The 55,103-nt window shown below is 67.1% G+C and carries 55 protein-coding genes and 1 pseudogene (1 of these 56 running past the window's edge); 24 read left to right on the top strand and 32 right to left on the bottom strand.

The window, feature by feature from the left end; genetic code table 11:
• Both yejK and QKY98_RS11725 read left to right on the top strand, forming a co-directional pair.
• Nucleotides 1-972 carry the 3' portion of a nucleoid-associated protein YejK gene (gene yejK, locus QKY98_RS11730; protein ID WP_007162557.1) on the top strand. 36 nt of this gene lie to the left of the window's left edge, so the window shows 972 of its 1,008 coding nt (coding positions 37-1,008); the start codon falls outside the window, past its left edge; it ends in the stop codon at nt 970-972.
• A 321-nt stretch (nt 973-1,293) separates the two neighbouring features.
• On the top strand, nt 1,294-1,731 hold the full coding sequence (locus QKY98_RS11725; protein ID WP_007162558.1) for a hypothetical protein: 438 nt from the start codon (nt 1,294-1,296) through the stop codon (nt 1,729-1,731).
• A 117-nt stretch (nt 1,732-1,848) separates the two neighbouring features.
• Here QKY98_RS11725 and QKY98_RS11720 read toward each other — a convergent pair whose 3' ends face one another.
• Entirely contained in the window at nt 1,849-2,751 is a 903-nt protein-coding gene (locus QKY98_RS11720; protein ID WP_284670964.1) for a hypothetical protein, read from the bottom strand.
• Between the two features lie 112 nt (nt 2,752-2,863).
• Nucleotides 2,864-3,379, bottom strand: coding sequence for a dihydrofolate reductase (locus QKY98_RS11715; protein WP_284670963.1), 516 nt, complete (start codon nt 3,377-3,379; stop codon nt 2,864-2,866).
• An 81-nt stretch (nt 3,380-3,460) separates the two neighbouring features.
• Here QKY98_RS11715 and QKY98_RS11710 point away from each other — a divergent pair, with 81 nt between their 5' ends.
• Nucleotides 3,461-4,849 carry a DUF2868 domain-containing protein gene (locus QKY98_RS11710; protein ID WP_115945820.1) on the top strand — a complete coding sequence of 463 codons (1,389 nt, stop codon included), beginning with the start codon at nt 3,461-3,463 and terminating at the stop codon, nt 4,847-4,849.
• Complete coding sequence (locus tag QKY98_RS11705) at nt 4,846-6,222, top strand: GTPase/DUF3482 domain-containing protein (protein ID WP_007162562.1); 1,377 nt, start codon at nt 4,846-4,848, stop codon at nt 6,220-6,222. Before QKY98_RS11710 ends, QKY98_RS11705 begins: the two co-directional genes overlap by 4 nt.
• Here QKY98_RS11705 and QKY98_RS11700 read toward each other — a convergent pair.
• From QKY98_RS11700 to QKY98_RS11685, 4 genes are all read right to left on the bottom strand, one after another.
• The gene (locus tag QKY98_RS11700; RefSeq protein WP_284670962.1) at nt 6,219-7,112 is read right to left on the bottom strand and encodes a proline iminopeptidase-family hydrolase; all 894 of its coding nucleotides are present in this window, start codon (nt 7,110-7,112) and stop codon (nt 6,219-6,221) included. The genes QKY98_RS11705 and QKY98_RS11700 overlap by 4 nt on opposite strands.
• Before the next feature lie 277 nt (nt 7,113-7,389).
• Nucleotides 7,390-7,551 (bottom strand): DUF2474 domain-containing protein, encoded by a 162-nt coding sequence (locus QKY98_RS11695; RefSeq protein ID WP_284670961.1) that lies wholly within the window; start codon nt 7,549-7,551, stop codon nt 7,390-7,392.
• A complete protein-coding gene (cydB, locus tag QKY98_RS11690; RefSeq protein WP_007162565.1) occupies nt 7,551-8,573 on the bottom strand; it encodes a cytochrome d ubiquinol oxidase subunit II in 1,023 nt (340 codons plus the stop codon). The genes QKY98_RS11695 and cydB overlap by 1 nt, the downstream gene beginning before the upstream one ends.
• Entirely contained in the window at nt 8,570-10,015 is a 1,446-nt protein-coding gene (locus tag QKY98_RS11685; protein ID WP_007162566.1) for a cytochrome ubiquinol oxidase subunit I, read from the bottom strand. Before QKY98_RS11685 ends, cydB begins: the two co-directional genes overlap by 4 nt.
• 303 nt (nt 10,016-10,318) lie before the next feature.
• Between QKY98_RS11685 and QKY98_RS11680 the strand changes: the two genes are divergently transcribed.
• The 4 genes from QKY98_RS11680 (at nt 10,319) to QKY98_RS11665 (ending at nt 16,034) form a co-directional block, all read left to right on the top strand.
• Complete coding sequence (locus tag QKY98_RS11680) at nt 10,319-11,548, top strand: MFS transporter (RefSeq protein ID WP_284670960.1); 1,230 nt, start codon at nt 10,319-10,321, stop codon at nt 11,546-11,548.
• A 128-nt stretch (nt 11,549-11,676) separates the two neighbouring features.
• Complete coding sequence (locus tag QKY98_RS11675; protein ID WP_223855408.1) at nt 11,677-13,323, top strand: methyl-accepting chemotaxis protein; 1,647 nt, start codon at nt 11,677-11,679, stop codon at nt 13,321-13,323.
• A gap of 85 nt (nt 13,324-13,408) precedes the next feature.
• The gene (locus tag QKY98_RS11670; protein WP_027599056.1) at nt 13,409-14,212 is read left to right on the top strand and encodes a glucose 1-dehydrogenase; all 804 of its coding nucleotides are present in this window, start codon (nt 13,409-13,411) and stop codon (nt 14,210-14,212) included.
• Complete coding sequence (locus QKY98_RS11665) at nt 14,205-16,034, top strand: glycoside hydrolase family 15 protein (protein WP_077171752.1); 1,830 nt, start codon at nt 14,205-14,207, stop codon at nt 16,032-16,034. Before QKY98_RS11670 ends, QKY98_RS11665 begins: the two co-directional genes overlap by 8 nt.
• 387 nt (nt 16,035-16,421) lie before the next feature.
• On the opposite strand, the gene QKY98_RS11660 is transcribed toward QKY98_RS11665, so the two are convergent.
• The gene (locus tag QKY98_RS11660) at nt 16,422-16,826 is read right to left on the bottom strand and encodes a response regulator (RefSeq protein WP_223855407.1); all 405 of its coding nucleotides are present in this window, start codon (nt 16,824-16,826) and stop codon (nt 16,422-16,424) included.
• Between the two features lie 247 nt (nt 16,827-17,073).
• Here QKY98_RS11660 and betT point away from each other — a divergent pair, with 247 nt between their 5' ends.
• Nucleotides 17,074-19,038 carry a choline BCCT transporter BetT gene (gene betT, locus QKY98_RS11655; RefSeq protein ID WP_284671179.1) on the top strand — a complete coding sequence of 655 codons (1,965 nt, stop codon included), beginning with the start codon at nt 17,074-17,076 and terminating at the stop codon, nt 19,036-19,038.
• 130 nt (nt 19,039-19,168) lie between these two features.
• Entirely contained in the window at nt 19,169-20,239 is a 1,071-nt protein-coding gene (locus tag QKY98_RS11650) for an AbrB family transcriptional regulator (RefSeq protein ID WP_044342980.1), read from the top strand.
• Nucleotides 20,240-20,260: 21 nt separating this feature from the next.
• On the opposite strand, the gene QKY98_RS11645 is transcribed toward QKY98_RS11650, so the two are convergent.
• Nucleotides 20,261-20,521, bottom strand: coding sequence for a hypothetical protein (locus QKY98_RS11645; protein ID WP_007162574.1), 261 nt, complete (start codon nt 20,519-20,521; stop codon nt 20,261-20,263).
• A 205-nt stretch (nt 20,522-20,726) separates the two neighbouring features.
• Here QKY98_RS11645 and QKY98_RS11640 point away from each other — a divergent pair, with 205 nt between their 5' ends.
• Entirely contained in the window at nt 20,727-22,265 is a 1,539-nt protein-coding gene (locus QKY98_RS11640) for a GGDEF domain-containing protein (protein ID WP_108582962.1), read from the top strand.
• Between the two features lie 27 nt (nt 22,266-22,292).
• On the opposite strand, the gene QKY98_RS11635 is transcribed toward QKY98_RS11640, so the two are convergent.
• A complete protein-coding gene (locus QKY98_RS11635) occupies nt 22,293-23,312 on the bottom strand; it encodes a GGDEF domain-containing protein (protein ID WP_284670959.1) in 1,020 nt (339 codons plus the stop codon).
• 341 nt (nt 23,313-23,653) lie between these two features.
• Between QKY98_RS11635 and QKY98_RS11630 the strand changes: the two genes are divergently transcribed.
• Together QKY98_RS11630 and QKY98_RS11625 are read left to right on the top strand one after the other, a co-directional pair.
• Nucleotides 23,654-24,466 (top strand): HDOD domain-containing protein, encoded by an 813-nt coding sequence (locus QKY98_RS11630; RefSeq protein WP_284671178.1) that lies wholly within the window; start codon nt 23,654-23,656, stop codon nt 24,464-24,466.
• A gap of 124 nt (nt 24,467-24,590) precedes the next feature.
• Nucleotides 24,591-24,863: a DUF1652 domain-containing protein gene (locus tag QKY98_RS11625; protein ID WP_007162578.1), complete on the top strand. Its 273-nt coding sequence runs from the start codon at nt 24,591-24,593 to the stop codon at nt 24,861-24,863.
• Between the two features lie 67 nt (nt 24,864-24,930).
• Here the strand turns inward: QKY98_RS11625 and QKY98_RS11620 are convergent, their stop codons facing one another.
• Nucleotides 24,931-25,185, bottom strand: a complete 255-nt coding sequence (locus QKY98_RS11620; protein WP_007162579.1) for a hypothetical protein — start codon at nt 25,183-25,185, stop codon at nt 24,931-24,933.
• 152 nt (nt 25,186-25,337) lie between these two features.
• Here QKY98_RS11620 and QKY98_RS11615 point away from each other — a divergent pair, with 152 nt between their 5' ends.
• Nucleotides 25,338-26,105 carry a hypothetical protein gene (locus QKY98_RS11615; protein WP_108582963.1) on the top strand — a complete coding sequence of 256 codons (768 nt, stop codon included), beginning with the start codon at nt 25,338-25,340 and terminating at the stop codon, nt 26,103-26,105.
• A gap of 4 nt (nt 26,106-26,109) precedes the next feature.
• On the opposite strand, the pseudogene QKY98_RS11610 reads toward QKY98_RS11615, so the two are convergent.
• Nucleotides 26,110-26,882, bottom strand: a pseudogene (locus tag QKY98_RS11610) (SIR2 family NAD-dependent protein deacylase).
• A gap of 196 nt (nt 26,883-27,078) precedes the next feature.
• Here QKY98_RS11610 and QKY98_RS11605 point away from each other — a divergent pair.
• Nucleotides 27,079-29,007: an AAA family ATPase gene (locus QKY98_RS11605; protein ID WP_027599065.1), complete on the top strand. Its 1,929-nt coding sequence runs from the start codon at nt 27,079-27,081 to the stop codon at nt 29,005-29,007.
• A 71-nt stretch (nt 29,008-29,078) separates the two neighbouring features.
• Here the strand turns inward: QKY98_RS11605 and QKY98_RS11600 are convergent, their stop codons facing one another.
• Nucleotides 29,079-30,377, bottom strand: coding sequence for a flavohemoglobin expression-modulating QEGLA motif protein (locus QKY98_RS11600; RefSeq protein WP_007162583.1), 1,299 nt, complete (start codon nt 30,375-30,377; stop codon nt 29,079-29,081).
• Between the two features lie 90 nt (nt 30,378-30,467).
• A complete protein-coding gene (locus tag QKY98_RS11595) occupies nt 30,468-30,893 on the bottom strand; it encodes a VOC family protein (RefSeq protein WP_027599066.1) in 426 nt (141 codons plus the stop codon).
• A gap of 150 nt (nt 30,894-31,043) precedes the next feature.
• On the opposite strand from QKY98_RS11595, the gene QKY98_RS11590 reads away from it, so the two are divergent.
• Nucleotides 31,044-31,928: a LysR family transcriptional regulator gene (locus tag QKY98_RS11590; protein ID WP_284670958.1), complete on the top strand. Its 885-nt coding sequence runs from the start codon at nt 31,044-31,046 to the stop codon at nt 31,926-31,928.
• Here QKY98_RS11590 and QKY98_RS11585 read toward each other — a convergent pair.
• Nucleotides 31,896-33,506, bottom strand: coding sequence for an inorganic phosphate transporter (locus QKY98_RS11585; RefSeq protein ID WP_042138251.1), 1,611 nt, complete (start codon nt 33,504-33,506; stop codon nt 31,896-31,898). The two genes, QKY98_RS11590 and QKY98_RS11585, sit on opposite strands and share 33 nt — an antisense overlap.
• A gap of 156 nt (nt 33,507-33,662) precedes the next feature.
• Between QKY98_RS11585 and QKY98_RS11580 the strand changes: the two genes are divergently transcribed.
• Nucleotides 33,663-34,307: a hypothetical protein gene (locus QKY98_RS11580; protein ID WP_284670957.1), complete on the top strand. Its 645-nt coding sequence runs from the start codon at nt 33,663-33,665 to the stop codon at nt 34,305-34,307.
• On the opposite strand, the gene zapE is transcribed toward QKY98_RS11580, so the two are convergent.
• The 3 genes from zapE to QKY98_RS11565 form a co-directional block, all read right to left on the bottom strand.
• Nucleotides 34,304-35,353: a cell division protein ZapE gene (gene zapE / locus QKY98_RS11575; protein ID WP_284670956.1), complete on the bottom strand. Its 1,050-nt coding sequence runs from the start codon at nt 35,351-35,353 to the stop codon at nt 34,304-34,306. The two genes, QKY98_RS11580 and zapE, sit on opposite strands and share 4 nt — an antisense overlap.
• An 81-nt stretch (nt 35,354-35,434) precedes the next feature.
• Nucleotides 35,435-35,821: an MAPEG family protein gene (locus QKY98_RS11570; RefSeq protein ID WP_007162589.1), complete on the bottom strand. Its 387-nt coding sequence runs from the start codon at nt 35,819-35,821 to the stop codon at nt 35,435-35,437.
• Between the two features lie 68 nt (nt 35,822-35,889).
• Nucleotides 35,890-37,062: a multidrug effflux MFS transporter gene (locus tag QKY98_RS11565; RefSeq protein WP_058790086.1), complete on the bottom strand. Its 1,173-nt coding sequence runs from the start codon at nt 37,060-37,062 to the stop codon at nt 35,890-35,892.
• A 112-nt stretch (nt 37,063-37,174) separates the two neighbouring features.
• Here QKY98_RS11565 and QKY98_RS11560 point away from each other — a divergent pair, with 112 nt between their 5' ends.
• Nucleotides 37,175-37,804, top strand: coding sequence for a TetR family transcriptional regulator (locus QKY98_RS11560; protein ID WP_027599073.1), 630 nt, complete (start codon nt 37,175-37,177; stop codon nt 37,802-37,804).
• Here QKY98_RS11560 and QKY98_RS11555 read toward each other — a convergent pair.
• A complete protein-coding gene (locus QKY98_RS11555) occupies nt 37,786-37,980 on the bottom strand; it encodes a cation transporter (protein ID WP_027599074.1) in 195 nt (64 codons plus the stop codon). The two genes, QKY98_RS11560 and QKY98_RS11555, sit on opposite strands and share 19 nt — an antisense overlap.
• Nucleotides 37,981-38,091: 111 nt before the next feature.
• Here QKY98_RS11555 and QKY98_RS11550 point away from each other — a divergent pair, with 111 nt between their 5' ends.
• From QKY98_RS11550 to QKY98_RS11535, 4 genes are all read left to right on the top strand, one after another.
• Complete coding sequence (locus QKY98_RS11550) at nt 38,092-40,476, top strand: heavy metal translocating P-type ATPase (RefSeq protein WP_284670955.1); 2,385 nt, start codon at nt 38,092-38,094, stop codon at nt 40,474-40,476.
• Nucleotides 40,473-40,859, top strand: a complete 387-nt coding sequence (cueR, locus tag QKY98_RS11545) for a Cu(I)-responsive transcriptional regulator (RefSeq protein ID WP_007162594.1) — start codon at nt 40,473-40,475, stop codon at nt 40,857-40,859. The genes QKY98_RS11550 and cueR overlap by 4 nt, the downstream gene beginning before the upstream one ends.
• Before the next feature lie 61 nt (nt 40,860-40,920).
• Nucleotides 40,921-41,160 carry a hypothetical protein gene (locus QKY98_RS11540; protein WP_027599076.1) on the top strand — a complete coding sequence of 80 codons (240 nt, stop codon included), beginning with the start codon at nt 40,921-40,923 and terminating at the stop codon, nt 41,158-41,160.
• Between the two features lie 67 nt (nt 41,161-41,227).
• Entirely contained in the window at nt 41,228-42,421 is a 1,194-nt protein-coding gene (locus tag QKY98_RS11535) for a class I SAM-dependent rRNA methyltransferase (RefSeq protein ID WP_284670954.1), read from the top strand.
• 57 nt (nt 42,422-42,478) lie between these two features.
• Here the strand turns inward: QKY98_RS11535 and QKY98_RS11530 are convergent, their stop codons facing one another.
• From QKY98_RS11530 to QKY98_RS11490, 9 genes are all read right to left on the bottom strand, one after another.
• Nucleotides 42,479-42,880, bottom strand: a complete 402-nt coding sequence (locus QKY98_RS11530; RefSeq protein ID WP_027601347.1) for a Rho termination factor N-terminal domain-containing protein — start codon at nt 42,878-42,880, stop codon at nt 42,479-42,481.
• 13 nt (nt 42,881-42,893) lie between these two features.
• Nucleotides 42,894-43,115, bottom strand: a complete 222-nt coding sequence (locus tag QKY98_RS11525; RefSeq protein WP_284670953.1) for a YgdI/YgdR family lipoprotein — start codon at nt 43,113-43,115, stop codon at nt 42,894-42,896.
• On the bottom strand, nt 43,112-43,348 hold the full coding sequence (locus QKY98_RS11520) for a hypothetical protein (protein ID WP_007162599.1): 237 nt from the start codon (nt 43,346-43,348) through the stop codon (nt 43,112-43,114). The genes QKY98_RS11525 and QKY98_RS11520 overlap by 4 nt, the downstream gene beginning before the upstream one ends.
• Nucleotides 43,349-43,486: 138 nt before the next feature.
• Nucleotides 43,487-45,535: an AsmA family protein gene (locus QKY98_RS11515; RefSeq protein ID WP_284670952.1), complete on the bottom strand. Its 2,049-nt coding sequence runs from the start codon at nt 45,533-45,535 to the stop codon at nt 43,487-43,489.
• 67 nt (nt 45,536-45,602) lie between these two features.
• On the bottom strand, nt 45,603-46,736 hold the full coding sequence (locus tag QKY98_RS11510) for an MFS transporter (RefSeq protein ID WP_042138267.1): 1,134 nt from the start codon (nt 46,734-46,736) through the stop codon (nt 45,603-45,605).
• A gap of 21 nt (nt 46,737-46,757) precedes the next feature.
• Nucleotides 46,758-47,537 (bottom strand): DeoR/GlpR family DNA-binding transcription regulator, encoded by a 780-nt coding sequence (locus QKY98_RS11505; RefSeq protein ID WP_027599082.1) that lies wholly within the window; start codon nt 47,535-47,537, stop codon nt 46,758-46,760.
• Nucleotides 47,538-47,594: 57 nt separating this feature from the next.
• Nucleotides 47,595-48,485, bottom strand: a complete 891-nt coding sequence (locus QKY98_RS11500) for an EamA family transporter (protein WP_027601352.1) — start codon at nt 48,483-48,485, stop codon at nt 47,595-47,597.
• Nucleotides 48,486-48,629: 144 nt separating this feature from the next.
• Nucleotides 48,630-49,028 (bottom strand): DUF3140 domain-containing protein, encoded by a 399-nt coding sequence (locus QKY98_RS11495; RefSeq protein ID WP_007162604.1) that lies wholly within the window; start codon nt 49,026-49,028, stop codon nt 48,630-48,632.
• Complete coding sequence (locus tag QKY98_RS11490; protein ID WP_007162605.1) at nt 49,025-49,543, bottom strand: hypothetical protein; 519 nt, start codon at nt 49,541-49,543, stop codon at nt 49,025-49,027. Before QKY98_RS11490 ends, QKY98_RS11495 begins: the two co-directional genes overlap by 4 nt.
• Nucleotides 49,544-49,666: 123 nt before the next feature.
• On the opposite strand from QKY98_RS11490, the gene QKY98_RS11485 reads away from it, so the two are divergent.
• Together QKY98_RS11485 and QKY98_RS11480 are read left to right on the top strand one after the other, a co-directional pair.
• Complete coding sequence (locus tag QKY98_RS11485; protein WP_145249756.1) at nt 49,667-50,602, top strand: alpha/beta hydrolase; 936 nt, start codon at nt 49,667-49,669, stop codon at nt 50,600-50,602.
• Between the two features lie 119 nt (nt 50,603-50,721).
• Entirely contained in the window at nt 50,722-51,186 is a 465-nt protein-coding gene (locus QKY98_RS11480) for a hypothetical protein (RefSeq protein ID WP_042138274.1), read from the top strand.
• 42 nt (nt 51,187-51,228) lie between these two features.
• On the opposite strand, the gene QKY98_RS11475 is transcribed toward QKY98_RS11480, so the two are convergent.
• From QKY98_RS11475 to birA, 5 genes are all read right to left on the bottom strand, one after another.
• The gene (locus QKY98_RS11475; RefSeq protein WP_027601354.1) at nt 51,229-52,521 is read right to left on the bottom strand and encodes an MFS transporter; all 1,293 of its coding nucleotides are present in this window, start codon (nt 52,519-52,521) and stop codon (nt 51,229-51,231) included.
• 99 nt (nt 52,522-52,620) lie between these two features.
• Entirely contained in the window at nt 52,621-53,079 is a 459-nt protein-coding gene (locus QKY98_RS11470) for a DUF3301 domain-containing protein (RefSeq protein ID WP_007162609.1), read from the bottom strand.
• A 28-nt stretch (nt 53,080-53,107) separates the two neighbouring features.
• The gene (locus tag QKY98_RS11465; RefSeq protein ID WP_037006863.1) at nt 53,108-53,287 is read right to left on the bottom strand and encodes a hypothetical protein; all 180 of its coding nucleotides are present in this window, start codon (nt 53,285-53,287) and stop codon (nt 53,108-53,110) included.
• Nucleotides 53,284-54,036 carry a type III pantothenate kinase gene (locus tag QKY98_RS11460; RefSeq protein ID WP_027599087.1) on the bottom strand — a complete coding sequence of 251 codons (753 nt, stop codon included), beginning with the start codon at nt 54,034-54,036 and terminating at the stop codon, nt 53,284-53,286. The genes QKY98_RS11465 and QKY98_RS11460 overlap by 4 nt, the downstream gene beginning before the upstream one ends.
• Nucleotides 54,026-54,970, bottom strand: coding sequence for a bifunctional biotin--[acetyl-CoA-carboxylase] ligase/biotin operon repressor BirA (gene birA, locus QKY98_RS11455; RefSeq protein ID WP_027601356.1), 945 nt, complete (start codon nt 54,968-54,970; stop codon nt 54,026-54,028). The genes QKY98_RS11460 and birA overlap by 11 nt, the downstream gene beginning before the upstream one ends.
• Nucleotides 54,971-55,103: the final 133 nt, after the last annotated feature.

Here is a 55,103-nt window from a genome sequence, read left to right as displayed (position 1 = left end):
AAGAAGCCCGACGGCCAGCCCGCGACCCTGCACGCGCGGGACGCCGAACTGGCCGACTCCCAGGCCATCGAGAATCTGCTGGCCGATCTCAACGACAGCTACAACGCCAAGCCCAACAAGGCCTGGGGCCTGTTCCACGAAGAATCCGGCGCCTATCCCTTCAGTGGCTGGCTGCATGCCTATCTGGAAGGCGAACAGGATTTCGTCGCCTTCAGTCGCCAGGCAGTGGAGCATCTCAAGGGCCTGATGGAGAGCAGCAACCTCTCCACCGGCGGCCATGTGCTGTTCGCCCAGTACCAGCAGGGCATGACCGACTACCTGAGCATCGCCCTGCTGCACCACAGCGAGGGGGTGACCGTCACCGAAAAGCTGGAAGTGGCGCCGGCCAAGCACCTGGACCTGGGCCAGCTGCACCTGGCGGCGCGCATCAACCTGTCCGAGTGGCGCAACAACAAGCAGTCGCGCCAGTACATCTCCTTTATCCGTGGCAAGGGCGGCAAGAAGGTCTCGGACTACTTCCGCGACTTCATCGGTTGCCAGGAAGGCGTCGACGCCAAGGGCGAGACCCGTACCCTGCTCAAGGCCTTCAGCGACTATGTGGAGAGCGAGGACCTGCCGGAAGAGGCCGCCAAGGAAAAGACCGACACCCTGGTGGACTACGCCAGCAGCCAGGCCAAGCGCGGTGAGCCCATGGCCCTGGATGCCCTCTCCGAGTTGATGGACGACGAGGCGCCACGCGCCTTCTACGACTACATCCGCAACAAGGATTACGGCCTGGCGCCGGAGATCCCGGCGGACAAGCGCACCCTCAACCAATTCCGCCGCTTCACCGGTCGCGCCGAAGGCTTATCGATCAGCTTCGAGGCGCACCTGCTGGGCTCGCGCATCGAATACGACGAAGGCCAGGATGTGCTGATCATTCGCGAGGTGCCGACCCAACTGAAGGACCAGCTCAAGCGGCGCAAGGACTAGGTTCTGTACGAAAAATGCCTGCGCTCGGTGATGCTTCGTTGAAAAAGGCCTGGATCGCCAGTCCGATCGGAATGCTCATTTACCGCTCGTAAACTCGAGCGCGAGTCCGATCCGCTTCCTCAGCCTTTTTCGCGGGGCCGCCTAGGCCTCGCCTGACCTTCGCTCGGCGCTTTTTGGTACAGAACCTAGCGACCGCCTGGCCCCTGGACACCCGGGGTTGCAAACGCGATCACCGATCGGGCGCCCCCGGCTGGACAGCGGCCGGCCAAAGGGGGCACAAGATGTCCCTTCTTTTCCCTCTCTGCCGAAAAAGTCGAAATCATGAGCCAGTACCCCTTCGAACGCCGCATCGTCATCACCCTGCAATCGAACAACGAACTGACGCTCGACGCCGCCCTCGACCAGGCCGTGTCGCGCATCAAGCAGGGCGAGATCCACGGTGGCGACGAAGGCCTGGCCACTGCCTACAGTTTCCATGTGGACACCGTGGCCGAAGGCCCCTCCGGTCCGGTGGACCTGGGCGAGTACCTGGGCCGCCCGGCCACCAAGGCCGAGCAGAGCGTGGTGGACGCCGGCGTGGTGCCGCGCTTCCGCCTCGGCCAGAGCGTGGCCGTGCAGGTCGGCAATGGCGAACCCAAGCCCAGCAGCATCCAGGAAGTGCGCCTCTTTCCCCAGGTGGAAGGTCCCTGCTGGCTGTACCTGGTGGAAGAGCGCGTTCATCGCGACTACCTGCCGGCCAAGAAGCTGCGGGCGATCTGAGCGACGCCACGATGTTGGGCTTCGCTGGCGCTCAGCCCAACCTACCGCCCCGGAGGGTGGACTGAGACAGCTTCATCGTCGAAGCCCAACAGGCAGACCTGAGCCCAACAACCCTACTCAACCGAACGCGGCGATCTGGCGATAGAGCGACAGCGCCGGCGCGGCTGTCGTGCCGGTCATCTGGGTGAGGATACTGCCATTCAGCGCGGTGTTTGCCCCTGCGCCCTGTCCGTCCGTAGGCAGCACCGTCCACTGGGGTGCACCATCGGCACCGGTGCTGACGTTGAAGGTCGGTGCCGATAGCTGGGCGGTTTCCTGAGCGGCAGCGGTCGCCACGCCGCTGGGGCTCAGGCTATCGATGAGCTGACTGCTCAACTGATTGGGTTGCCAATCCGGCATGCCGGGATTCAGCGTACCGAGGATGCCGGCGTCTTCCGTGGCGGCGGGTGCCCAGTTCCAGGACGCGGCACCCTGATCCTGCGGGGAGAGCCCGGAGAAGGCCACATTGGCCGCATCGGCGCCACGTTGCGCGCCCTCGAAATAGGCGAGCTGACGTTCAGCCGAGGTGAAGGTGCCGGAATCGTCGCTGGCGATACGCGCCAGGCTGTTGCTGTCCAGGTTGGCGAAGGGATCCTGCGTGGAGGCATCGGCATAGCGACTGTCGTCATGGTAATAGCTCACCAGCAGGTGATTGGCCGCCTGCTTCGCCAACTGGATACGGTCGGGACTGGCCCCCTCGGGCATCTCGCCAAGCACGGCGGCGTCGGTGCCCTGGCTGCGGATCTGCTGCTGGAGGATCTGCATGAAGCCGTCGAGATCGGCATTGCCGCTCGACTGCCCCGGCAGCAGACCGGCGATCAGCTGGGCCGCGGGCGACAGGTCCACGGCGACGGCGCTGCCACTGGACGCGTCGCCAGTCTGGCCACTGTCGGCCGCCGAGGTAGTCGGATTGCCCGTCGCGCCTGGACGGGCAGGTTGGGTGCCTGCCGTTGTCGCCTGCATCTGGCTGTCGATCGCCATCACATCTGCACCCTCCGGCCGCCCGGGCGGCTCGCCTCAGCCTCCTTTATGCCAGGGCAACCTTAGGCTTTGCTTAGCGGCGGACGGACCCGGCAAGGGCGGCGCGACGACCCTAGGCCCGACGCTCCCAGACCTCGCAGGCATAGGCGGGACGGTCTTCTTCGGCGGCATGCTGCTGCCGCGAGACGAGTTTCCAGTCGGCCTCGTTCCAGGCGGGAAAGAACACGTCCCCGTCCGGCGCCAGGGCGACGCGGGTCAGGTAGAGCCGCTGGGCCAGCGGCAGGGCGTCGGCGAACAGCTGGGCGCCGCCGATCAGCATGATCTCGCTGGCCTCGCGTTCCCGGGCCCAGGCCTCGGCACGCTCCACGGCAGCGGCCAGCGACGTCCGCACCTCGGCACCTTCGGCCACCAGATCAGTCTGACGGGAGACCACCAGATTCAGCCGACCCGGCAGCGGGCGGCCCAGGGAGTCCCAGGTCTTGCGACCCATGACCAGCGGCTTGCCGAGGGTCACGGCCTTGAAATATTTAAGCTCCGCCGGCAGGTGCCAGGGGAGACGATTGTCGATGCCGATGACGCCGTTGTCGGCCACGGCGACGATCAGGCTCAGGGGGAGAGAGGTTTTCATGGTGACAGAGCATAACAGAGGCGTTAACAGCCAGGGCGCCAGGGACTATGCTCGGCGTTTTTGCCGCAAGGGCGCCGACGCGTGACCGCAACCCCCTCTCCCGCCTTCGAGGATCTCTGGCTCACCGAAGCCCTGCGCCTGACCGAGGAAGACAGCGGCCCGCTGGAAGACGCCGAGGCCAATCGCCAGGCACGTGCGGCCGGCGGTCCATTCGAGGCGCGACTGGTGACGCGCGCCCGCCTGCTCGGTCAGCGCGACGGGCTGCTGGCGGCACGGCGTCGCTGGCGCCAGGGTGCGCTGCTGGCCGCCTGGCTGCTGGGCATCGTGGCGCTGTTCTGCGGCGCGGGTCTCGCCGCCGGGGCGCTGGGCGACGGTAGTCGTCCGGTCAATGTGTTCTGGGCGCTGGGCAGTCTGCTCGGCCTCAACCTGCTCAGCCTGCTGGTCTGGGCCCTTGGCCTGCTGGGTGGTGGCCGGCAGCTGGCCTCGCCGCTGGCACGCCTCTGGCTGTGGCTCTCCGGCCGCCTGGCGCGGGACGCCCGGGCCCTGCACCTGGGTCCGGCGCTGGTCGGGCTGCTCGGTCGCGCCCGCCTGCTGCCCTGGGCCCTCGGCGGTCTGGTCCACGGCCTCTGGCTGCTGATCCTCGGCAGTGCCCTGGCGACCCTGCTGGCGCTGCTTTCCGGACGCAGCTATCTGTTCGTCTGGGAGACCACCCTGCTCGGCAGCGACACCTTCGTGCTGCTGACCCAGGCGCTCGGCGCCCTGCCCCAGCTACTGGGCTTTCCGCTGCCCGACCCGGCCAGCATCGCCGCCAGTGGCGATGCCGCCAGCCCGCTGGCCGCGGCACGCCAGGCCTGGGCCGGCTGGCTGCTCGGCGTGGTGCTGGTCTATGGCCTGCTGCCCCGGCTGCTGCTCACCCTGCTCTGCCTGTGGCGCTGGCGACGCGGTCGCCAACGGCTGCGGCTGGACGTCGAGCGCCCCGGCTACCAGCACCTGCGCGAACGCCTGCTGCCCACCAGCGAACGCCTGGGCGTGAACGACGCCGCCCCCGCGCAGCTGCCCCAGCAGGATGCCGGGAGCCTGGCCCGCACCGGTGACGAGGCGCTGCTGGTGGGCATCGAACTCACCGACCATACCTGGCCGCCGCCGCTGCCCGAAGGCGTGCGTGACGCCGGCGTGCTCGACGACGGCCAGGGCCGGCGCCATCTGCTCGAACAGCTGACCCGCTATCCGGCCCGGCGCCTGCTGATCGCCTGCGATCCCCGCCGCTCGCCGGATCGCGGTACCCTGACCCTGCTGGCCGAATTGTCGCGCTGCGCCACGGCCACCCGCGTCTGGCTGTTGCCCGCGCCCCTGGGCGGCAAGCTCGATCCGGTGCGCCTGGACGACTGGCGCCAGGCGCTGGATGCCCTGCGCCTCGCACACTGCACCGGCGATCTCGAAGAACTGGCCTGGCTGGAGACGAATCCATGAGCGGCCCCCTGCGCCTGGCGCTGGTCGGTCACACCAATGTCGGCAAGACCTCGCTGCTGCGCACCCTGACCCGCGACGTCGACTTCGGCGAGGTCTCCCATCGTCCCAGCACCACCCGCCATGTCGAGGGCGCGCGGCTGTCGGTGGATGGCGAAGCCCTGCTGGAGCTCTACGACACTCCCGGCCTGGAAGACGCCATCGCCCTGCGCGATTACCTCGAGCAACTGGAGCGCCCCGGCGAACGCCTGGACGCCGCCACCCTGCTCGACCGCTTTCTCGACAGCGTGGAAGCCCGCCAGCGATTCGAGCAGGAGGCCAAGGTGATTCGCCAGCTGCGCGCCTCCGATGCCGGTCTCTATGTGATCGACGCCCGTGAGCCGGTGCTGGCCAAGTACCGCGACGAACTGGCGGTGCTGGCCGGTTGCGGTCGTCCGCTGGTGCCGGTGCTCAACTTCGTCGCCGCCGACGGCCACCGCGCCGACGATTGGCGCGCCACCCTGGCCCGCCTCGGCCTGCACGCCCTGGTGCGCTTCGACAGCGTCGCCCCGCCGGCGGACGGCGAGGCGCGCCTCTACGAAAGCCTGGCAACGCTGCTGGAAAGCGGCCGCCCGGCGCTGCAACGACTGATCGCCGATCACGCCGAGCAGGCCCGCCGCCGCCATCAGCAGGGGGTGCGGTTGATCGCCGAACTGCTGGTGGACGCCGCCGCCGCGCGGCGCAGCGTGGCGCCTGGCGAAGCCGAGGTGAATACCGCGACCGCCGAGTTGCGCGACGCCCTGCGCACCCGCGAACAGCGCTGCGTGGAAGACCTGCTGCGGCTGTTCGGCTTTCGCCCGGGCGATGCCCACGCCAGCGACCTGCCGCTGCTCGACGGGCGCTGGGGCGACGATCTCTTCAATCCGGAAACCCTGCGCCTGCTGGGCATCCGCCTGGGCGGCGGCGTGGCGGCTGGCGCCGCGGCCGGGGTCGGCCTGGACCTGCTCGCCGGCGGCCTGACCCTGGGCGCCGCCACGGTGCTGGGCGCCCTGGCCGGCGGCCTGGCGCAGACCGGCGGCCACTATGGTCGGCGGCTGTTCGGCAAGCTGCGCGGCGGACGGGAACTGTCCATCGACGATGCCGTGCTGCGGCTGCTGGCCGTCCGGCAGCGACAATTGCTGGCGGCGCTGGAAACCCGCGGCCATGCCGCCCAGGGCGCCATCGAGGTGGCCGCCCCCGACGAGCAGCGCTGGCGCGAGGGCAAGCTGCCCGCCGCCGTGCAGGTGGCCCGGGCCCATCCGGAATGGTCTGCGCTCAATCCGCGCCCGCGCCTGCAGGCCGACGACCGCCAGACCCGCATCGACGAGATCGCCGCCGCCCTGGATGCGGACGCCTAGCGGCGTTCCAGCTCGGCGAGAAAGACCGCCACCGTGGCCATGCAGGCTTCGCGTTCTTCCACGTGGGGCATGTGGCTGGAATGCTCGAAGATGCGCCAGCGGGCATCCGGGATGAGTCTATCGAAGGGCTCCACGCAGGCCGGGGTGGCCTCGTCGTGACGCCCGGAGATCAGCAGGGTCGGCACCTGGATCCGCTCGAGCCGCTCGATCACGCTCCAGTCCCTGAGACTGCCGATCACATGGAATTCGGTGGGGCCGTTCATGGCGTGATAGACGGTGGGATCGGCGTCGATGGCGGCAAAGGTCCGCGCCACCTCGGCCGGCAGGGGCTGCACGCGGCATACGTGGCGGGCATAGAAGACCTCACTGGCAGCGCGGTACTCCAGCGAGTCGGTGGTGCCGGCGGCCTCGTGGCGCTCCAGGGTGGCCTGCACCTCGGCCGGCAATTCGGCCCGCAGCCCGGCCGCGGCCTCGCGCCAGAGCGCCATGGACGCCGGCGAATTGGCGATGACCAGCCCCCGCAGTCCTTCAGGCTGGCGCACCCCGTGCTCGGCGGCCAGCATTCCGCCCCAGGATTGGCCGAGCAGCACGTACTGGCGGATACCCAGGTGGCGCAGCAGGTTGTCCAGTTCGTCGAGAAACAGCGCCACCGTCCAGAAGCCGGGGTCTATTCCGCGCAAGTGGGTGGAGCGGCCGTTGCCCAGCTGATCGTAATGCACCACCGGCCAGCCGCGCTCGGCCAGGTCCTTGAAGCTGTCCACATAGTCATGGGTGCAACCGGGACCGCCATGGGCCACCACCAGCGGCAACCGCCCGCTGGCCAGCTCACCGGTGACCCGGTACCAGGTCTGATGGCCGTGGAAATCGGCGTAGCCTTCTTGAACCTGCATGGATGCCTTCCTCGTCTCGATGGGAACGGAGTCAGGCTAGCGGGCGGGTGGGAGGGGGATAACTGGGAAAAGTTGTAGGTTTGGGGTTGGGCCGCGTTGCAGTTTTGATCGGCAGCCGGGCTGATTCGCGGCGTTCGATCCCGTCACGCCGGACAGCCCCCTCCCCCGCAAGCGGGAGAGGGGGTAATCCGGTGTGAGGGATAAGCCTCTTACGAAAGGGCAAACCCCGCGTAGGGTGGATGACGGCGCAGCCTCATCCACCGAAACACCCGAGGGGTCAGTGCGACTTGAGTCCCGCCGCCGTCAGCACCAGGCGCAATACCCAGGCCACCACGCCCAGCGCCACCAGGCTGCAGGCCCAGATGCCGGCCATCCAGGCCAGCCGCTGCCAGAGCGGCTTGCTGTCCGCGGGATTGGGTTCGCGCGAGCGGCCGACCATCAGTGGTAGCCCTCCCCCGCGCGTACCTTGCCGCGGAACACGTAGTAGCCCCAGAAGGTGTACATCAGGGTGATGGGGATGATGAACAGGGTGCCGATGAGCAGGAACAGCTGGCTCTGCGGCGGCGACGAGGCCTCCCAGATGGAAACCGCCGGCGGGATGATGTTCGGCCAGAGGCTGATGCCCAGACCGCTGTAGCCGAGGAAGATCAGCGCCAGGGTCAGCAGGAAGGGCGCATGGTGCGAATCCTCGCGCAGGATGGCGCGCAGCAGGGCCAGGGTCACCACGCCGACCAGGATCGGCACCGGCAGGAACCAGACCAGGTTGGGCATGCTGAACCAGCGGGCGGAAATGGCCGCCTGGCTCAGCGGGGTCCAGATGCTCACCACGGCGGTAAAGGCCAGCAGCAGGAACAGCAGCGGCTTGGTCAGGCGGCGCATGGTCGCCTGCAGCGGACCCTCGGTCTTCATGATCAGCCAGGTGCTGCCCAGCAGCGCATAGGCGGCGATCACGCCCAGGCCGCAGAACACCGAGAAGGGCGTCAGCCAGTCCAGCGGACCGCCGACGTACTGGCGATTCTCCACCGGGAAGCCTTCGATGAAGGCGCCCAGGGCCACGCCCTGGCAGAAGCTGGCCAGCAGCGAGCCGAAGATGAAGGACTTGTCCCACAGGGCTTCCTTGCCTTCCTGGACCTTGAAGCGGAATTCGAAGGCCACGCCGCGGAAGATCAGGCCGATCAGCATGAAGATCAGCGGCAGGTACAGCGCCGGCAGGATGATCGAGTAGGCCAGCGGGAAGGCGCCATAGAGCCCCGCCCCGCCGAGTACCAGCCAGGTCTCGTTGCCGTCCCAGATGGGCGCCACGGTGTTCATCATGACGTCGCGGTCTTCCTTGCCCTTGACGAAGGGAAAGAGGATGCCGATGCCCAGGTCGAAGCCGTCCATGACCACGTACATCATGAGGCCGAAGATGATGATGATCGCCCAGATCAGCGGGAGGTCGATGCCAGGGATGCCGTTCATGTGCGGTCTCCGGTCAGCTGGTCGGTGGGGTTGTCTTCTTCCAGGCCGCCATCGGCGCCGGACAGCGGACGCTTGGGATGGCGATCGGTGCCCGGACCGCCGGAGGTGGGCAGGTCGCCTTCACCGGTGTGCGGACCCTTGCCGATCATGCGCAGCGCATAGAGGGTGCCGATGCCGAACACGGCGAAATAGACCACCACGAAGGCCACCAGGGTGATGCTGAGCTGGGTGACGCTGTGGTTGGATACCCCGTCCTTGGTGCGCAACAGGCCGTAGACGATCCACGGCTGGCGGCCCACCTCGGTGGTGAACCAGCCGGCCAGCAGGGCGATGAGACCGACCGGTCCCATGCAGGTGACCAGGCGCAGGAAGGCGCGGGTCTCGAACAGCTTGCCGCGCCAGCGCAGCCAGGCGCTCCACAGGCCGGCGGCGATCATCAGCATGCCCAGGGCGACCATGATGCGGAACGACCAGAACACCACATAGGCCGGCGGCCGGTCTTCCTTGGGGAAGTCCTTGAGCGCCGGGATCGGCTCGGTGAGGCTGTGCTTGAGGATCAGGCTGCCCAGTACCGGGATTTCCACCTTGAAGCGGGTTTCCTCGCGCTCCATGTCCGGCCAGCCGAACAGGATCAGCGGGGTCGCTTCGCCCGGGGGGTTCTCCCAGTGGCCTTCCATCGCGGCGATCTTGGCCGGCTGGTGCTCCAGGGTGTTGAGGCCGTGGGCGTCGCCAACGAAGGCCTGCACCGGGGCCACCAGCAGGGCCATCCACATGGCCATGGAAAACATCTTGCGCACCGCCGGGTTGTCGTTGCCGCGCAGCAGGTGCCAGGCCGCCGAGGCGCCGACCAGGAAGGCCACCGACAGGTAGGCGGCGATGGTCATGTGCGCCCAGCGGAAGGGGAAGGACGGGTTGAAGATCACCGCCAGCCAGTCCACCGGGACGATGCGCCCATCGACGATCTCGTAGCCGCTCGGGGTGTGCATCCAGCTATTGGAGGACAGGATCCAGAAGGTCGACATCAGGGTGCCGATGGCCACCATCACCGTCGAGAAGAAGTGCAGGCCGCGACCCACGCGATTCCAGCCGAACAGCATGACGCCGAGGAAGCCGGCTTCGATGAAGAAGGCGGTGAGCACCTCGTAGGTCAGCAGCGGACCGGTCACGGCACCGGCATAGTCGGCGAAGCCGCTCCAGTTGGTGCCGAACTCATAGGCCATCACCAGACCGGACACCACGCCCATGCCAAAGAAGATCGCGAAGATCTTCAGCCAGAAGTGATACAGATCCTTGTAGACGTGGTTGTCGGTCTTCAGCCACAGCCCTTCGAGCACGGCGAGAAAGCTCGCGGTACCGATGGACAGCGCCGGGAAGACGATGTGGAAGGACACGGTGAAGGCGAACTGGATCCGGGCGAGATCCAGGGCTTCGAGGCCGAACATAGCTTTTCCTCTCAGGCACGCCGGCCATCGAGGGTAGCCGGTCGAGTTGACGCTGACCGAGGTTCGAACCTCCGGCGTCGCCTGGGGTTCTAGCGGGACGCTAAAAAGGCGCCACCGCCGCTAGCCCATTGGACCAGGTCGGAAGCTGACGTGGATCAACGTCAGGCTTTAGGATAGACCTCCTCGATACATTTGCTTACGTGGTTGGATGTCGCATCGGGCAGGCTGTCGCACCCCGTAGTTGTATGACGATCAGTCCCCGGGTGGCTTAAGATGCCGCCTCTGTCCCTGCGAGCCCCAGTCATGTCCGGCGATACCCTGCAGCTGCGTCACCACCGTCCCTTCGTCGCCTTCTGGTTCGCCCGCATCTGCACCGCCGGCAGTTTCCAGATGCTCACCGTCGCCATCGGCTGGCACCTCTATTCCCTCACCGGCAACGTGCTCGATCTCGGCCTGGTGGGGCTGGTGGAATTCCTGCCGCGGGTACTGTTCATGCTGCACACCGGGCATGTCGCCGATCGCTACGACCGCCGCCGGGTCGCCGCCCTCTGCCAGACCGGCCAGGGCCTGATCGCCCTGGTGCTGCTGGTGGGCAGCCTCAATCAGGCGGTGACCCGCGAACTGATCTTCATCCTGGCCTTCTGCCTGGGTACCGCGCGCGCCTTCGAACAGCCCACCACCCAGGCGCTGCTGCCCAACATCGTGCCGCCGGCGATCTTTCCCCGCGCCATCGCCGCCGCGGCCTCGGCCATGCAGGGCGCCACCATCATCGCCCCCGCTCTGGGCGGCCTGCTCTATGCCCTGGGCGCCGCCTGGGTCTATGGCCCGGCGCTGGTGCTCTATGGCATCGCCATCCTGCTGGTCTCCAGCCTGCCGGCGCGGCAGACGCCCAGCCAGAAGGAAAAGCCGACCCTGGACAACCTGCTGGCCGGCATCCGCTTCATCAAGAGTCGCCCGGACGTGCTCGGCGCCATCTCCCTGGATCTCTTCGCCGTGCTCCTGGGCGGCGCCACCGCCCTGCTCCCGGTGTTCGCCGCGGACATCCTGCTCACCGGTCCCTGGGGCCTGGGCCTGTTGCGCTCGGCGCCGGCCGTGGGCGCCCTGGGCATGTCCTTTCTGCTCGCCTACGTCAGTCTCAATCGCCACGTGGGGCGCATCATGTTCGGTTCGGTCGCGCTGTTCGGCGTCGCCACCATCGCCTTCGGGCTGTCCACCTCGCTATGGTTCTCGCTGGCTACCCTGGTGGTGCTGGGCGCCGCCGACATGGTCAGCGTGGTGATCCGCAGTTCCTTCGTCCAGCTGGAAACCCCCGATGCCATGCGCGGCCGGGTCAGTGCGGTCAACGGCCTGTTCATCGGCGCCTCCAACCAGCTCGGCGAGTTCGAGTCGGGGGTTACCGCGCACTTCTTCGGCACGGTGCCGGCGGTGGTGCTGGGGGGTGTCGGTACCCTGGTGATCACCGGGGTCTGGATGAAGCTGTTCCCCGGTCTGGCCAGGCGTGACCGGCTGACGGAGCCGCACCAGGACAGTTGAATCCAGGCCTGCCGCCAACGGGCCATTCATACCTAGGGGATGACCGCTCGGCCCGAAGTAAACTTATCGCGCAAACCTTTAACGCAAAATGTGATCCATGTCACACACTTTGAAGCGTTGAGGTTTTCATGCGTACCCCTCTTTCCATGGCCGCCCGCCTGGGCCTGGGCTTCGGCCTGATCCTGGTGCTGATGCTGCTGATCACCCTCGTCGGCGTCCAGCGCGTCGGCGTCATTGATGACACCCTGACCGCCGTCAGCCAGGGCGCCAGCGTCAAGCAGCGCTACGCCATCAACTTCCGCGGCAGTGTGCACGACCGCGCCATCGCCATTCGCGATACGGTGCTGATCCACGACGCCGCGCCCCTGGCCAGTCGCCTGGCCGACATCGACCGGCTCAAGGCCTTCTATCGCCAGTCCGCCGAGCCCATGGATCAGCTGTTCGCCAGCCAGGGCGCCACGGCCGAGGAACAGCGCCTGCTGGCGGCCATCAAGGACATCGAAGGCACCGCCCTGCCGCTGACCGAGCGCCTGCTGCAGCTGCGCCAGGCCGGCGATCTGGAAGGCGCCCGGGTGTTCCTGCTGGAGCGCGTCTCGCCGGCCTATGTCGAGTGGCTCAAGCGCATCAATGCGCTCATCGATCACGAAGAAGCCATCGCCAGCGGCCACCTGGGCGAGGTCCGCGGCATCGCCGGCGGCTTCCGCTGGCTGATGCTGGTCACCTGCGCCCTCGCCCTGCTGCTGAGCGTCACCGTCTCCATCCTGATCATTCGCCAGATGGGTGCCACCCTGGGCGGCGAACCCCACGCCGTGGCCGCCGCCATCCGCCGCCTGGCCGAGGGCCGCCTGGACGAGCGCCCCGCCACCCGCCATCCGGACAGCGTCATGGGCACCCTGGGCAGCGCCACCGCGCACCTCGGCGAGACCATCGTCCAGGTACGCCATACCGCCAGCTCGGTCGCCGCGGCGGCGGCCCAGCTGCAAGGCACCGCCCAGACCAACCAGCGCCACACCGATGTGCAATCCAACCAGGCCCAGCACATGGCCGCCGCGGTCACCGAGCTGGCCGCCACCATCGGCGAGGTCGCCGGCTACGCGGCCCAGGCCGCCCAGGCCACCGGCAATGCCAGCGCCCAGGTGGACACCGGCAACCGGCTGGTCGCCAGCTCCGGCCAGGCCATCGGCCAGCTGGTGCAGGCCCTGGAACAGGCCAGCGTCACCGTGCAGCAAGTCTCCAGCGACAGCGCCAGCATCGAGAACATCGTCGCCGTCATCAACGGCATCGCCGAGCAGACCAACCTGCTGGCGCTGAACGCCGCCATCGAGGCGGCCCGGGCCGGCGAGCAGGGTCGCGGCTTCGCCGTGGTCGCCGACGAGGTCCGCAACCTGGCCACCCGCACCCAGGAATCGACCCGCGAGATCCGCGCCATGATCGCCACCCTCCAGGAAGGCGCCGGACGCGCCGCGGCGCAGATGGAAGAGAGTCGCGGCCAGGCCCACGAGACCGCCGAACTGACCCAGCGCGCCGTCGCGGCCCTGGCGGCCATCCAGGCGGACGTCGGCTCGGTGAACGCCATGAATGCCCAGATCGCCACCGCCGCGGCCCAGCAGACCGCCGTGGCCGAAGAGGTCAACGAGAACATCAACCGCATCCACGCGGCCACCCTGGAAACCGCCAGCGGTTCGCAGCAGATCGCCGGCGCCAGTCGCCAGCTGGCCGAATTGGCCGAGGACCTGGAGCGCCGCATGAGCCTGTTCCGCACGGCCTCGGCCTGAATATCCGGCAACGCTCGCGGGCTGAACCTAGACGCGCGCGTGACGGTCAGCAGTCAGACACCTTTTCCCGTGCAGGAGTCTGGACATGCAGCTTTCCCTCAACGGCCAGGTCGCCCTGGTCACCGGCGGCAGCTCCGGGATCGGCGCCGCCGTCGCCGAGGCCCTGGCCAAGGCCGGTGCCGCCGTCGCCATCAACTACCATTCCAGCGCCGAACCGGCCGAGGAACTGGCCAAGCGCATCCAGGACGCCGGCGGTCGCGCCATCGCCGTTGGCGGTGATGTCGGCGACGAGGCCGAGGTCCAGGCGCTGTTCGACCGCACCCTGGAAGCCTTCGGCCGGCTGGACATCCTGGTCGCCAACTCCGGCCTGCAAAAGGATGCGGCCGTGGCCGACATGTCGCTCAAGGACTGGAACACGGTGATCAACACCAACCTCACCGGGCAGTTCCTTTGCGCCCGGGCGGCGATCCGCCAGTTCCGCAAGCAGGGCCGCGACGAAAGCATCTCCCGCGCCCTGGGCAAGATCATCCATATGAGCTCGGTCCACGAGGTCATTCCCTGGGCTGGCCACGTCAACTACGCCGCCTCCAAGGGCGGGGTCAATCTGCTGATGCGCAGCCTGGCCCAGGAAGTCGCTGCCGAGGGCATTCGCGTCAACAGCATCGCCCCGGGCGCCATCGCCACCGCCATCAACGAAGAGGTGACCGGTGACGAGGCCAAGGCCCGCGAACTGCTCAAGCTGATCCCCTACAAGCGTGTCGGCCACGTCGACGACGTCGGCAACGTGGCGGTCTTTCTCGCCAGCGACCTGGCCGACTATATCGTCGGCACCACCCTGTTCGTCGACGGTGGCATGTGCCTCTATCCGGGATTCGAAGACAATGGCTGATTCCACCTCCGTGCACGCCCGCCGCAGTATCGGCGCCCACGGTGTCATCGGCGACCTGCGCACCTGCGCCCTGGTCGCCACCGACGGCACCATCGACCACTTCTGCTGGCCGAATCTGGACAGCCCCTCGGTATTCGCCGCCCTGCTCGACTCGGAAAAGGCCGGCTACTTCAGCCTGGCGCCGGTCTGGGAAGACGCCCGCGAGCAGCAGCTCTATCTGCCGGACACCAATATTCTGCAGACCCGCTGGCTGTCGGCGGAAGGCGTCGCCGAGATCACCGATCTGATGCCGGTGTGCAGCAGCGAGGACACCCAGCCGCGCATCGTCCGCCGCGTGCAGGTGGTGGCTGGGCGCTGCCGCTTCCGCCTGGTCTGCGCCCCGGCCCACGACTATGCCCGCGCCGAGACCCGCGCCCGCCTGGTGGACGGCGGCGCCCTGTTCGAGGCTGCGGGCCAGCCGACCCTGCGCCTGGCGTCGAGCGTCACCCTGCAGGTGGACGGCAACGCCGCCCTGGCCGAATTCGAACTGGAACAGGGCGAGCAGCTGGATTTCGTCTTTGGCTGCGAGAAGGACGACAAGGTCGTCGCCGGCCAGAGCGATCTCTGCTTCGAGGACACCCTGACCTACTGGACCTCCTGGGCCGCCAAGAGCCACTACCAGGGGCGCTGGCGCGAGATGGTCACCCGCTCGGCCCTGGCGCTGAAGCTGCTGACCTCCTGCAAGCACGGCTCCATCGCCGCGGCCGCCACCTTCAGCCTACCCGAAGCCCTGGGCGGTGAACGCAACTGGGACTATCGCGCCTCCTGGATCCGCGACGCCTCCTTTACCGTCTATGCCTTCATGCGCCTGGGCTACACCCAGGAGGCCAAGGATTTCACCCACTGGGTGGGCCAGTGCGTGGAAAACAGCCACAGCGCCCCGGAAAAGCTGCAGATCATGTATCGCCTGGACGGCGGCCTGGACCTGCCCGAGGAAACCCTCGACCACCTGGCCGGCTATGCCGACTCGAGTCCGGTGCGCATCGGCAATGAGGCCTACAAGCAGATCCAGCTGGACATCTATGGCGAGCTGATGGACGCCATCTACCTGTCCAACAAGTATGGCGAAGCCATCTCCCACCAGGGCTGGAAGGAGGTGGTGCGGATGATCGACCACGTCTGCGAGCACTGGAACCAGCCCGACGCCGGGATCTGGGAGATGCGCGGCGATCCCGAGCACTTCCTGCATTCGCGGCTGATGTGCTGGGTGGCCATCGACCGCGCCATGCGGCTGTCGGTCAAGCGCTCGCTGCCGATGCCCTACGAACGCTGGTACGCCGCCCGCGCCGCCATCCAGGAAGACATCTGGGATAACTTCTGGAACGCCGAGCTGGGTCATTTCACCTCGACCCGTCACGGCAAGAGCCTGGACGCCGCCCTGCTGCTGATGCCGCTGGTGCGCTTCGTCAGCGCCACCGATCCCATGTGGCTGTCCACCCTGGACGCCATCAAGACCAACCTGGCCTACGACGGCATGATCCGCCGCTACAACCCGGCGGACACGCCAGCGGACAACCTCAAGGGCGAAGAAGGCGCCTTCGTCGCCTGCTCCTTCTGGTACGTCGAATGCCTGGCCCGCGCCGGTCGCGTCGACGAAGCCCACCTGGAGTTCGAAAAGCTGCTGGGCTACGCCAATCCACTGGGTCTCTATGCCGAGGAACTGGACAAGCGCGGCTACCCCCTCGGCAACCTGCCCCAGGCCCTGTCGCACCTGGCGCTGATCAGCACCGCCTTCTTCCTGGATCGCAAGCTGAGCGGCAAGGATCCGCAGTGGCAGCCGTAGGGCGAGCCGATGCGGCCGCCCCTGCGGGTGCAGCCCGATAGCTGATCACAATCCTGCCGGAGCGGATAAAGCCGGAAACCCGCTCGGATAGCCCCCTCTCCCCTTGGGAGAGGGTTGGGGTGAGGGCACAGTGCAGTACGTAGCTACTGTGGAAAAGGCTGCGCCGTTTTCCACGCTACGGTGCCAAACGAAGGTAGCCAAACGCCTGCTCGGGCAGCCCCCTCTCCCCCTGGGAGAAGGTTGGGGTGAGGGGCCAGAGCCGCAAGATCACAAGTAAGTCATTCAGGGTTTGCATCGTGCAGCCTGCTTAGCTGCAATCGCGGCCATGGGCCGCTCCTACCGGTCAACTTCGAGCACTGATGGCGACGACGTCGGGAAGCCAGCCCCTCACGCCACCCGACTCTGCCCCAGCGCCTCGTTGACGCAATTGGCCATGTCGTCGATATGCCAGGGTTTGGGCATGAAACGGGTGCGGCCGGCGCCCCGGGGTACGGTCAGGCGATCACCCGAGGTGAGGATCACCGGGATATGGGGCCAGCGCTGGGAGACCAGCTGGGCGAGGGCCTCGCCGTCGAGGCGCCCCGGCATGCGCACGTCGGTGAAGAGCACATCGATGCGGGCGCCGTTCTGCTCCAGATAGCTCAGGGCCGCATCGGCGGTCGGCACGGCCACCACCTGCAGGTCCACCAGCGACTCCAGCGCCTCGGTGGCCAGTTCACGCAGCAACGGCTCGTCCTCTACCAAAAGCAGTAGCGGACGATAGGAGCCGAAGGGAGAAGATGCCTGAGTCATAACCAACAGACTTTGCCAAGGGGTCGCGGTTCTGACCGCTCGGCCTGGTCTCGACCAAAGTCGACCACCGGCATAGGCAAGACCTCTAGACGGCAACTTTCAAGGCTGCGCTGACTCGAAGCGTTCACCTCAGGGGTCGCCTGTGGTATTCTTTTTTAATCGAACGATCAATTAAAAAAGCATTCTTCCCTTTGACAGTGCGCAAGGAGTCCTCATGAGTGCGACGCCCTCATCCGGCACCGTAAAACTGAATCCCCCCGCCTTCTACTGCGCGGCCGCGGTGATTCTGCTGTTTTCCCTGGCCGTCATCGGCCGTCCAGAGCAGGCCGGCGCCTGGTTGCTGCAGGCGCAGACCTGGGCCGCCAATACGGTCGGCTGGTACTACCTGCTGGCCATGTCGCTCTATCTGGTGTTCGTGGTGGTCACCGCGCTGTCCGGCTACGGCAAGATCAAGCTCGGTGCCGACCACGACCAACCCGAATTCAGCTACCTGTCCTGGGCCGGCATGCTGTTCGCCGCCGGCATCAGCATCACCCTGTTCTTCTTTTGCGTCTCCGAACCCCTGACCCACTTCGCCCAGCCGCCGGCCGGCGAAGGGGGCAATCCGGCAGCCGCGCGCCAGGCCATGCAGATCCTCTTCCTGCACTGGGGCCTGCACGGCTGGGGGGTGTTCGCCCTGGTGGCCATGGCCCTGGCCTACTTCGCCTACCGCCACAATCTGCCGCTGGCCCTGCGCTCGGCGCTCTATCCGCTGATCGGCAAGCGCATCAACGGGCCCATCGGCCACGCCGTGGACGCCTTCGGCATCATCGCCACCATCTTCGGCCTGGGCGCCGACCTCGGTTTCGGCGTGCTGCACCTCAATGCCGGGCTGGACTACCTGTTCGGCATCAGCCACAGCCACTGGGTGCAACTGATCCTCATCGTGCTGATGATGGGCGCGGCCATCGCCGTCGCCGTGTCCGGCGTCGACAAGGGCGTGCGCATCATGTCCGACATCAACATGGTGCTGGCCGTCGCCCTGCTGCTGTTCGTGCTGTTCGCCGGGCCGACCCAGCACCTGCTCAATACCCTGATCCAGAACATCGGCGACTACCTCTCGGCCTTGCCGGGCAAGAGCTTCGACCTCTATGCCTATGACGAGCCCTCCGACTGGCTGGGCGGCTGGACGGTGTTCTACTGGGCCTGGTGGATCGCCTGGGCGCCCTTCGTCGGGCTGTTCATCGCGCGCATCTCGCGCGGCCGCACCATCCGTGAATTCGTCTTTGGCGTGCTGTTCATCCCGCTGGGCTTCACCCTGGCCTGGCTGTCGATCTTCGGCAACAGCGCCCTGGAACTGGTCCTTGGCCAGGGCATGACCGGCCTGGCGCAGACCGCCCTCACCGATCCGGCCATGGCCTTCTACCAGGTGCTGGAGACCTATCCGGCCAGCCGCGTGGTGATCAGCGTCGCCGTGCTGGTGAGCTGCGTCTTCTTCGTCACCTCGGCCGATTCGGGCACCGTGGTGCTCTCGACCCTGTCGTCCAAGGGCGGCGAGGCCGATGAAGACGGTCCCAAGTGGCTGCGGGTGTTCTGGGGCGCGGCCGTGGCCGTGGTCACCGGCGGCCTGCTGTTCGCCGGCAGCATGGATGCCCTGAAATCGGCGGTGGTGCTGACCTCGCTGCCCTTCTCGGTAGTGGTCCTGCTGATGATGTGGGGCCTGCACAAGGCGTTGCATCTGGAGTCCCAGCGCCAGCGCGCGCGACTGCACTCCCTGGCGCCGGTGGCGACCAACGGCAAGGCGCGCCATGGCGGCTGGCGCCAGCGGCTGTCCCAGGCGGTGTACTTCCCCTCGCGGGACGAGGTCTATCGCTTCATGGACAGCACGGTGCGCCCGGCCATGGAGGAAATGGTCGAGGTCTCGCGGGAGAAGGGCCTGGTGGTGGATACCCAGTTCGACGCCACCAACGCCAACCTGCAACTCATCATCGGCCATGGCGAGGAGCATCCCTTCATCTACCAGGTGATCATGCAGGGTTACTTCACGCCCTCCTTCGCCCGTGCCGGCATCGGCGGGCTGCACCTGAAGAATCGTCGTTACTACCGGGCCGAGGTGCACCTGACCGAGGGCAGCCAGGACTATGACCTGGTGGGCTACAACCGCGAGCAGATCCTCAACGACATGCTCGACCAGTACGAGCGCCACCTGCAGTTCCTGCATCTGGTGCGCTGACAGGGCGGTTTTTTCAGCGACTGAAAGGCCATTGAAAGCCGCAAAGGTCGTATAATCGCCTCCAGGGCCGGCCCCGAGCCGGCCCCGGGGTCGGTACGCCGCGCCGGCTCCCCGCCGTCCGGAGACCGCTTTGTCCACCCCCTCTGTCCCCTCGCCCTATCCGCCCCTGGTGCAATGGCTGGCCCTGATCCTCTGCTCCGCCCTGGTCGGCGGCGGACTCAGCTGGCTGCAGGTGCCCGCGGCCCTCTTTCTCGGTCCCATGTTGGTGGCCATCGCCTTTGGCGTCGGCGGCGCCACCATCCGCCTGCCGCGCCGGCTGTTCCAGACCGGCCAGGGCGTGGTGGGCTGCCTGATCGCCCATGCCATGACCGCCGCGGTGCTGCTCACCGTCGCCGAGCACTGGCCGGTGATGCTGCTGGCCACCGCCCTGACCGTGTTGCTCAGCCTGCTCACCGGTGCCCTGCTGGTGCGCTTCGGTGGCCTGCCGGGCAGCACCGCCGCCTGGGGCACCACGCCTGGCGCGGCGGCCGCCATGGTGGCCATGGCCGAGGAATACGGCGCCGATCCACGCATCGTCGCCACCATGCAATATGTGCGGGTCGTCTGTGTGGTGCTGATCAGTGCGCTGGTCGGCCGGTTACTGGGCGCCGAAGGCAGCGGCACCGGCCATCAGGCCACCGTGGTCAGCCTGGACGGCCACTTCGCCGTCAATCTGGCGCTGACCCTGGCGGTCGCCCTGGCCGGCAGCTGGCTGGGCGGTCGGCTGTTTCCCGCCGGCGCCCTGCTGCTGCCCATCGCCCTGGGTACCCTGCTGCAACTCAATGGCTGGCTGGACATCACCCTGCCCCATCTGCTGCTGGCGGCGGCCTATGGCGCCATGGGCTGCTATGTGGGCCTGAGATTCGATCGGGCCACGGTCGCCTATGTCTGGCGCGCCCTGCCCAAGATGATCTTCGCCTCGCTGCTGCTGATCGCGCTCTGCGCCCTGTCGGCGCTGCTGATGGCGCGGCTGATGCACGTGGACTTTCTCACCGCCTACCTGGCGACCAGTCCGGGCGGCCTGGATTCCATGGCCATCATCGCGGTGGATGCCCACGCCGATGTCGGCCTGGTACTGGCCATGCAGGCCTTGCGGCTGATCGGGGTGGTGCTGACCGGGCCGCTACTGGCCCGGCAGCTGGTCAAGCTGGCCCGCACCTGACCCGGGGTGCGGGCCTGGCACTCAGGCCGAGCGGCGGCGCTCGACCTGGGCGGTGATGTTGTAGCCTTCGGCAGCATGGCCGCGCACCACGACCCGGGCATCCGGGTAGAAACCCTTGAGGCGCTGTTCGAAGAGAAAGTAGATCTCCGCGCCGACCCGGATCTCCGCGGGATCGGTCAGGGTCAGGGAGAAATTGCGCACTGGATCGGCGGCATGCTGCGACTCGTTTTCCTCGATGCGCTGCATGGCGTCTTCGACGATCTGTTCGGCGATCTGCGACATCTGTGACCTCCTGGTCGGGGCAGTAACGGGGCGCCGTCCCGGAGACGGCTGTATCGCTAGTGACCACGGCGATGGCGCAGGGATTCGCGCGCTCTGCAAGAATCCGACGAAACTGTAGACTTGTCTGACTTTTATCCCTGTGCGGTGGCGTGAATCGGTCGACTCGCGGTCTCCTGCACACCGAGGACGAGGAAGCAGCCCCGCCATGGTCGACGCCGACGACACCCCCCTTCCACCGCGCAATCCGGCCACCCAACGCCGGGCGCTGTGGCTGCTGGTCTGCGCCGTTGCGGTGATCCTGGCACTGGAATCCTGGCAGGTGTGGCGCAACTACCAGAATGCCTTCGCCAGTGCCCGCAGCGACGTCGGCAACATCGCCGTGGCTGCCGCCCAGCACGCCGATGACGCCATCAAGGAAGCCGATTCGCTGCTGGTCAGCATTCGCGATCGCCTGGAGGATCAACCCTTCGAGCAACTGGACCGCCTGCGGGTGCATCGCCTGCTGGCGCGCCAGGCCGCCCTCCTGCCGCAACTGCACGGGTTGTTCGTCTACGATCGCGACGGCGAATGGCGGGTGACCGACAAGAGCAGCGAGCCGCCGCGGGCCAACAATGCCGATCGCGAGTATTTCCAGTTTCACCGGCAGCATCCGGCCGATGTGCTGCACGTCGGCGCGGTGATCGAGAGCCGCAGCACCCACGAGCTGATCATCCCGGTGTCGCGGCGCCTGGAAGACCGCGACGGGCGCTTTGCCGGCGTCCTGCTCGCCACCATCCGCCTGCAGTATTTCGTCGACTACTACGAGCGCTTCAAGCTGGATGCCCGGGGCGCCATCACCCTGGCGCTGGACGACGGCACCCTGATGGTCCGCCGTCCCTATGTGCCCGAGCACGTCGGCACCCCGCTGGCCGATGGTGAGCTGTTTCGCCAATACGTGAACCAGGCGCCCAACGGTACAGCCCTGGTGCGCGCCATGCTCGATGGCCAGGAGCGCCTCTATGCCTTCCAGCACCTGGAGGGCTATCCGCTGGTGGCCCTGGCCGGTATCTCCCGGCGCGACATCCTCGCCGGCTGGCGCCAGGACATGCTGAGATCGGTGACGGTGGTCGGCCTGATCATCCTCGGCATGCTGGTCTTCGGCTTTCGGCTGCTCCGCGAGATCCGCGCCGGGGAGCGCAGCGCGGCAGCCCTGCGCCAGGCCCACGACGAGCTGCACCTGCTGACCCTCAAGGACAGCCTCACCGGGCTGGGCAATCGCCGCCAGTTCGACAACCTGCTGCCGGTGGAGCTGGCGCGCGCGCAGCGCAATGGCCAGCCGCTCAGCCTGCTGATGATCGACATCGATCACTTCAAGGCCTACAACGACCACTATGGCCATCCGGCGGGGGATCGCTGCCTGCAGGCGGTGGCCGGCGTGGTGGCCTCGGCGGCGCGGCGCCCGGGCGACCTGGCGGCGCGCTATGGCGGCGAGGAGATGGTCCTGCTGCTGCCCAACTGCGACGAGCACGGCGCCCAGCGCGTGGCCGCCACGGTGCAGGAACGCCTGCAGGTGCTGGAAGTGACCCATGCCACCAGTCCCTTCGGCCGCATCACCGTCAGTCTCGGCATCGCCGTGCAGCCGCCCGGGCAGACCCCGCCACCCCAGCCCGCCGACCTGCTGGCCAGCGCCGATGCCGCGCTCTACCGGGCCAAGCACCTGGGCCGCAATCGCTCCCATCCGCCGCCGGAGGCGGACGTCAGCTAGAGCCCACTGGGTGCAGGCTAGCCACCTTCAACCGCAGATCATGCCGCCGCGGTGGTGCACCCGGTCCTTGCCGGCGCGCTTGGCCTGATAGAGCTCGCCATCGGCCTGCTTGAGCAGATCCGAGGGCTGATAGCCCGGGGCGAGGCGCGCCACCCCGGCGCTGAAGGAAAAACAGCTGCCGGTGCGGGTGTTGCTGCGGATATCGTCCAGCAGCGCCTGCAGCCGCTGCGCCAGCTGGCGCTCGTCCTCGGGCTTGAGCAGTACACCGAACTCCTCGCCGCCCAGGCGCCCGAAGCGTCCATCCGGAAAGTGCTTTATCAGGATACCAGCCATCTCCTTGAGTACCTGGTCCCCCACGTCGTGGCCGAATCTGTCGTTGATCCGCTTGAAGTCATCGATGTCGAGCATGACGAAATACCAGGATGGCGAGCCATCCCGGCAGACCTGCTCCATGTCCAGCATCAGCGCCCTGCGGTTGCTGATCCCGGTGAGGGCATCGGTTTCCGCCTGCAGCCGATAGCGTTCCTTGAGTTCTAGGGTGCTGGCGACGATGCGTACGAAGGTGGCATTGAGCAGCAGCCCCAGTGCCAGGCTGGCCCCCAGCATCACCCAGAACAGCGGCAGGGCCGCTGCGGTGATGTTGTCCAGTTCGCCATAGAACAGCAGCAGCCAGACCGCGCAGGCGGCGATGCCGTAGTCGAGCACATGGGAAAACAGAATGGTAGAGCCGAGGATGATGACGATGGCCATGGGGATCATCCAGGCATAGCCGGCCTCGCCCATGCCCAGGATCTGGAAGCGGAAGGCCAGGGCCTCGAACAGCACGAACACCAGGGCGAACAGGCGCCAGACGGCAAAGCGCCGGGCGGTGGTCATGGCCAGGCAGGAGCCGATCATGCCGGCGAAGGCCAGCCAGCCCCAGGCCGGCACCCCGGCGGTCAGGAAGGGATTGATCAGCACGCTGATCAACCAGCCCAGGATGCCGGTGCTCTGCGCCAGCACATTGGGTAGTTGCAGCATCTGGCGAATGTGAGTCTGGTAAGTCATTGCACAACTCGAACGCCAAATTTAGTGGCCAACTGATATCACCTGATGCTATCCCATTCAGGGCCCGTCGTCGGCGGAGAGCGGACTCAAGAAAGACAATAGACGTCTGATCATCGCTTCGCCTTGGACAAGACCGCATAGGACCACGGCCGCACGCGAACCAGGCAAACGGACGGCGGCGAAATGACGCCACCGGTCAGCTCGCCCTGCAAACCGGCTCGCCCGGCCCGCTAAGCTCTTCGCTCGTGGATCTTCGACTAGGCTTGGCAGTGCCCAGGCCGTCGTTCATGCTTTCGACGACTCATCAGCTCCCACCATCGGTAAAGAACCAACCAGGCGCCATCATGGAAATCGATGCTCTGTTCGATCACCTGCATACCCTTCCCAGCATTCCCAAGGTGGCTCAGGAGCTGATCCAGCAGTTCGACGATCCCGACAGCAGCATTGAAGACGTCGCCCGCAATCTGGCGCTGGATCCGGTACTTTCGGCCAAGGTCCTGCGCCTGGCCAACTCGGTGCGCTTTCGCGGCGTGCGCCCCTCGACCAGCATCGAGGGCGCGGCCATCCGCCTGGGCTTCGACGCCCTGCGCACCCTGGTCCTGGCTTCGGCGGTGACCGCCGCCTTCCGCCACAACCCCAGCTTCGATCCGCGGGATTTCTGGCAGCACAGCTTCGACGTGGCCAGCATCTGCCGCGTCCTCGCCCGCCAGGCCGGTGCCGATGCCGAGACCGCCTTCACCTGCGGCATGCTGCACAGCATCGGCGAGCTGCTGATCAGGACGGCGGCGCCCGATATCGCCGTGCGCATCGACGCCGAGCAGCGCGCCCCGGTGCCCGCCGACCAGGCCATCGGCTTCGGCTATCCGGAGGTGGGCGCCGAGCTGGCCCGTCGCTGGCAGCTGCCGGTGGTGATCCAGCATGCCATCGCCTACCAGCTGCACCCCCAGGATGCGCCGGAGGATTCCACCCAGGCGCGCATGGTCGCCCAGGCGCGATTGGTGTCCTCTGTCCTGCGTCGTCATGGCGGCATCAACGACCAGGCCAAGGCGGCCCTGGCCAATCCCCTGCTGGAAGGCGTGGATCTGGAGCTGCTGCTGGGCGAGCTGCCCGAGGTCATAGAGGCAGACAAGGCCTTCGGTACCCTGATCAACTGACCGGCCGTCCCTTGCCGGGCCAGCGCCACCGCCTGGATCACAAATCTGCCAGCCGGTCATGGCAAAAGTCGAACGGGTACCGCAAGAATCGGTCGAAGCGTTATAGCTGACAGGAGTGATTGCGATGGCCGAGCCGCTGAAGTTCACGGATGCGAACACCATTATCAAGGGCGCTTTTCAACCGATGCTGTGCGCCATGACCGCCCAGGATCCGGCGACCTTCAACGTCGAGGTCTATGCGCCCAACGGCACGGCGCTTCTGCAACGCCGCATCGCCCGGGTCGATCTGCTGGACAACTCCCTGCTGGAAGCCTTCATCTGCGACAGTCGCGCCCGTATCGAGCGGGCAACCCATGAGCGACTCGACTGGCAGGTACGCTACACCCGCGCCTCCTGAAGCCGCTTCCTGCGGTCAGATGCCAACCAGCCCAAAGGCGCCCCGAGAGGCGCCTTTTGCTTGACCCTCAATCGTTGAGCACGCGCTTCTGCTGACTGCCCTGGGCCTTGGTGGCCGGGGTCTTGTCGACCTTCTTCTGGGTCGAGGGCGTGGCGCTGGAGGTGTCGTCCGCGCTGTCCCTGTTGCTGGTGTTGGAGCTGCCCGGCGCGCCTATGCCGTTGCCGGTCACCCCGGCGTCGTTGTTGTTGCTGGCGGCCAGGCTGGGACCGGCCACCAGGGCCAGGGCAGCGCTCAGGGCAAGGATCAGCGGGGTCTTGCGCATCTTGGTGTCCTCCGGCCGCGAAAGGAAGGGTGTCGCGGGCTGCACCCTGCTGGTTAGGCCAAAGGCCGGGCCAAGCGTTCCCACCTTCCTATAGACTAATGGCCATCCCCGCCGTACCTCGACAGGTGCGGCCGTCGCGTTCAGGAGTTGCCGTGAAGCACCGTTACCTCATCGTCGATCGCACCGCGCTCGATACCCCCGCGCTGTTCGACTATCTGGCCGAGGCGCCGCAGCACCGCGTCATCGTTTCCGGCGGCACGGCCGAGCAACTGTTCGCGGCGGAGCTCTGGCCGCGCCTGCGCGAACGCCTGGCGCCCCACGCCGAGCGCTTCTTCTTCGCCGATTCCAGCGGTCCGCTGCTGCAGGCCGAACTGGAAGGCCGCAAGCCCGGCCTGCTGGATCGCGAACTGACCCTGGCCTTCAAGCAGGCGGTGACCGCCGATGCCGAGGACGACCGGGTCCTGACCCGCATTCGCCGCGAATTGCTCGACACCGATGACGACTACCAGGCCAACCGCCGCATCTTCCTCAACAGCCTGCTCGGCCAGATGCGCCGCGCCCTGCCGGCGGGTGCCGTGACCGCCGGCAACTGGCAGGACGCCGTCCGCCAGGCCATCGCCGCCGCCCAGCAGGGCCTGGCCAAGGGCTTCGCCCCCGGGCTGGCCGATGCCCCCTTCAAGGTCTTTCTCAAGGCCTATCCGCTGGCGGCGCGCTATGTCGCCCAGCTCGCCGTGCTGCTGATCACCGCCGGGCGCCAGGACAACGACGTTCTCATCGATCGCTTCGTCGCCCAGGATCCGGCGCTGGTCGCCACCCTGTTCGACGGCCTGCTAACCGAAGACGATGACCAGCGCCAGGCCTACACCGCCCTCAAGCGCACCCTGGATGCCCTGGGGACCGGTGGCCAGGCGCTGCACTGAGAGTCTAGAGGCGCTCCAGCAGCGCCGGCAGGATCACCCCGGCCGCGCCCAGCAGTTGCCAGTCATGGCTGAAGTCCACCGCCGGCTGCGGATCGATGCGGACCACCGTGGCGCCCTGCTGGCGCGCCACCCCTGGCAGACTGGCCGCCGGCTGCACCAGGCCGGAGGTGCCGACCACCAGGCAGAGGTCGCAGCGCTCGGCCAGGGCCCAGCGCTGGCCAGGGCCTCTTCCGGTAGCGACTCGCCGAACCAGACCACGCCCGGCCGGGCCAGGCCGCCGCAGGCGGGACAGCGCGGCGGCGCCACGAGCTGCTTCGCCGCTTCCGGCAACGCCGGCGCCGTCAGCGGTCGCGCGCACTCGAAGCAGCGCGGCGCGTGCAGGCTGCCGTGCAGGTGGATCACCGCGCGACTGCCCGCGCGCTCATGCAGGTCGTCGACATTCTGGGTAACCAGGTGCAAGCGGCCGTGCCTGTCGCCCCACTGCGCCAGGGCGCGGTGGGCCGGGTTGGGCTGGGCGGCCAGCACCTGGGCGCGGCGTCCCTCGTACCAGCTCCAGACCCGCACCGGATCCTCGATAAAGGCCTCGGCGGTGGCCAGTTGCGCCGGGTCGAAGCGCGCCCAGAGCCCGGTCAGGGCTTCGCGAAAGGTGGCGATGCCGCTTTCCGCCGACACGCCGGCACCGGTCAGGACCAGCACCTCGTCGGCCTGGCGCAGGTGGTCGAGCAACACCGCCGGCAAGGCGGCGAGTCCGTTTCGACAATCGATGGGATCGGGCATGGATGCGTTGACTCCTGACATCTGCGGCAAAACAACAGGGTCTTGCGGACCGCGAAAAAGGCCAGAAGTGTGACGCTACTCGACGGATGGTGAGTCCACTCATCGTTTTCCGGGGAACTGAGGTTCACCCTTTTCGCCACAGGCCGATAATCCGGGAGTCCGCGTCCGATGTCGCTCCGACCCTAACGGTATGTGAATGAAGAAGTCCGTCGTTTCCAAGTATCCGCGCCTGCTCGTCGCCGGCGCTCTGGCCCTCGTCACCGTCCTCGGCCTGGCCAGCTGGCTGTGGCTCAAGCCCGCCACGCCGGCCCCGACCGCCACCGCCATGCTCGCCAGCGTGCAGCAGGCGCCCGAACACTGGACCGGGCAGCCACGTGACCTCTCCGTGCTGCTGGCCGATCTGCGCGCCCAGGCCATCAGCGGCGCCGTGATAGGGGATCACACCCTCTACATAGACACCACCCGCGGCGAACACTATGCCGTGGCCGACAACGGCGGCCGCATCGCCGATCGCCTGCTGGCCGACTACGCCACCCAGGCCGAGCCGCTGTTCCCGGTCGCCACCTGGAGCGAATCCGGGCAGCGCCATCCCTGGCTGGACGCCCTGCTGATCAACCTGCCGGGCTATCTGCTCCTGCTGCTGCTCGCCGTGCCCCTGGCGCTGCGTTTCGCCAGCCCCTTCAAGCTGCACCGCAAGGGCACCGGCATCTCCTTCAAGGACGTGGTCGGCGCCGCCGAAGCCAAGCGGGCGCTGGAAGACGTCACCACCTGCCTGCGCAATCCCAAGGCCTTCGCTGCCCTGGGTGCCCGTCCGCCCAAGGGTGTGCTGCTGACCGGCGAACCCGGCACCGGCAAGACCCAGCTGGCCAAGGCCCTGGCCACCGAGTGCAACGCCCACTTCATCCAGGTGACCGGCAGCGACTTTTCCTCGATGTTCTTCGGGGTCGGCATCCAGAAGGTCAAGTCGCTGTTCCGCACCGCGCGCAAGAAGGCGCCCTGCATCATCTTCATCGACGAGATCGACGGCATCGGCCGCCGCGCCGAGCAGTCGCGCTCCAGCGATGCCGAGGCCAACCGCATCATCAACCAGTTCCTCACCGAGCTGGACGGCTTCGACGGCACCAGCGGCGTGCTGGTGCTGGGTGCCACCAACTTCGCCGATTCCCTGGATCCGGCGCTGCGCCGTGAAGGTCGCTTCGACCGCACCATCGCCGTGCCGCTGCCGAGTCTGGAAGACCGCCGCGCGCTGTTCGAACTCTATGCCGGCAAGCTGCCCTGCCAGGGCGAACTGGATCTGGCCGCCCTCTCCCGCGGCACCGTGGGCCTGACCCCGGCGGCCATCGCCTACATCAGCAACCACGCCGCCCTGCTGGCCGCTCGCGAGAACGCCAGCGCCGTGACCATGGCCCACTTCGTCGAGGCCATCGAGACCTGCCGCATCGGCGAGCAACCCGTCGGCGTCACCCCGCTGGGTTCGGCCGAGCGCACTCGCATCGCCGTGCACGAAGCCGGTCATGCCCTGGTCGCCGCGGTGCTCAATGTCGGTCGGGTGGAAAAGGTCACCCTGCTGCCCCGCGGCCAGGCCCTGGGTGTGACCCTGATCACCCCCACCGAAGACAAGCGCCTGCACCTGAAATCGGAACTCGAAGGCCGCATCCAGATGCTGCTGGCCGGTCGTTGCGCCGAGCAGCTGTATTTCAACGAGGTTTCCTCGGGCGCCGCCCAGGATCTGCAGGAAGCCTCCAAGCTGGCGCTATCCATGGTCGCCTCGCTGGGCATGGGTCCGAGCGGCTCGCTGCTGAGCCTGCAGGCCCTGCGCGATGCCGGTATCGAATTCGACGCCGCGCCCAGCATCGCCGCCGCCGATCAGCTGCTGCACAGCCTGGATCATCGCTGCCTGGCGCTGATCACCGAGCTCAAGCCGGCGCTGGACGACATCACCGACCAGCTGCTGCGCGACGAGACCATCCCCGGCAGCGCCGTGGCCGAAGCCATCGCCCGCGCCAGCGGCCTGGAAGCCTGCGGCGCCCTCAATCGCGCCCTGGCCTTCGTGCCGGAGCGTTCGACCGACCCGCGCGCGGGTGACGGCGAACGCAGCATCGCGGCCGCCTTCAAGGGCGAGTGATACCCGCGACGCCTTGCAACGAAAAAGCCCCGGCCCGCCGGGGCTTTTTCATGTCAGCGCCTGGGCAGGCCTCAGAGGATGTTGGCGTAATCCGCCTCGATCCGATCCAGACTCAGGTGGTTGAGGAAGTTGGAGAAGCACATCCAGGCCGCCAGGGCGTTAAGGTCCTGGAATTGCGCCGGCAGGTACTTGGGCGGTACCACCACGCCTTCGTCCACCAGCTGACGCAGGATGCGCATGTCTTCCAGGGTAGTCTTGCCGCAGAACAGCAGCGGGATCTGCTCCAGCTTGCCCTTGCGCACCGCCAGCTGGATGTAGTTGTAGATCAGGATGAAGCCCTTCAGATAGGACAGGTCCTTGGTGAAGGGCAACCCCGTCGGCGTCGAGCCGCGAAACACCCGGCTGGCGTTCTGGTAGCCCGATTCCAGGTCGTAGCCCTGCTCCTGGAAGAAGCGGAAGACCTCGAGGAAATCGGCGCCGTCCTCGGCCAGGTGGATGGCGCGGGTGCGATTGGTCAGCTTGCGCAGCCGGGTCGGATAGGAGGCGAAGGCGATCACCTCCATGAGGATAGCCAGGCCTTCCTGGGTCACGGTGGACGACGGCGGGCCCTTGGCCAGAAAGGTGCAGATCGGCTGGTTCTGGCCATTCAGGGTGGTGCCGACGTGCACCAGGCCTTCATGGACCTCCAGGGCGCGGACGTCGCGCTCGTTGAACAGGGCGTCGGCGCGCACCTTGATGTAGTCGGCGCCGGCCGCGGCGTCGGCGACGATGCCGTCGGATTCGAACACCCGGATGGTGCCTTCCGTCTCGCCGAACACCCGGTTGAGCCGCGCCTGCAGGATGGGCACGGCGTCCTTGGCGGTCAGGGTCTTGGGTTCGTCTTCCAGGGCGCCGCGATGGGCGATGTTGTCCAAGTAGCTGGACATCATCATGCCCAGGTCGGCCAGGGTCGGATCGCCGGCGTGGAAGGCATCCGAGGCCGCGCCATAGAGTTCCTGGGAGATCAGGCCGAAGTCCGGGGTGCCGCGCGCCTGCAGCATGCGGATCACCATGCGGTATTCGCGGCACATGCGCCTCATGATCTGGCCGACCGGATTGAACTGGCCGAGCTGGCGGGTGACCTCGCGCTCGATGCTCTGGAATTCGCCCTTGAGCGCATCGCCGTCGAAGCCCAGCGGCCGCCCCTCGTAGAAGGCGCGATCCACCGCCGGCAGGCGCTTGCCCTTGCCCTCCAGGAAGCCCTGGCGCACGCCGTCGTCCCACTTCACCGCATCGAGGATGCGGATCGGCGCCTGGGCCGCGACGATGCGATCGGACAGCTGGCGAATGGTCTGGTGATAGGGATCGAGAAAGGGCTGGCGGGCATTCATGACGGCAACCGGGCGACGGGCAAGGCTTCAAGGATGGCCGCTGCCGCGTCTTTTGCCTAGGTTGCGCGACATCCGACCTGCCGAGTCGCCCTATTTGGCGAACAGCTGGCTCATGTCCTTGAAGGCCTTGAACTCCAGGGCATTGCCGCAGGGGTCGAAGAGAAACATGGTGGCCTGCTCGCCGACCTGGCCCTGGAAGCGGATATAGGGCTCGATGACGAACTGCGTCTCACGTGCCCGCAGACGGTCGGCCAGGGCTTCCCATTCGTCCCAGCCCAGCACGATGCCGAAGTGCGGCACCGGCACGTTGTGGCCGTCTACGGCGTTGGTATGGGCCTCCTCCTGGGACGCGGTCTTGGGGTGCTCGTGGATCACCAGCTGGTGGCCATAGAAGTCGAAGTCGACCCAGTGGTCGCTGGAGCGACCCTCGGCGAGGCCGAAGACGTCGCCGTAGAAATGCCGGGCGGCGGCCAGGTCGTAGACGGGAATGGCGAGGTGAAAGGGCGACAGGGCCATGGTGGGAAATCCTGTTGAGGGGGATGCAGCCATTCTCACCCCAGGTTTTCCTGTGCATGAAGCGCATTTTCCTGCCTCCGAGCGACAAAAATTTTGTTGCTCGGCAGCCAGGCTCGCTACAGTGACCGCCCCGGACTGCAGGCCACTCCCATGCTTCGCGAATTCAAGACCCTGCTCGCCGTGGCCCGCCATGGCAGCTTTGCCGCGGCCGGCCTGCACGTGGGCCTGACGCCCTCGGCGGTGAGCGCCCAGATCCGCAACCTGGAGCAGCACCTGGGCGTGAAGCTGTTCGACCGCAATGGCCGCAGCGCCCTGCTCAATGCCGCCGGGCGTCGCGCCCTGCCGCTGGCCGAGGAAATGCTCGCCACCTATGCGCGCATGGCCGGCGCCGGCGAGGAGATCCAGGGCGAGTTGCGCATCGGCGCCATCGCCAGCGTCCAGACCGGCCTGCTGCCCGGCACCCTGGTGCGGCTGCGCCAGCAGGCGCCGCGCCTGGAGCCGCGGCTGGTGCCCGGCGTCTCGCTGGCCCTGCTCAGCCAGGTGGATGCCGGCGAACTGGATCTGGCCATCCTCATCCGCCCGCCCTTCGAACTGCCCAAGGAACTGCACGCCACCACCCTGCTGCAGGAACCCTTCGTGCTCATCGCCCCGCCGGACCTGCCCGGCGACGATCCGCGCCTGCTGCTGGAGACCCAGCCCTTCATCCGCTACGACCGCCACTCCTTTGGCGGCCGGCGGGTCAGCGCCTTTCTGCGCGAGCAGCGCCTGGCGGTGCGCCAGGTGCTCGAACTCGACGAACTCGATGCCATCGTCAAGATGGTCGAGCACGGCCTGGGCGTGGCCCTGGTGCCCTGCGCCGGCCTCTGGCTGGAGCATCCGCGGGTGCGGCAGCTGTCCCTGGGCGCCCTTACCTTTCACCGTGAATTGCAGGTCATCGCACGCCACGCGGGGCGTGATCTGCCAGCCGTGGCACTGTTTCGCCGCTGCCTGACCGAAGCCGTGTCAGAACAGCTGCACCAGCAGCCAGTACAGTGAAGCGGACAGCGCCATGGCCACCGGCAGGGTGAGCACCCAGGCCAGCAGCAGATTGCGCACCGTCGCCCACTGCAGTCCGGAACCGTTGGCGGCCATGGTCCCGGCCACCCCGGACGAGAGCACATGGGTGGTGGAAACCGGCAGGCCGAAAGCGTCCGCCGCGCCGATGGTGCCCATGGCCACCAGCTCCGCCGAGGCGCCCTGGGCATAGGTCAGGTGGGTCTTGCCGATACGCTCGCCGACCGTGATGACGATGCGCCGCCAACCGACCAGGGTGCCCAGGCCCAGGGCGATGGCCACCGCCACCTTGACCCACAGCGGGATGAAACGGGTGGCCTGGTCGATCTGCCGCTTGAATTCCCGGAGATCCTCCTGCGCCTTGGGCGCCAGCCCCGGCAGGTGCTCCTTTTCCAGCAGGCGGATGGATTCCGAAGCCAGGTACATGGCGTTGCGCACGTTGGGCATGCTTTGCGCCGGGACGTTGTTGAGGGCGCCGTACTGGCGCACCTCGCGGGCGATGTCGTCGGTGATGGCCGCGAGCGCAGGCAGCACCTCGGGATTGCTCTGCCGCTTGCGCACGAACTCCAGCAGCACCCCATGGGGATCGGCCGGCGCGGCCTGGGGCGCCGCCTGGCGCAGCCCGCTGGCGGTGACCTCGGCCACGGCGGCGAAGGCCGGCGTCGCGGTGGCGGGTACCGCTCGATTGAGCGCATAGGCGGTCGGCAGGGCACCGACCAGGATCAGCATGATCAGCCCCATGCCCTTCTGGCCGTCGTTGGAGCCATGGGCGAAGGACACCCCGGTGCAGGTCAGGATCAGCAGGCCGCGGATCCACGGCGGCGGCGGCTCGGCGCTTTTCGGCTCCTGGTAGAGCGTCTGGTCGCGCACGATCCGCTTGAGCAGCACCAGCAACAGCGCCGCGCAGACGAAGCCGATCAGTGGCGAGAACAGCAGCGCATAGCCGACCTTGGCCACCTGGCCCCAGTCCACCCCGCTGCTGCCGTCCAGGCCGCCCAGCCAGGCGTGCATCAGGCCGACACCGATGATGGAGCCGATCAGGGTATGGGACGAGGACGCCGGCAAGCCCAGCCACCAGGTGCCGAGATTCCAGATGATGGCGGCGATCAGCAGGGCGAAGATCATGGCGAAGCCCTTGCCCGCGCCCATCTCAACCACCAGGTCCACCGGCAACAGGGCGATGACGCTGAAGGCCACCGCGCCACTGGAGAACAGCACCCCGAGGAAGTTGCAGAAGCCGGACCAGAGCACCGCCGCATTGGGCGGCAGCGAGTGGGTGTAGATGACCGTGGCCACGGCGTTGGCGGTGTCGTGGAAGCCGTTGACGAATTCGAAGCCGAGGGCGATCACCAGTGCCAGCGCCAGCCCGGCAAAGGGCAACCAGGTGGTGGGCGGGGACTGGGTATCGCTGACGTCGTTGTGGATACCGCCGAGGGTCACCGCCAGACCGGTCAGCAGCAGCACGATGAACAGCACGATCCGCAGCGGACCGGGTTTGCGTGAACTGTGCAGGGGATGGGACAGCGGCGACAGGGAAGCGGCTGGACTGGACGAAGGCATTGGGGCGAACTCCGACACGGGATCCACCCACCCTGCGCTGCCGGCATGACGTTTTTACGTCAGCCAGATGGCCAGACGACGGATGACCGCCGCGGGCTTTTTTTTCAACAGAGACCCGGCCTGCTAGGCTGGGGGCTTTGCCCGAGGATCGCGTCGATGTCCCCCCGCTGGCTGCTCTGCCCTGTCTTGCTGCTGCCCCTTGTCTCTGGCGCCCTGGCCGCCACGGAGCCTTCACCGCGCAGTTGCGCCCAGGAAATCGGGCGGCAGCCGGCCCAGGCCCTGGCCACCCGCTGCCGGGCGCTCTCCCCCGCCACCCATCCGCCGTGCAACGCCGCCAACAGCTGCGCCCTGATGCAGGACGAGATCGCCCGCAGCTGCGCCCTGTACGGCGATGGCGAAGCGGCCAAGGAGCCGGGTTGCGGTCCGCTGCCCAGCAGCGTCGAGGCGGCGGCCGCCGTGGTCCAGCGCTACTACCGGGCACTGGATGCGCGGGACTACGGCACCGCCTGGCAGCAGTGGGGCCTGGACGGCCAGCCTGGCAACAGCTACGAGAAATTCCGCCAGGGCTATGCCAGGACCCGCAGCGTGCAGGTGACCCTCGGCCAACCGGGCCCGGTCGAGGGGGCGGCCGGTTCGAGCCATGTCAGCATCCCGGTGACGGTCAGGGCGCGCCTGGTCGACGGCACCCGCCAGACCTTCAGCGGCCACTATCAACTACGCCGGGTCAACGACGTCGACGGCGCCTCGGCCGAGCAGCGTCGCTGGCATCTGGAAGGTGCGCAGCTGAAGGCCGAGCGCTAGTCCGGTCCGATCTGCCGCAGCTGAGAGAGGCGACTGCGCGTCCGTGACATGTCGGCGATATCGCTGTCGGCCAGGGTTTCGTCGAGGGGCGCGGCGCTGACCAGGAACAGCGCCAGGCGACGGTCGTAGAGCACATCCACCAGATTGATGAACCGCTGCCGGGCGGCGGGACTGGCGTCGCGCAGCGGCGGCACGGCGTCCAGCAGCCAGCGCTGCCAGCTTTCGCTTAGGGTCAGGTAGTCGAGGACCGCGGTGGGGCCTTCGCAGAGATCGGCGAAGCTGAAGTGCAGCAGCCCATCCGCGGCGCTGACGGCAGGCAGGCTGCGATGCCCGACCGGTACCTCCACGCGTGTCTGCGCCAGGGGCGGCAATCCCAGCGCCTGGCGCTGCGCCGGAGTGCCAGGCCAGAGATAGGCGCCGACGCCGAAGGGATCGGGCTCGGCGGGACTGGCGCCGCGATAGTCCTGGGGACCGGCCACCGAGAGGATGTCCATGCGCGTCTCGATCAGCCTGATCGCCGGCAGGAAGCGCTCGTGGTAGAGGGGATTGGGCAGCAACCCCTCGGGCGGATAGTTGGAGGTGGTGATCAGCACCACGCCGCGGCTGAACAAGGCCTTGAACAGCCGGGTGATGAGCATGGCGTCGCCGATGTCATGCACATGGAATTCATCGAAGCAGAGCAGTCGGCAACCGTCGAGCAGTTCGTCCAGGCTGGCGGCCAGGGCATCACCGCCGGGCGGCTGGCGAAACATCCGCTCGTGCAGTTCGCGAAAGAAGGCATGGAAGTGCACCCGGCGCTTCTCGGCGAATGGCAGGGCGGCAAAGAAGCCGTCGAGCAGAAAGCTCTTGCCACGGCCTACCGGCCCCCAGAGATAGAGACTGCGTGGCGCCTGGCGGCGGAACAGCCGTGGGCGCAGGAGCTCGTCGGCAAGCTGGGCGAAACGGTCGATGGCGGCCTGTTGCGCGGCGTCCAGGGTGTAGCCACGGGCTTGGGCGAGCTGAGCGAAGTGTGCCAGCACCTGCTGGGGGGGCGAAGGAGACGTCATGCAGGCGGCCAGCCGAGAAAGATAGGGCGCTAATGAAGCTACAGCCGTCGCTGCCGGTCAAGACCGGCAGCGACGGTGCACTCAGGCCGCGGCGATGAACAGGCAGAGGCAGCAGAACATGCCGCCGGCCCAGACCAGCGAGCGGCGGGTGGCATGGTCACGGATATACAGCCAGGTGTAGGCGATACGGCTGAGCAGGAAGAGGAAAGCCCAGAAGTTGATGGTGCCCTGCTCGGCGCCACCGGTGACGTGGGCGACGATCACCGCGGCGGCGAACAGCGGATTGATCTCGAAGGCGTTCTGCTGGGCGGCGTTGGCCCGGGCCCGGGCCCCTTCCAGCTTGCCGAGAAAGCTGCGCGGATCCCGGTTGTCCTCGGGCGTGAAGCCGCTGCCCTTGAACTTGGCATAGTAGGCCGCGCCATAGGGCACGAGGTAGACGAGGAAGATGCACCAGTAGGCGAAGGTCATATCGGCGTCCCTGGAAGTGTGAGGGTTCGCCTATCTGACCCGCCCGACCGGGAAAAATCCACTCCGCTTCAGGCAGGCGTGCGGCTGTGGGTCCAGCGCGCCATGAGCGCGGTGGCCACCGCGCAGAGCGCCAATACCGCGCACATGGGCACCACGGTGCCATTGTGCAGCGCGCCCACGCTGCTGGAGGCCAGCGCCGCGAGGATGAATTGCAGACTGCCCATCAGCGCCGAGGCACTGCCGGCATTGGCGCCCTGTCCGGCCAGGGCGCAGGCCGAGGCGTTGGGCACGATGCCGCCGAGCAGGGCGATGGCGCAGAACAGCGGGATCATCAGCACCGGCAGCGCCTTGGGCTGGAAGGCGCCCACCAGCAGCAGGACCAGTCCCGCCGCGGCATAGGCGACCACCGCGCGGCGCAGCCAGAAGGCCGGTCCCTGGCGGACCACCAGGCGGGCATTGAGCTGCCCGAGCAGGATGAAGCCGGCGGCGTTGAGGCCGAATACCCAGCCGTAGTGCTCGGGCGCGACGCCATAGAGCTCGATCAGCACGAAGGGCGAACCGGAGATGTAGGCGAACATCCCGGCCATGGCGATGCCGCCGGTCAGGGTATGGCCGATGAAGGTGCGATCGCGCAGCAGCCGCAGGTAGTTGCGCAGGGCACCCCGCAGCGGCGGCCGCGGATGGTGCGCCGGCAGGGATTCGGGCAGCCACAGCGCCACCGCGGTGCCGCAGGCGGCGGCGAACAGCGCCAGGCTGACGAAGATCGCCTGCCAGCCAAAGGTGCTGAGCAGCAGACTGCCGGCGAAGGGCGCGATGATGGGCGCGATCCCGGTCACCAGCATGATCTGCGAAAAGGCCCGCGCCGCGGCCATCGGCTCGCAGAGATCCCGTACCACGGCCCGCGCGATCACCATGCCGGCGCAGCCGCCCAGGGCCTGGACGAAACGCGCGGCGATCAGCCAGGGCAGGCTGGGCGCCAGGGCGCAGCCCAGCGACGCCAGGCAGAACAGGCCGATGCCGATCAGCAGCGGCAGGCGGCGGCCGAAGCGGTCCGCCAGGGGGCCATAGAACAGCTGGCCGCTGGCGAGACCGGCGAAATACACCGCCAGACTCAGCTGCACGTGTTCGATATCGGTGGCGAACGACCGGGCCAGCGACGGGAAGCTGGGCAGGTACATGTCGATGGCGAAGGGGGCGAAGGCCGAGAGGGCCCCGAGAATCAACAATAAGCGAAAGGTCATGAAGCCTGATCCGATGGAAGCGGAAGTGTCACGCAGTTACATACAATCATGTTTGTAAAAGCGGCGAGGCGCGCTAGACTGCGTGGCAGACCCACTGCCAGTCAGATCGCCCATGCGTCGTACGAAAGAAGAAGCCGAACAGACCCGCCAAGCCATTCTCGATGCGGCGGAAGCCCTGTTCCTGACCAATGGCGTGGCGCGTACCAGCTTGGAAATGATCGCCCGCGAATGCGGCGTCACCCGGGGGGCAGTGTACTGGCATTTCCAGAACAAGGCCCACCTGTTCCACGAAATGCTTAGCCAGATAAGGATCCCGGCCGACGAACTGACCGAGCGCCTGCGCGTCGACGGCGAGGAAGACAGCCTGCAACGGCTGTTCAAACTGTGCATCGAAGGCATGACGAAATTCACCCAGCCCGGCCGGGAGCAGCGGGTGATGACCATCATGCTGCACCGCTGCGAATTCACCGAGGAGCTGCGCGAGGCCGAAGAACGCGATCTGCAGTTCCTGCGGCAGTTCATCCGCATCACCGACGCCCTCTTCACCGCCCAGGCGCATCGCCTGCAGCCAGGCGTGACGCCGCAGTTGGCCAGCCGGATGCTGCACAGCCTGTTTCTCGGCACCCTCTCGGACCTGCTGCGCGACGAACAGACCTTCGCCCCGCTGCTGGCCGCCGATCAGGTGTTCACCACCTTCTTCCGCGCCATCGTGCGCGACTGGGTTCAGTCGCCGACGGTATAGCCCGCCTGCTCGATGGCCGCGCGAAAGGGCGCAGCCACCTCGGCGCTGTCGATGCGCACCTCGCCCGCCTGCAGATCCACCTCCACCCGGGCGCGATTGTCCACCTTGAGGACCGCGGCCTCGATGGCGCTCACGCAGTGGGCGCAACTCATTCCGATCACCTTGATGACATGCATGGTCTGCTCCTGTCTGTCTTGACCTCTTTCTCCTGACGCCAGCGCCAGGACCGGGTTCCAGTGTTGACCTTGACCCGAGGTCAAGGTCAACACTGTTATCAGGAGGTGCCCATGCACGAATTCGAACTCTCCATCAGCGGCATGACCTGCGCGGCCTGCGCCGGTCGGGTCGAGCGCGCCCTGCAGAAGGTCCCGGCGGTCAGCGCGGCCGGCGTCAACCTGGCCAGCGAAAAGGCCCGCGTCAGCGCACCGGGCGACGCGGCGCCGGCGCTGGCCGAAGCCGTCACCGCCGCCGGCTACCGGGTGGCCGAGGCCGAGCATGACCTGGCGCTGTCCGGCATGAGCTGCGCCAACTGCGCCGGGCGGATCGAAAAGGCCCTGCGTGCGGTGCCCGGAGTGTTGGCCGCCGAGGTCAACCTGGCCAGCGAAAGAGCCCGGATCAGGACCCTGGCCGCGGTCGAGACGCAGGCGCTGATCGCCGCGGTGGAGGCCGCCGGCTACGGCGCCCAGGATCGCCGCGCCGAAGACGAGCGTTCAGCCCCGGCGCGTCAGGGGGTGCCCTGGGAGCATCTCGAATTGACCCTGGCGCTGCTGCTGACCGCACCGCTGATCCTGCCCATGCTGCTGGCGCCCTTCGGCTGGCACCTGATGCCGCCCGCCTGGCTGCAATTCCTGCTGGCGACGCCGGTGCAGTTCATCGTCGGCGCGCGCTTCTATCGCGGTGCCTGGCATGCCCTGCGCGCCCGCAGCGGCAACATGGATGTGCTGGTCGCCCTGGGCACCAGCGCCGCCTATGGCCTGAGCCTCTATCTCTGGCTGGTCAAGGACAGCCCCCATCTCTATTTCGAGACGGCGGCCATGGTCATCGCCCTGGTGCGCCTGGGCAAATACCTGGAGACCCGCGCCAAGCGCCGCACCGGCGCGGCCCTGCGCGCCCTGGAAGCCCTGCGCCCGGAAAGCGCCCGGCGCCTGGATGCGGCCGGCCAGGAAGAAGAGGTCGCCCTGAATCGCCTGCGCCTGGGCGACCGCCTGCAGCTGCGCCCGGGCGAGCGCATCCCCGCCGACGGCCGCATCCTGCAGGGCGAAAGCCAGGTGGACGAAGCCCTGCTCACCGGCGAAAGCCGCCCGGTCGCCAAGGGCCCCGATGACGAGGTGGTGGGGGGCGCCATCAACGGCGAGGGCAATCTGCAGATCGAGGTCACCGCCCTGGGTGGCGAGACGGTGCTGGCCGGCATCATCCGCCTGGTGGAAGACGCCCAGGCCACCAAGGCGCCCATCCAGCAGCTGGTGGATCGGATCAGCCGGGTGTTCGTGCCGGTGGTGGTGAGCCTGGCCCTGGTCACCCTGCTCGGCTGGCTGCTGAGCGGCCACCCCCTGGAGCCCAGTCTGCTCGCGGCCGTAGCGGTGCTGATCATCGCCTGCCCCTGTGCCCTGGGACTGGCCACCCCCGCCGCCCTCATGGCCGGTACCGGGGTGGCGGCGCGTCACGGCATTCTGATCAAGGACGCCGAGACCCTGGAGCGTGCCCAGGGCATCACCACCGTGGTCTTCGACAAGACCGGCACCCTGACCGCCGGCCAGTTGCGCCTCTGCCAGCTGGCCACGGCCCCCGGCATCGAGGAAGCCGACTTGCTGAGCCTGGCCGGCAGCCTGCAACGCGGCAGCGAGCATCCCCTGGCCGCGGCGGTGCTGCTGGCCTGTCGTGAGCGCGGCCTGGACACCCCACCGGCCCAAGACGTCCGCGCCCTGCCCGGTCGTGGCCTCCAGGGCAGCTGGCAGGGTCGCGCCTTGTTGCTGGGCAATGCGCGGCTCCTGGCCGAACGACAGCTGGACGCCGGCCCCCTGGTTGAGGCCGCTCGCGCCTGGGAAGACCAGGGGCTGACCCTGTCCTGGCTGCTGGAAGGCGGCGGCCAGCCGCGGGTGCTGGGGCTGCTGGCCTTTGGCGATGCGCTGCGCCCGGGTGCTGCCGCGGCCATCGCCCAGCTACGCCGCGACGGCATCGACAGCTGGCTGCTGACCGGTGACAACCGTGGCAGCGCCCGCCAGGTGGCCGCGGCCCTGGGCATCACCCAGTGGGAGGCCGAGGTGCTGCCCGCCGACAAGGCGGCCCTGGTGGCCCGGCTGCAGGCGACCCGGGGCGGCGTGGCCATGGTCGGCGACGGCCTCAACGACGCTCCGGCGCTGGCCGCCGCCGAACTGGGCATCGCCATGGGCTCGGGAACCGCTGCCGCGCGCCACGCGGCCGGCATCACCCTCTTGCAGGAGGACCCGCGCCAGGTGGTGGCGGCGCTGGACATCGCCCGCCGTACCCAGCGCAAGATCCGCCAGAATCTGTTCTGGGCCTTCATCTACAATGTCATCGGCCTGCCGCTGGCCGCCCTGGGTCTGCTCGACCCGGTCTATGCCGGTGCCGCCATGGCCTTTTCCAGCGTCAGTGTCCTGGCCAATGCCCTGCTGCTCGGCCGCTGGCGCCCGTCCGGAGACCTCCCCTCATGAACATCGGTCAGGCCGCCAAGGCCAGCGGGCTCACCGCCAAGATGCTGCGCTACTACGAGCGGATCGGCCTGCTGGCCCCCGCCGGACGGACCGACAGCGGCTATCGCCAGTACGGCGCCGAAGACCTGCGGGTGCTGGCCTTCGTCCGCCGTTCGCGGGAGCTGGGCTTCAGTCTGGAAGAGATCCGCCAGTTGCTCAGCCTCTGGCAGGACCGGCAACGCGCCAGTGCCGACGTCAAGGCGCTGGCCAAGCGGCACATCGCCGAGCTGGATCTGAAGATCGCCGAACTGACCCGCCTGCGCAGCACCCTCGGCGAGCTGGTCTCCTGCTGCCATGGCGACGCCAGCCCCGAGTGTCCGATCCTCGATACCCTCGGCGGCTGACGCAACCGCCGAGGGCTCGCGGGGTCCATCTTTCTATCTCCCCGCTGCCGAGGTCGAGTCCATGCATACCCTGCACCACTACCAGATCAGTTACCGCTTCAACGGCGAACCCCTCACTCACGAGCTGGAGAGCTTCGAGCCGGTCACCGAAGAGGAAGCCGTACTGCAGCTGCTGATCAAGCACGTCGAGGAACCCCAGGTGGTGGTCGATGCGCCCTGGGAACGCCATGCTCAGCCGAGCATCGCCCGGCGCGCCCAGGAAGCCGGGCTGAGCGACATCGAGGTCAGCCAGCGGGACTGACGGCCGGCCCGGGCGGGTAGCTTTGCGCTATAATTCCGCGCTTTTGCCCCCTTCGCCGGAGACCTTCATGACCCTGCCTCGCCTGCGCCTCAAAGCCAATGCCGACCGCCGTCTGCGCGCCGGGCACCTCTGGGTGTACAGCAACGAGGTGGACGTCGTCGCCACCCCGCTGACCGCCTTCGAGCCGGGCGATCAGGCCACCCTGGAAACCACCAGCGGCAAGCCGCTGGGCCTGGTGGCGCTGTCGCCCAACAACCTGATCTGCGCCCGCCTGTTCTCCCGCGACACCGGCTACCTGCTGGACAAGTCGCTGCTGGTGCACCGCTTCAAGGTCGCCCTGAGCCTGCGCGAGCGGCTGTTCGGCAGCCACTGCTATCGCCTGGTCTATGGCGATTCGGATTTCCTGCCGGGTCTGGTGGTGGATCGCTTCAACGACATCCTGGTGGTGCAGATCGCCTCGGCGACCATGGAGCGCCAGCGCGACGCCATCCTGGCCGCCCTGCTGCAGGTGTTCAAGCCTCACGGCGTGCTGTGGAAGAACGACGGCAGCGCCCGCGCGGCCGAGGGCCTTTCCAGCTACGTGGAAGTGGCCTATGGCGAGGTCCCCGACTGGGTGGCGCTGGAAGAGAACGGCGTGCGTTTCGAGGCGCCGGTGCGCGAAGGCCAGAAGACCGGCTGGTTCTATGACCACCGCCTGAATCGGGCGCGCCTGGCGCCCTATGTCCAAGGCAAGCGGGTGCTCGACCTGTTCAGCTACATCGGCGGCTGGGGCGTGCAGGCCGCGGCCTTTGGCGCCAGTGAGGTCATGTGCGTGGATGCCTCGGGCTTCGCCCTCGACGGCGTGGAGCGCAATGCCACCCTCAACGGCCTGGCGGAAAGGCTGGTCTGCGTCGAAGGCGATGTCTTCGAGGCGCTCAAGGAACTCAAGGCCGGCGAAGAGAAATTCGACGTCATCGTGGCCGACCCGCCGGCCTTCATCAAGAAGCGCAAGGACCTTAAGAACGGCGAAGCCGCCTATCGTCGCCTCAACGAACAGGCCATGCGGCTGCTGAACAAGGACGGCATCCTGGTCAGTGCCTCCTGTTCCATGCACCTGCCCGAAGACGACCTGCAGAACATCCTGCTCGGCAGCGCCCGTCATCTGGACCGCAACCTGCAGATCCTCGAACGCGGTGCCCAGGGCCCGGATCACCCGGTACACCCGGCGATCCCGGAGACCCGCTACATCAAAAGCCTCACCTGCCGGCTGCTGCCCAGCTAAGGCGCCAGGCAAAAAGAAAGCCGGACCAGGTCCGGCTTTTTCTTGCGTGTTCGACTGTCAGCTCAAGGCACGAATCAACTCGTCCTTCTTCATCCGCGAACGACCACGAATATCCTGCTCGGCGGCCTTCTTCACCAGTTCGTCGCGGGTCATGTCGCTGAGCGAGGTGCTGCCGCTGCGCGAACGCCGTGCCGAGGCCCGCCCGCTGTTGGGCGACTGGCCCTGCTTGGTGGCCACCGCCCGCCGCGCGGAGTCCTTGCGATCCGCGCGCTTGGCAGTACCGCTCTTGCTCTTGCCGGAGCCCGCCTTTTCACCACCGCCGGACTGCTTGTTCACCGTCGCCCAGGCCCGCGCTTCGGCTTCCTCCTTGGAGACGCCCTTTTTCTCGTAGCTCTCCTCGATGTGCTCGGCCTTGCGTTCCTGTTTGTCGCTGTACTTGGACTTGTCGCCGCGGGGCATGGCAGTCTCCTGGCTATTCTTCCGCCTTGATGGTGGCCACGTCGGCTGCCTTCACCCGTACATGACGACCCGCCACGTCGGTGAATTCATAGAAGCCGTCGGCCGTCTTGGTGTTGGGACGATCTTCGGTGATGTACTGGGTACCGTCCTGCAGGGTCACCACCGTCTCGGTGGAACAGGCCGTCAGCCCCAGCAGGGTCAGGGCCAGCAATCCACCGCTTAGCAGGCGCTTCATGGCGCTTCCGGCGAGACGCGATGGATGGACACATCGTGCAGCGCCACCAGCGCCTGACCGGACTCGATATCGGCCAGGTGGAAGCGCTCGTCGTTGATCGCATCCAGGTGCCGGCAGGCCAGTTCGCGGACCACGTCGGTGATGGGTACGTCGAGATTGCTGATACGGTCGGTATAGCTTTCGCCCAGCAACTTGTAGTGGATTTCGTATTGGCTATCGGTGTCGTCACGCATGAGGGGTCTCCGCGAAAAGGCTGCCCGACTCGGGTTATTTCTATAGAGCCCGGGCAACCAGAGCGGTTCTTTTCCGCCCGTCAGACGCCGCCGAACGGTCGTCTGTCAAGTACCGCGAACCCGCTCTAGCGCAAGAGTTCAACGCCCTGCGCGCATCTGCTGCAACAGGGTGCTGCACTGGGCGCCCTGCTCGTTGCTCGGCGCCACCAGTGCCAGCAGGCCAGCGGCCGGCGCCGCGAAGGTGGCGAGCAGTGCCGCCACCGCGCCGCGGGCCGCCAGCGGCAGCGCCTTCACCCCTGGCGATGGATTCTTCAGGGTGCCACGCACATAGAGCGGCGAGCGCAGCGAGAAGATGCGCAGGCCCTTGCTGTGGGGATCGACGGTGAGATCCAGTCGTTCGCTCGCCAGGTTGATGGTGCCGGTGATGTTGATTAGGGCGTTCTCGGTGTCGAGCACGAAGACCTGGGGCTGCACCAGGCCCTTCTTGAAATCGAGATCGGCGACCGCGCAATTGATCTCCACCTCGTCATCGCCGAACAGCCGATCGACCAGATAGTTGCCGACGTTGAGTCCGGCGAGCTCCATCAGGCTCCGGCTGATGCGGCCGTCGTTCATCAGCAGCTTGAGTTCGCCGTTGCTGGTGCCAAGTAACGCCGCCACCGAGTTGCCAGTGCCACTCAGGGTGGCATCGCCATTGAGTTCGCCCATGCTGCGCTTCATGGTCTCCACGGTGGGGAACAGCTGGTTCAACTTGACCCGGCGCACATGCAGATCGACCCGCCCTTGCAGGGGCGTCTTGTCACCTTCCAGGCGCACCGTGGTGTTCAGATCACCCCCAGCCACGCCAAAGCGCAGGGGGTCGAGCAGCAGCACGCCATCGGTCAGGCGCACGTGGGTGTTGAGATCGGTGATCGGCAGCTGCGCGTTCTGCACGATGCGCTTGCCGGTGAAACGCACGTCCGCATCCATGGCGCGCCAGCGCTCGGTGCGGAATTCGGAGACCGGCAGGGCCTTGTCCGCCGGCTGCTTGCTGGTCTCGCCCTTGGCCACCTGCTGCTCCTTGGTATCGGCGCCGATCAGCGGCGCCAGGTCCTCGAACAGCAGCTGATCGGAGCGCAGGGTGCCACTGAGCTTGGGCCGTGGCTTGCCGCCGGTGAACAGCACCTCGCCGTGCAGGTCGCTCTTGCCGACCCGGCCATTGAAATCTTCGTAGCTGAAGCGGGCGCCCGCCGGATCGTTGAGCTTGACCGTGAGATGGCCGTCGGTGGCATAGGGCGCCGTCTCCGGCAGGGTGACCCCGGTCAGCGGATAGAGCTGCGCCAGGCTCTTGCCTTCCAGCACCAGGTGCAGATCCAGGGCGCCCAGGCGCCGCGGATCGGTCAGGGTGCCAAAGACCTGGACGCGGGTTTCGCCGGCGCGGGCATCGAGCTGGATGGGAAAAGGCACATCGGCGTCCTGCAGCGCCAGCAGTCCACCGATCTGGCCACGGCCACTGACCGGCACCTGCTTGTAGCTGCCTTCCACCGCCAGGGCGAACTGGAAGGGCTGGGTCTGCTTGACGTGGGAGCGCTGGCGCGAGGTGCCCTGTTTGCCCACCAGGTCGGCATAGGCGATGGGGGCGTCCAGGGAGGTGATCCGCGCGCGCAGCCGAGTGGCGGTCTGGGCATCGTCGAAGCCGACCTGGCCGGCGTCGAAGCCGATGGTGCCGATGTCCACGGTCCAGGCCGAGGGTTCGGCCTTGGGGTCCTTCTCGGCGGTCTCGAAGGTCCAGCTGTTGCGGCCATCGGCCAGCCGCTGGGCATTGACCACCGGCCCCGTGAGGTCGATGCGCGGGATATAGATCTGCTTGGCCAACAGCGCCAGCGGCGAGATCCGCAGCTGAACCCGGTCGAGGTGAACGAAGGTCTTTTCCTTGGCCCAGTCCGGATTGCCCAGGGTCAGGTCTTCGGCGGCGATGTGCGGCCAGGGAATCCAGGCGCGCCAGCCGCCCTGATCCGGCTCGCGGTGCCAGACCACGCCCAGGTTGCCCTCGATGGCGAAGGGGCGGTGCAAGGCGCTCGACACCTGCTCGTTTATGGTCGGCTTGAGCCGATTCCAGTCGAAGGTGGCGAGCACCACCACCAGCACTACGAGCAGCAGCAGGATGATTCCCAGCAGCCAGGCGAGGATCTTGCGTGGGCGCGTCATGGCCGCCTCCTTGGATTTCCGTTCCCTCTTGGGTCTGCTCAGCGCAGCGGGGTTCCCTGGATAGACATCATGTCTTGCGCTGACGCAGTGCCAGCAGCGCCACCGCCACCCCGATCAGGGTCAGCAGCAGCAGGCTGCCGCGCAGGCCCACCTGCCCCGCCACGGCGCCGATCAGCGGCGGACCGAGCAGAAAGCCGAGATAGCCGGCCGTGGCGGTCATGGCGATGCCGGCAGCCGGTGTCTCGGCCACCTGGCCGGCGGCGCTGAAGGCCGCCGGTACCACATTGGACAGGCCCAGGCCGACCAGCGCGAAGCCGAGGATCGCGGTCCCGGGCGCCGGCAGGAGGACCGCCAGAGCCAGGCCCAGGGTCGCCAGCAGGGCACCGCCTACGATCACCCGAGGACCGCCGAAGCGGCCGCGGATGCCGTCGCCGAACAGCCGGCCCACCAGCATGGTCAGCGAAAAGGCCGCATAGCCCAGGGTGGCCACCACCGGACTCGCCCCGCCCACCTGGCCTAGGTAGACGGCGCTCCAGTCGGTCATGGCGCCTTCCAGCATCAGGCAGCCCAGCGCGATCAGCCCCAGTGCCAGCACTCGCCGATCCGGCAGGCGCAGGGCATGACTGACCGGACTGCGATCGCCTTCGTCCAGGGCCAGGGCGGCGGGCAGGGCCAGCACCAGCGCCACCAGGGCGGCGGCCAGCAGTACCGCCAGCGCCGAGGCGCCCAGGTGCAGCACCAGGGCCCCCAGGCCGGCGCCGAGAAAGCCACCCAGGCTGAAGGCAGCATGAAAGGACGACATTAGCGGACCATTCCAGCGGCTTTCGACATCGCTGGCATGGGCGTTCATGGCCACGTCGATCAATCCGTTGCAGGCGCCGAGCAATAGCGCGCAGGGCAGCAGCCAGCCCAGCGAAGGCGCCACCCCGGGCCCGCTCAGCACCAGCACGAAGGTCAGGATGCTCAGGCGGGTCAGGCGGCCGGTCCCTCCCAGGCGCGGCACCAGCACCCCGGCGAAGGGCATGGTCAGCAAGGCGCCGAGGGCGACCGCCAGCAGCACCAGACTCAGCTGGCCGTCGCCCAGCAGCAGATCGCGCTTGAGTTCGGGAATGGCCGCCGCCCAGCCGCCGATCCCGCAGCCGTTGGCGAGAAAGACGGTAAAGGTGGCGCGACGCTGGCGATGCAAGACGGCGGAAGTCATGGCGATCCTTGGGTGAGCGGGCTAGCGATCGCTGGCGAGCGAATGCAATTGCAGCCCGGCGTCACGATAGGGTTGCAGACGCTCCTCGCTCAGCCCAGGTTCCAGCACCAGGTGGTTCAGCTGATCGAGGCGGAGCACGTGATAGAAGGCCACGCTGTCGAGCTTTTCGGCGGTCACCGCGACGGCGACCTGACCGCTCTGCTCGGCCACGGCCACCTTGAATTCGGCTTCTTCCAGGTCGAAGCCGGTCACCCCGGTTTCCACCGCCAGGGCGCAGGTCCCGAGAAAGGCCAGATCGGCGCGCACGCCGCGCAGATCGCGCAGCGCCCGGGCGCCCAGGCAGGCGCCCGATTCCGGCGCGGCCAGGCCGCCGATCATCAGCACCCGGATGCCCGGGCGCTGCAGCAGCGCCGCGGCGATCACCGGCGCATTGGTGGCCACGGTCAGGTCGAGATCCGTGGGCAGCGCCTGGGCGATGGCCAGATTGGTCGAGCCGGCATCCAGCAACAGCAGTTGCCCGCGCTGCACCAGCCTGGCCGCGGCCAGGCCCAGCGCCTGCTTGGCCGCCTCGTCCTGGCCGATACGCGCCGGCAGCGCCTCCGGTGGCGTCAGCAGCGAGAGCGCCCCGCCATACACCCGGCGGCACAGCCCCTGGCGGGCCAGCTCACGCAGGTCGCGACGCACGCTGTCTTCGGAAATGCCCCAGGTCGCGGCCAATTCGGCGGACAGGACCCGGCCCTGTTCGCGCAGCAGGGCCAGGATCGCGGCCTGGCGTTCTTCGGGAAGGTGAATGGCAGTCATGGCTGATACTCCAGGAAGATCAGCAGATCATGCACAATCATTTACGAACGTGCAACATCATGCACTGGATGACATCTTGCTCCTGGCATCCAGCCAGCGGCCGCCAAAGACGTTGATCAGCAGGCCGAGCATGACCGCCACGCCACCCACTTCCTGCTGGAGGGTCATCTGCTCACCGAGCAACACGGCGGCCGAGGTCAGCCCCACCACCGGCACCAGCAGGGAAAAGGGCGCCACCTGGCCGGCCGGATAGCGTGACAGCAGCCGACTCCAGATGCCGTAGCCGACCAGGGTGGCGATAAAGGCCAGGTAGACGATGGCGAAGATCGAACCGGCCGACAGTGAGGTCAGCGCCGTGGCGATCTGCTCGGGACCTTCCAGTAGCAGCGACAGGACGAAAAAGGGAATGGGCGGAATCAGGCTGCCCCAGACCACCAGGCCGAGCATGTCCACCTTGCCGATCTTCTTGGTGACGATATTGCCCAGTCCCCACATGGCCGCCGCTGCCAGGGTCAGCAGGAAGCCGGCCAGGGTCATGGTGACGCCATGCTCGGTACCGATCAGCAGCAGGCCCAGCGCCGCCACCAGCAGCCCGACCAGGCTCGCCCGGCGCACCTTCTCACCGAGAAAGGTCGCCGCGAATGCCAGGGTGAAGAAGGCCTGGGCCTGCAAGACCAGCGAGGCCAGCCCCGCCGGCATGCCCACGTACATGGCCGAGAACAGGAAGGCGAATTGACCCAGGGAAATGGTCAGGCCGTAGGCCAGCAGCAGTCGCCAGGACACCTGGGGACGCCGCACGAAGAGGATGGCCGGAAAGGCCGCCAGACAGAATCTCAGGGTGCCCAGCAGCATGGGCGGCACGCCATGCAGGCCGAGCTTGATGACGACGAAGTTCACCCCCCAGGCCAGAATGACGACCAGTGCCAGCAACAGATCCCGGGGTGCCATCGACAACTCCTTGAACGCATTCAGATAGTTAGGCGGCTACCCTACTCCTTTGCGCCCGCGCTGCGGCGTCACAGTTGCACACAAATTCGGCCAGTCACTCTGCATGAAAAGAAAAACCGCAGCCTGGGCTGCGGTTCGTCGGGATCAGGCGCTGCGCTTGTCACGCAGGGGGTCATGGCCCCAGTTCATCAGCGACTTGCGCCAGCGCGAGTCTTCGATGTCGCCGTCCGGTCGCTGCTTGAGGTGGCGATGCACATAGCCGATGACCTTGCGCATGGCCTTGTAGTCGTCGTCTTCCAGCTCGGCCTGGCGCTTGCCCTTGAGCTCGAGGATGCGCTCACCCATGGCATGACCGACCGCCTTGCCGTCGTTGGCGGCCTTGACCTTCTTGCCACCCTTGGTCATGCCCACGCCCTTGCTGGTGTCACCACTGAGCCATTTGCGCAGCTGACTCGGGGTCATGTTGACCACCTGCTTGAACTCGCTGCGGACCTCTTTCTTGTCGTCTTTCTTGTCGTCGTTGGAAGCCTTCTTGGTGCTCATTTTTCACCTGCCTTTTGCAACGCCTTCACCAGTTCGTCTTTCTTCATGCGCGACCGGCCCCGCACCTCGCGGCGCGCCGCACGCTTCATCAGCTCGTCCTTGGTCAGACCGGCCAGGCCCGACTCACGCGCCGCCGCCGTCTTGCGCGCCACATCGGCCGGCTGCTTGGAATGCTGCTTGCCGCGGCGCGTGTCACGGCGCTTCTTGGCGGTGGTGCGCTGGTACTCTTCCTTGCTCAGGGAGTCCCGGGCCTTTTCCGGCAGATAGCGCTCGCCGGTCTCCTCGGATTTCTTGCCGGAGCGGGTGTCCCACTTCTCGTCGGTCCACTGCTGCAGATGATTGTCCTTGCCCTTGCCGCCCTGGTATTCACCACCGCGCTTCTGGTACTCCTGGGAGGCCAGCTGCGCCTTGCGCGCCGACCACTGACCGGGCTTGCCGCCCTTGTCGCCCTCGGTAATCTCTTTCTTCACCTTTTCCCAGAGTTCGGGATCGCTCTTCTTGGCCGTCGCACTCATGGCTCACCTCAGGTTGGGGATCACTGCAGTCGCTGTCTCTAGGATGACTGTCCAACCGAAACGGGGGTTCGCGCCAGGCGACGAATGCCCCTACCCTGCGTCTTCCGGTATTCAGAGAAAGTCATGTCCCTCGTCACCCTGCTCCGCCGTCGCCTGATCCCGCTGCTCTTCGTCACCCTGCTGGTCGGGGTCGGGGTCCCCTATGGCTGCTCGGAACTGGCCTATCGCGAACGCCAGTGGGTGTTCAGCATCGAGCCGGGCAATGCCAGCTGGTTCACCGGCGTGCCGGAAGGCGTCCGCCAGTTCAACCTGCCGGTGCCGGACGGCCTGACCGGCACCGACTACCTGCACGCCTGGTGGTGGCCCGCCCGCCGTCCGGACGCCCCCGCCCTGCTCTATCTGCACGGCACCCGCTGGAATCTCACCGCCCAGGTCCGGCGCATCGCCACCCTTCGGCAACTCGGCTATTCGGTGCTGGCCATCGACTATCGCGGCTTTGGCGAAAGTCCTGGCGACGTGCCCTCCGAACGCAGCGTCTACCAGGACGCCCGGGTCGCCTGGAAGCACCTGCAGAGCCTGCAGCCCGATCCCCGCAAGAGATACATCTATGGCCACTCACTGGGCGGCGCCGTGGCGGTGGACCTGGCCTGGCGCATCGCCCGCGACGGGGATCCCACCGGCGACTACCCCGCCGCGGCCGGTCTGATCATCGAATCCACCTTCACCACCCTGGCCGATGCCGCCTCGGCGGTGGTCGATACCCGCTTTCCCCTGCGCTGGCTGATGTCGGAGAAATTCGATTCCCTGGACAAGATCCCGGACATCCATATCCCGGTGCTCATCGTCCACGGCAGCGACGATCGCTATGTCCCTCCCCGCTTCAGCGAAGCCCTCTATGCGGCGGCCCGGCCGCCCAAGCGCCTGCTGCTGATCCCCGGCGGGACCCACTCCAACAGCATGGTGATAGGCACGCGCGACTATGCCGCCGCCTTGCGCGAGCTGTTCGGCGGCGCGCACCTGAGTGAAGCGGAAAAGGAGCAATCATCGACGGGAGGCTAGAGACTTTCTGAAAGGCATCGACGGCGCTGATAGTCACTATGTCGCCAGTCTATTTTTTTCGAGCGGTCCTGCTCGGGATACTGAACTCACTCCAGCACAGTTTCCCAGAGGACACCATCATGAACCTGCGTATCGCCTTCGGTTTCGCCCTGACCGCCCTGGCCCTGAACACCTTCGCCCAGGACTTCGCCTTCACCCCCAGCGCCGCCACCCAGGTCGCCGAGGAATCCAGCCAGCGCCCGCTGGGCCAGCTGATCAAGCAACAGCAGCAGCGCCTGCAGCAGCGCACCCTGGCCGAAGAATCCAGCCTGCGTCCCCTGGGTGAAGTCATCAAGCAGCAGCAACGCCAGGTGCAGGAACGCCGGATCGCCGAGGAATCCAGCCTGCGCCCCCTGGGCCAGGTAATCGAAGACCAGCAGCAGCGCCTCGGTGACGATACGGTGGCCGAAGAATCCAGCCAGCGTCCCATGGGTCGGCTGATCGACCGTCAGCAGCATCGCCTGCAGGATGACGCCCTGGCCGAAAACGGTTCGGCCCAGACCCTCGACCGCCTGATCAAGGCCGGCCAGACCCGCCAGGCCTGAGCCCTAGCCGTCCCTTCCTGCCCGGCCTTGCGCCGGGCTCGCTCAGTGGCTCTTCTCGCCACCCGGCCCGATACTGGCCGGCGCCTCCACCACCAGCTCCTGCGGCACCTCGTCGATGCGCGGATCCAGTGCCGCCGCCATCGGACTCACCGTATCCGGCATGGCCACGTGATGCAGCGGCGCCTCGTCCAGCCGGTGTTCGCCACTGACGAAGCGGGGCTGCACGAAGACGATCAAAATCACCGCATAGGCCGAGGTCAGCACATAGAAGGTGCCCGGGCCGAAATGCTCCATGGCCGCACCGGCCAGCAGCGGTCCGATACAGGCACCCACGCCATAGGTGGTCAGCAGCATCGCCGACAACTCCACGCGCCGCTCGGGTTCGACATGGTCGTTGGCAAAGGCCGTCGCCAGCGGATAGAGGGTAAACAGCAGCATGCCCGAGACGAAGCCCGCGGCCAGCAGCCAGGGATAGGGCAAGGTGATCAGTCCCCACAGCGGTACCGCCGCCAGGCACAGCAACACCGCATTGGCGCGGATCAGCTTGCAGCGATCGAGGCGATCCGACAGCCAGCCCAGCGGCCACTGGGCGCAGAACCCCGCGACAATGCACAGCCCCACATAGAAGCTCGATTGCGCCGTATCCAGGCCACTGCGACTGGCGAACACCGGCGCCAGGCCATAGAAGCCCCCCACCAGCAGCCCCGCGGTAAAGATGGTCACCAGCGACTGGGGCACCCGCTGCCAGAAGAAACGGATCTCCAGCGGTGCCGCCACCAGCTTGGCCGGGTGCACCCGCCGGGTCATGGCCAGGGGAATCAGGCAGGAGGCGAAGCAGATGGCCACCAGCAGCAGCGGCTTGTAGTCGAGTTGCGGATGCCAGGCCAGCAGCGCCTGGCCGATCACCAGCCCCAGGTCCACCGCCACCATGTAGCCGGCGAACACCTTGCCACGCTGGTGATTTTCCGCCTGCTCGTTGAGCCAGCTCTCGATCACCATGTACTGATTCATCATCACCACGCCCATGACGAATCTGAGCGCGATCCAGACGTTCAGGTCATCGATCAGGGCATGGATGAGCACGGTGACCGTTGCCGCACCGGCGCAGGCCACATAGGAGCGGATATGGCCGACACTGGCGATCAGTCGATGGCCGAACTTGCCGCCGCACACCAGCCCGAAGTAATAGGCCGCCATCAGGGCGCCGGTCCACAGGTCCCCCGCCCCCTGCTCGGTCAGTCGCAGACCGATATAGGTGGTGAAGAGACCGGAGCCGGCCAGCATCAGGAGGGTGGCGAAATAGAGCGCAGGAAAGGTAACGAGAGGGCTGAACATCAGGGATCACATGAAGAGAAACGAAAAAGCCGGAGCGGAGCAGCGGTGCTGAGCGTCGGGATGGGGGAAGGGAAAGCTGTCGAAAGCAGGTATGCCGGACTACTCCGGCTCTTGCCGCCGATTGGTCTCGGTACGCTGGCGCTGCCGCCACTGGTCCAGATAGACCACCTGGCCATGCTCGGGCTTGGCCTGATAGGCAGGCGCCGAAGCCACTACCGAATCGGCCGTCGGGCGTTCGACCTCGGGTACCACGAAGGGGGCGAATTCGACCTTGGCCAGGGTCTTGCCGAACAGCGCCAGAGAGGCGTCGAGCCGCTCCTCTCCCGTCACGGTGAATTCGAAGGAAAACAGTCGCGCCAGGCGCTTGCGTCCTTGGGCATCGGCCAGCCAGCGAAAGCGCGAGAAAGCCACGGCGCCATCGAGCAGCAGCACCTTGCGGCGGCGACACTCCTGCTCGGCCAGCAGCAGCGCGCGCTCGCGAATGCCATGGGCATGCCAGAACCACAGACCAATGCCGACCGCGCCCAGCAACAGGCAGAGATTACCTAGCGTCAGCATCTTCGCTCCTCATCGAAGGGTACCGCCGTCACTGACGCCGCGCAGCGTCACCAGATGCCGTCTCGTTCAACAGGCGAATGTTCTCACGCTCGCCTTTGTACAGCGCCAGAGGGGCGATTTCCTTACCCAGCAACGGCACCTGCTGTTGGTGCCATATGTAGTAGAAAACGTTCAGTACCACCAATAGCAGAAACAACCAACGCATCATTCGTTCTCGAGCGGACACGCCAAAGCCAATCCAGCAAACACCATATCGGGCACGATCCGCGCGCCCGGAACGACATGTTTGACCAGTTCCGCGTCACCCCCGGTCAGAAAGATCTCGCAACCTTCGGCGAACATTTCCTGAGCCAGTTCGTATTGGGTACGGACGAAACCCTTGAGCATGTACAGACACCCACGCTCCACGGCCTCGATGGTCGTGCGTCCCGGCGCCTCGTAGCGTTCACCACTGGCCCAATGTGGATCGTAGCGGATCCGACGGGTATGGGTCTGCAGTTCCCGACGCATCAACGGAATCCCCGGACAGATGAACCCTCCCTGATGCTCGCCCTGGGCATCGACCAGATCCGCGGTGACCGCCGTCCCCAGGTCCAGGACCACGCAGGCCTTGCCCTCGGCCAACTGCACCGCGGCCAGGATCACCAGCCAGCGATCCATGCCCAGACGCTGATGGTCACGATAGCCATTGCGCACGCCATTCCACACCTCGACCGGCAGGGCCTGGTGACAGGCGATGCCAAAGGTGGCGGTGAGCCGCTCCTTGAGCTGCTGGGTCTCTTCGTCGCTGCGCACGCTGACCAGCCGGCAGGCCGCCAGGGCAGGACTGTCCGACTGGGAAAGCGCCGCGATCAGGGCATCGTCGCTGTCGACGATGCCGGTATCCACCACCTCGGCACCGGCCGCGAGCAGGCGCCACTTGATGAGGCTGTTACCGCAATCGAGTTCAAGAATCATGATCTAGGCTCAGGCTCAATTCGCCACCGCTGAATGCCTGCGTCTGACCGTCTACATGCATGAGAATAGCCCCATCTTCGGCAACTCCTGCCACTGTGCCCTGGATACAGCGAACCCCCGAAGAAAGGGTTACCGCTCGACCTTGCCAGCCATGATAACGCTCCCACTCGCTGCGCAGGGCGGCGAATCCGGACCGGCGATGAATCTGCCACAGACTGTCGATTTCCCGGAGCAGCAGGCTGGCGACCTGGTTGCGGTCCTGCAGACCGCCCAAGGCCTCGGCCATGGAGATCCATGGCTGATCGATGTTGTCGGCGAGGCGCATGTTGACGTTGATGCCGATACCGATGATGGCCTGGCAGACGTCCTGCGGATCACCCGACAACTCGATGAGGATGCCGGCCAGCTTGCGCCCGCGGACCAGGACGTCGTTGGGCCACTTCAGGCAGGCGTCCTCGACGCCCAGCTGTTGCAGGGTACGGATCACCGCCAGGCCCATGGTCAGGCTCAGGGCCTGCAGTTTCTGGATCCCGCCCGGGCTGGAGACCACGGCGGTGAGATAGAGATTCTTGCCATAGGGGCTGACCCAGGCGCGGCCACGACGACCACGACCGGCCTGCTGATGCTCGGCCAGCAAGGCGAATGGCGGTTGCTGCTGCGGCAGACGGCGTTGCGCCTCGGCATTGGTGGAGTCTATGGAGGCCAGGACCGTTACCGGCCAACCGCCCTCCTGCGCGATCCGCTCTGCATCGAGCAGCGACAGGGGCTCCTCCAGGCGGTAACCCCGTCCCGGAACCTTGAACACCTCGACGCCCAGGTCATCTTCCAGCGTCTTCAGCCGCTTCCAGATGGCACTTCTGGAGACGCCCAAGGCTTCACCAAGCTCGACGCCGGAATGAAATTTTCCATCACTCAGCAGTTTCAGCAACGGCATCCCGAACTCCGTTCGACTTTCTTCCGCCCCAAAGACAACACCCCCGCCAGAGTGAACTGAGCGGGGGTGCTGGGTGTTAGGCGCTTGACGATGACCTACTCTCACATGGGGAAGCCCCACACTACCATCGGCG

The sequence above is a fragment of the Pseudomonas sp. HR1 genome (assembly GCF_030175875.1).
GTDB lineage: Bacteria > Pseudomonadota > Gammaproteobacteria > Pseudomonadales > Pseudomonadaceae > Chryseomonas > Chryseomonas oryzihabitans.
Note: the sequence above shows the minus strand (reverse complement) of the source record. Positions and strands in the feature narration are given on the sequence as shown.

Coding starts and splice junctions, on each gene's coding strand:
- QKY98_RS11725 (WP_007162558.1), top strand. CDS start 1,294: ATGAGCCAGTACCCCTTCGAACGCCGCATCGTCATCACCCTGCAATCG.
- QKY98_RS11720 (WP_284670964.1), bottom strand. CDS start 2,751: ATGGCGATCGACAGCCAGATGCAGGCGACAACGGCAGGCACCCAACCT.
- QKY98_RS11715 (WP_284670963.1), bottom strand. CDS start 3,379: ATGAAAACCTCTCTCCCCCTGAGCCTGATCGTCGCCGTGGCCGACAAC.
- QKY98_RS11705 (WP_007162562.1), top strand. CDS start 4,846: ATGAGCGGCCCCCTGCGCCTGGCGCTGGTCGGTCACACCAATGTCGGC.
- QKY98_RS11700 (WP_284670962.1), bottom strand. CDS start 7,112: ATGCAGGTTCAAGAAGGCTACGCCGATTTCCACGGCCATCAGACCTGG.
- QKY98_RS11695 (WP_284670961.1), bottom strand. CDS start 7,551: ATGGTCGGCCGCTCGCGCGAACCCAATCCCGCGGACAGCAAGCCGCTC.
- cydB (WP_007162565.1), bottom strand. CDS start 8,573: ATGAACGGCATCCCTGGCATCGACCTCCCGCTGATCTGGGCGATCATC.
- QKY98_RS11685 (WP_007162566.1), bottom strand. CDS start 10,015: ATGTTCGGCCTCGAAGCCCTGGATCTCGCCCGGATCCAGTTCGCCTTC.
- QKY98_RS11680 (WP_284670960.1), top strand. CDS start 10,319: ATGTCCGGCGATACCCTGCAGCTGCGTCACCACCGTCCCTTCGTCGCC.
- QKY98_RS11675 (WP_223855408.1), top strand. CDS start 11,677: ATGCGTACCCCTCTTTCCATGGCCGCCCGCCTGGGCCTGGGCTTCGGC.
- QKY98_RS11670 (WP_027599056.1), top strand. CDS start 13,409: ATGCAGCTTTCCCTCAACGGCCAGGTCGCCCTGGTCACCGGCGGCAGC.
- QKY98_RS11665 (WP_077171752.1), top strand. CDS start 14,205: ATGGCTGATTCCACCTCCGTGCACGCCCGCCGCAGTATCGGCGCCCAC.
- QKY98_RS11660 (WP_223855407.1), bottom strand. CDS start 16,826: ATGACTCAGGCATCTTCTCCCTTCGGCTCCTATCGTCCGCTACTGCTT.
- QKY98_RS11645 (WP_007162574.1), bottom strand. CDS start 20,521: ATGTCGCAGATCGCCGAACAGATCGTCGAAGACGCCATGCAGCGCATC.
- QKY98_RS11640 (WP_108582962.1), top strand. CDS start 20,727: ATGGTCGACGCCGACGACACCCCCCTTCCACCGCGCAATCCGGCCACC.
- QKY98_RS11635 (WP_284670959.1), bottom strand. CDS start 23,312: ATGACTTACCAGACTCACATTCGCCAGATGCTGCAACTACCCAATGTG.
- QKY98_RS11625 (WP_007162578.1), top strand. CDS start 24,591: ATGGCCGAGCCGCTGAAGTTCACGGATGCGAACACCATTATCAAGGGC.
- QKY98_RS11620 (WP_007162579.1), bottom strand. CDS start 25,185: ATGCGCAAGACCCCGCTGATCCTTGCCCTGAGCGCTGCCCTGGCCCTG.
- QKY98_RS11605 (WP_027599065.1), top strand. CDS start 27,079: ATGAAGAAGTCCGTCGTTTCCAAGTATCCGCGCCTGCTCGTCGCCGGC.
- QKY98_RS11600 (WP_007162583.1), bottom strand. CDS start 30,377: ATGAATGCCCGCCAGCCCTTTCTCGATCCCTATCACCAGACCATTCGC.
- QKY98_RS11595 (WP_027599066.1), bottom strand. CDS start 30,893: ATGGCCCTGTCGCCCTTTCACCTCGCCATTCCCGTCTACGACCTGGCC.
- QKY98_RS11590 (WP_284670958.1), top strand. CDS start 31,044: ATGCTTCGCGAATTCAAGACCCTGCTCGCCGTGGCCCGCCATGGCAGC.
- QKY98_RS11585 (WP_042138251.1), bottom strand. CDS start 33,506: ATGCCTTCGTCCAGTCCAGCCGCTTCCCTGTCGCCGCTGTCCCATCCC.
- QKY98_RS11580 (WP_284670957.1), top strand. CDS start 33,663: ATGTCCCCCCGCTGGCTGCTCTGCCCTGTCTTGCTGCTGCCCCTTGTC.
- zapE (WP_284670956.1), bottom strand. CDS start 35,353: ATGACGTCTCCTTCGCCCCCCCAGCAGGTGCTGGCACACTTCGCTCAG.
- QKY98_RS11570 (WP_007162589.1), bottom strand. CDS start 35,821: ATGACCTTCGCCTACTGGTGCATCTTCCTCGTCTACCTCGTGCCCTAT.
- QKY98_RS11565 (WP_058790086.1), bottom strand. CDS start 37,062: ATGACCTTTCGCTTATTGTTGATTCTCGGGGCCCTCTCGGCCTTCGCC.
- QKY98_RS11560 (WP_027599073.1), top strand. CDS start 37,175: ATGCGTCGTACGAAAGAAGAAGCCGAACAGACCCGCCAAGCCATTCTC.
- QKY98_RS11555 (WP_027599074.1), bottom strand. CDS start 37,980: ATGCATGTCATCAAGGTGATCGGAATGAGTTGCGCCCACTGCGTGAGC.
- QKY98_RS11550 (WP_284670955.1), top strand. CDS start 38,092: ATGCACGAATTCGAACTCTCCATCAGCGGCATGACCTGCGCGGCCTGC.
- cueR (WP_007162594.1), top strand. CDS start 40,473: ATGAACATCGGTCAGGCCGCCAAGGCCAGCGGGCTCACCGCCAAGATG.
- QKY98_RS11540 (WP_027599076.1), top strand. CDS start 40,921: ATGCATACCCTGCACCACTACCAGATCAGTTACCGCTTCAACGGCGAA.
- QKY98_RS11535 (WP_284670954.1), top strand. CDS start 41,228: ATGACCCTGCCTCGCCTGCGCCTCAAAGCCAATGCCGACCGCCGTCTG.
- QKY98_RS11530 (WP_027601347.1), bottom strand. CDS start 42,880: ATGCCCCGCGGCGACAAGTCCAAGTACAGCGACAAACAGGAACGCAAG.
- QKY98_RS11525 (WP_284670953.1), bottom strand. CDS start 43,115: ATGAAGCGCCTGCTAAGCGGTGGATTGCTGGCCCTGACCCTGCTGGGG.
- QKY98_RS11520 (WP_007162599.1), bottom strand. CDS start 43,348: ATGCGTGACGACACCGATAGCCAATACGAAATCCACTACAAGTTGCTG.
- QKY98_RS11515 (WP_284670952.1), bottom strand. CDS start 45,535: ATGACGCGCCCACGCAAGATCCTCGCCTGGCTGCTGGGAATCATCCTG.
- QKY98_RS11510 (WP_042138267.1), bottom strand. CDS start 46,736: ATGACTTCCGCCGTCTTGCATCGCCAGCGTCGCGCCACCTTTACCGTC.
- QKY98_RS11505 (WP_027599082.1), bottom strand. CDS start 47,537: ATGACTGCCATTCACCTTCCCGAAGAACGCCAGGCCGCGATCCTGGCC.
- QKY98_RS11500 (WP_027601352.1), bottom strand. CDS start 48,485: ATGGCACCCCGGGATCTGTTGCTGGCACTGGTCGTCATTCTGGCCTGG.
- QKY98_RS11495 (WP_007162604.1), bottom strand. CDS start 49,028: ATGAGCACCAAGAAGGCTTCCAACGACGACAAGAAAGACGACAAGAAA.
- QKY98_RS11490 (WP_007162605.1), bottom strand. CDS start 49,543: ATGAGTGCGACGGCCAAGAAGAGCGATCCCGAACTCTGGGAAAAGGTG.
- QKY98_RS11485 (WP_145249756.1), top strand. CDS start 49,667: ATGTCCCTCGTCACCCTGCTCCGCCGTCGCCTGATCCCGCTGCTCTTC.
- QKY98_RS11480 (WP_042138274.1), top strand. CDS start 50,722: ATGAACCTGCGTATCGCCTTCGGTTTCGCCCTGACCGCCCTGGCCCTG.
- QKY98_RS11475 (WP_027601354.1), bottom strand. CDS start 52,521: ATGTTCAGCCCTCTCGTTACCTTTCCTGCGCTCTATTTCGCCACCCTC.
- QKY98_RS11470 (WP_007162609.1), bottom strand. CDS start 53,079: ATGCTGACGCTAGGTAATCTCTGCCTGTTGCTGGGCGCGGTCGGCATT.
- QKY98_RS11465 (WP_037006863.1), bottom strand. CDS start 53,287: ATGATGCGTTGGTTGTTTCTGCTATTGGTGGTACTGAACGTTTTCTAC.
- QKY98_RS11460 (WP_027599087.1), bottom strand. CDS start 54,036: ATGATTCTTGAACTCGATTGCGGTAACAGCCTCATCAAGTGGCGCCTG.
- birA (WP_027601356.1), bottom strand. CDS start 54,970: ATGCCGTTGCTGAAACTGCTGAGTGATGGAAAATTTCATTCCGGCGTC.